The organism is Lysinibacillus sp. DFXJR4 (assembly GCF_057196045.1).
Genome location: NZ_JBXUNW010000001.1, coordinates 1471697 through 1528563, shown reverse-complemented (window position 1 = coordinate 1528563; position 56867 = coordinate 1471697). Strand labels below are relative to the sequence as shown.

The following is a 56867-nucleotide window of genomic DNA, read 5'->3' as shown; positions in this document are numbered from 1 at the left end:
TAACTTAATTGGACTTCCTAATGAAGCCTTCACTGTTTCACGTGACGGTAATATTACATCTATTTCAGCGTCATTCACCTATTTAGGAGGAGTATTGGACTTAGAAACTGCGACAGTCCGAGCACAGATATTCCGTGCACCTGTAGGTAGTAATAGTTTCACTGCTACAAGTGCAAGTGTTGATTTGGCTCCGTCAATAACAGCACTTTCAGGAATAGGAGAAATATCTTTTGGAACAGCTAATATCCCACCTGTGTCTGTAGCTGTAGGCGATAGTTTAATTATGGTATTTCATGTATTGGAAGCAGGAGTCGCTATTGCTGGCTACGCAAACGGAGGGATTAATATTATTTAAAAATAACATCTCTTTCATCTAACCAATTATACAAAGGCACAGGACGTTCTTTATAAGGTGTTTTTTCTATAGAAGAAGATTATATTCGACTTACTACTCAAACGCTCTACAGCCTTGCTATACGCCTCTACAAATACGGATCTTTTGATATTTCTAGCAAATTTCAATATTATTAATGTCGAGGAAATTAAAGTAGCCTTTGAGGAAGTAATTGAACAAGCTAAACTGTCATTCAGATCGTGAGACAGATAACTAACAAAGTTGTCTGTTTTTTTGTATGTACTTTTCACTCTTTATTTCCTAAAATGGAATATAAAGGGATTATTTAAAAATGAAAAAATTAATTTTTAGTGCAGCATTAGTATTAAGTCTAGGACTAGCAGGATGTGGAGTGGAAACAGCAAAAGAAGAACCAGGTGAAAAGAAAAAAACAGTTACTGAGACATCAAAAGAGGATGCTACAAAACAAGAATCATCAGCACCAGTACCTGGGCTTTGGCGTTACGTAATAAATTTGTCGTAGTGACATTTAAGCAAGTCGTTTTTATGTACTTGGTTTTTAACTCCATATAAACTATACATAATAATACAAAAGGAGAATATTGATGGAATTTCGATTAGAATTATTCGTTGAAGATTTACAAAAGTCTATTAGTTTTTATGAGGAAATAATAGGTCTTACATTTCATAATAAGACCGAAGTTAGTGCAATTATTAAAATGAAGAATTTTGCTTTATTATTAACATCTGATAACGTTCTTAATGAAAATCATTATTTTAAAAAAGGCGGTTTAAGACCAAAAGGAAAAGGTATTGAAGTAGTGATACTACAAGATAATATCGAACAAACATATCAACGTGTTCTAGATAAACATTATCCAGTTGAATCAAGTCTTGTTTTACAATCATGGGGAATGAAAGATTTTCGCATTATTGACCCTGATGGCTATTATCTGAGATTAACTTCGTATAAAGATTAGGGAAGAGACCAAGACAGCAACTTTAAGCTTCTTGGTCTTTCAATATTTTTATTATTTACCACGTCTTTGCAGAATCGTAATGTACAGACCAATTAAACGGTCAGTGGTCATTGTACTATTCTGTAAATCCTTTAAGTGCCATTTCTGAATAATGCCGTCTTTAACAGCCTTTGGAATAAAGTTCTCCGTTTCAGTTTTCATAGCTGGTGAACCTGGATTCCATGTTTGAATCATTTTGTTTTCCACAATTAATTTCCTTTACTATTGCTTGGAACAATTACTTGTCCTAATTTATAGCCTAATGGCATCTTCCAATTTGCTTTAACTTCGAAATGCGGTCTATCAACAGTCCCAGCCTTTACCCACGATTTATTTTCTGTGGTGTGAAGCCACAAATAATAGCCTTTAAGATGTATTGATCATAGTGTCGTGAATTAAAACCCATCAATGTAAATTTTAAAATTATTCAAGAACAACTTGGACATGTTAACATTCAAGAAACGATTAATACCTATAGTCACTTAACTATGAAAGATAAAGAAAAAGCAACCGACTACTTCAATTCCATTTTATAAAAAATGGTCGGTTTTTGGTCGGTTGCTTTTATTTGCAGTATTTTATATTTGCTGAAAACCCTCTTATATCAACTACTCTTGAATAGCAGCTTCTAACGCCACAACCATCATGTCATTGAAAGTTGTTTGGCGCTCTTCTGAAGTCGTTACCTCACCTGTTAGGATATGGTCGCTTACTGTTAGAACAGAAAGTGCTTTACGGCCGAATTTTGCGGCTAATGTGTAAAGTGCTGCAGATTCCATTTCAACTGCTAGTACGCCGTATTGTGCTAATTTTTCGTTTTGATGCTCATCAGAATAGAACAAATCAGCTGTGAAGATATTTCCTACTTGTAGGTTTAGCCCAGCCGCTTTACCTGCATTATAGGCTTTTAATAATAAGTCGAAGTCAGCGATTGGTGCGAAGTCGATAGCACCGCCCCAAATAATTTGGTTCATACGTGTGTCAGATGTTGCAGCTTGGGCTAAAATGACATCACGTACTTTTACATCTTTTTGAATTGCACCACAAGTACCTACGCGGATTAATTTTTGAACATCATATTCTTGCATTAATTCAGTTGCATAGATGGAAATTGATGGCACACCCATCCCAGTTCCTTGTACAGAGATACGTTTGCCTTTATATGTTCCCGTATAACCAAACATATTACGTACTTCGTTATAGCAAGTTACATCCTCTAAAAACGTCTCTGCGATGTATTTTGCACGAAGTGGATCTCCTGGAAGTAAAATTGTGTCAGCGATTTCGCCTTTTTTTGCATTAATATGAACACTCATACTGCAATCCCTCTTTTCTGTCAGTTATCACTTTAAATAATACTGTGTTTCTGCTATTTAATCAATGCTAGACGTCTAGCAACTTAAAATAAATTCATTCATTTCTTTCCTTGTCTCACCCTTGCTCGACATATAATGCCCACAATTCATCAAATGCTTCAGTAGTAAGGTTGTCTGTTGCAAACGATTCAATATACGTTGAAAGCTCTTCAAAATCTGTGCTTTGCTTTGGGAAATTATGCTCATGAAACATCTCCTCTGCAAATCGTACCTTCTGATCAGACCAATCTCCACCGCGGAAAGTTAATACATATAAATAAAAGCTCTTTTTCATGCTAGAAATTCCCCTTTTTATACTAATCTGTTTTCCGCTAGTTTATCAAAAAATCATGTTCTCGTCATAAAAATAACTATTAAGTATTTTTTCCTATTTAAGTTTATTCACTATTTTTTTCACATCTTTCGACTTGAGACGTAGAAGTTTAATAGGTTTTTTTATCTGAAAAATGAAAATTTTGCGAAACAATATCTAGAAAAATCTAGTAAAATAAGATAAAATTGAAATCGACTATTTGAAAATAGGAAGGTGATGGCGATGAAAAACTTACAAAAAACCAGTAACTCTGCGAAAAAACGCCCGTCTCTCTTTAAAACTAGCTTTTCTGCTAAAGAGAAAGCAACTGATTTAGAGGAAAGTAGGCATAATCTCCCTCCTATTAAGGAAAAACGACAACGTTTTTATCATTTAATACGGGGTAAAGTGCTTATTATATTTACACTTCTAATTATCATTAACGGAATAATGGGTATATTGTCTTATGTCGATATACGTAATCTTCAGCGACAAATGGATGATTTTACTGAGAAAAATGTCCAAGAGCAATTAACAGTTAATCAGCTTGCTTATGAAATTGCACGGCTCACAAATTTAGAGCAAACCTATTTAATTACTGGTAACGGCACTTATTCTACTTCATATCATATGAAAATTGACTCGATAAATAAAAAAATTAAGGAATTAGAAGATCAGTTCTCAGATCGAGAGCTTGAGCTTGGACATATGCAGGCAATTGGTCAATATTATAAAAATTACCTCGATTACTCTGAAAAAGTCATGACGATGCGTGATGAGCTTGGACTGGAGCAAGCAAGAAAGCTGATGATGGGCGCTGTTGGCGAAACGATGAAAACACATATTGATAAAAATATCGAATCCATCAATACAGTGATGGATGAAGCAAATAAAACCAAATTAAATAAGTTGAACCAGCAAGTCAATGTCTCTATTATTTCTTTCTTTATCATTTCAGTAATCGGTTTTATTGCTATCATTATATTTGGCTATATGTTATTTAAATCATTAAAAAATAATACACAAGCAATTAACGAGTCGATTCTGGATATTGCACAGGCTGGTGGCGATTTGACAAGGCGCGTTAAAGTACGTAATCATGATGAATTTTCAACGATTGCCTCTTCCACCAACACTTTAATAGAATCCATATCTAATCTCATAAAACGTGTGAGTGAGCTTGCAGATCATGTTTCTAGTAGCAGTCAGGAATTAATGTCATTAGCGGATGAAAATGCTCGTACTATTCAGGATATTGCAGATGCTACAGCTGACATTGCAAGCGATAGTGACAATACCATTTCCAGCATGAATAGTGCCCAGCAAAAAATGAGTGACCTTGAGCATTCTATGCACCATTTAAATGAACAAGCCAATGCTGTCCAACGTGCATCCTTAGCAATGCAGCAAGCAGCTGATGATGGCAGTCGCTCAGTTGAACAATCTTCACTAGTGATGCAGGCAATTGAAGAAACAATGGCCACAACGACAACAACGGTGGAGGCACTAGGACGAAAATCAGCAGACATAACATCAATCATTGGGACAATCACCGCTATATCCGAACAGACGAATTTACTGGCACTAAATGCTGCGATTGAAGCTGCACGTGCAGGGGAGCACGGAAGAGGCTTTGCAGTTGTAGCTGATGAAGTTCGCAAATTAGCGGAGCAATCCCAAAGTGCTGCGAAGGAAGTCACAACAATTGTAACGTCCATTCAGGATGAAGTATCCTCTATTATTACACAAAACTACGAGGGGGTAACTTCGGTTATTCGCGGAGTAGAAGTGACAAATGAAACAAATCAATCATTAGCGAATATTTTATCGCATACACAGGAAACTACTTCCATTATTACGGCAATGGCTGAAAAAATTTCTTTAACCCTTGAGTATAGCAATGCTGTAGCAAGTGAGTTTGTCCACGTTAATGCCTATGCTGAACAATCCGCTGCTAATACAGTTACTTCCGCAGCAGCAGCAACACAAGGCTCCGCTTCCATGCAAGAAATTAATGCAGCCGCCGCAGAACTTGCCCAACAAGCAGATTTCCTTCGTAATTTAGTAAGTGAGTTTAAGGTTTAATTGACCCACTATAAGCACAAAAAAACTCCCAGCAAACTTCATGCTAGGAGTTTTCTTTATTTAAATAAGGAAAGATATTCAGTATAGCCTTCCTTTTCTAAATCCTCTTTTGGTATAAAACGTAAAGCTGCTGAATTGATGCAATAGCGTAAGCCTCCAAGCTCAGTTGGTCCATCAGGGAAAACATGTCCTAAATGTGAATCAGCATCCTTACTCCGAACCTCCACTCGGCGCATTCCATGAGATGTATCAAAATGCTCGGTTACTTCCTCTTTTTCAATTGGCTTTGTAAATGCTGGCCAACCACATCCTGAATCGAATTTATCGAGGGAGCTAAATAACGGTTTCCCTGAAACGATATCAACATAAATGCCATCTTCAAAATGTTGATCATATTCATTACGGAACGGTGGTTCTGTTCCATTTTCTTGTGTTACATAGTATTGCATGTCAGTTAGTTCTTTTAAGCGTTGTTCTTTTTTCATTTTTCTCGCCCCCAGTGTTGCTCCTGAAATGCTTTTCGACCAGAACCAATTGAATAGCGCTCGTAGTGCATTGGATTTTTCTTATAATAATATTGATGATAATCCTCAGCTGGATAAAACGTATTAGCTGGTAAGATTTTCACCGTTATCGGCTTATCAAATTTACCAGATGCCTCTAAATCCGCTTTAGAACGTTCCGCTAATTCACGTTGCTCCTCATTATGATAAAAAATGGCAGTTGTGTAGGATTCCCCACGATCATAAAATTGCCCACCGGCATCTGTTGGATCTATTAATGTCCAAAATGTCGCTAGTAATTGCTCATAGGAATAGAGCTCATCCTCAAAGGTAATTTGTACTGCTTCCATATGTCCTGTTGTTTCAGAGCATACTTGTTCATATGTCGGATTCATAACATGTCCACCCGTATAACCAGAAATCACCGATTCAATTCCAGGTGTTTCGTCAAAGGGCTTGACCATACACCAAAAACAACCACCTGCAAATGTTGCATATTGCTTTACCATTCATGTCACTCCTTATTCACCAGGAACAATAATTTCCAATAAAATTTTATCTTTTGGTAAATTTAACTCTTTTGCTCGAATACGAGACCCAGAAGCTATATTAATACGTGATAAATCAATATAAATTTCTGCCTTATTTGGATTTACTGTAATCCAAGAAGGAAATTCCACCGAGTCGCGCATAATTTTCATAGTCGTCTCAGGTGGAATATTCAACAGCCCGACATTCATACCTGTTTGCTTTAGGATAATATTCCCTTTGTCATCAACGATGGGATCAAAATTCATAGTGATTGGGATTTCTGTATAAAAAACGGTTAGCTTACTTCTTAGCTGAATATCATCACCAATCGTAAAATCCAATGGCAGAGGTGATCCTTTTGCGGCGTCCTTTAAATATTTCTTCGATATTGATTCTAACTCCTTCGTTGTTGTTTGAACAACGAGGACATTCCCTTTTACTTCACTTTCACCTTCCGAACTCTTTGCTACAATTACTCCATCAACAGGTTTTGTTGCTAAATACACGACGAGGAGGATTGCAAACAGCACTGTGCCTGCTAAGGCGAAAAATGCGATTTTCCATTTATTCATTTTGTCACTCCTCGAAGCCTATTTCCTTGTTAATTTTTTGTTCCATTCCACACTGCTCCATTGCTGCAAGTATTCGTTCCGTCATTTTTTCATAGCCTTTTGCGTTTGGATGAAAGAAATCCGTATGATATACGAGCTCTTTGTTTGAATCAAATAAATCCTCTACTGAGACATAGCAGGCATTCGTATCTTCACTTGCTATGTCTTTTATGACATTATTCCACTCCGTTATAATTGTATCAAATTCATTGGCCTCATTTGTCACGATAGAGAATGGATTATAAAAACCAATCAGCAATAAGGGTACCGTAGGATTTTTAGCACGAATGCCAGCAACGATTTTACTATAGCGTTCCTTATATGCCAGCAATTCTTTATCAAAAGCATCTCGTTTCAAATTAAACAAATCCTGTCTAACTACCTTCATAACATCATTTCCGCCCATGGTTAATGAAATAAGCTGTGCGTTTTGCAATTCTTCATCATAATGCCCTTTTTTCACTAATTTTAATAGCTGATCACTACGTCTTCCTCTTTTTCCTCTATTGTCGACCTCTACATCAGAGATAGAGGGCCAAGCTTGCAAAGAATCTGTTAATCTACCTACAAAACCGTCTTGACTATACTCATCACCGACACCATCTGTTAATGAATCTCCCAGTGCCAAATAATGTAGTTGTTTTGCGTTTTCATCATCAATTTTCCGTAAATCCTCTGGTGATGGCTCAAAAAAATGCTCAAAAATTTGCGTCAACATATTCTTAGAGGTTTTTTCCTCGTCTTCTGTTTGTTGCTCATCCTGTTTCATATCTTGCTCCGTCCCTGCTTGCTCACCTTCAGGCTCTGCTTGCGGATTCGGTTCATCTATTGATATAGCACAACCACTTAGTACTAAGACGGTCAAAATTGACAAAATTAATATTCGCCAAATGCTCATTTGACCACCTTCCATCATTCGCTGTTTCTTCTATTATAGAATAGTTCATACTGCAATGAAAAGGGACGATACCTAGCTATTCCATAAAAAAAGTGTTTTTTACTGTAATGCCTACTTTTCCCTGCATTATAAAAAATAAAAAGCCACTACAATACTTATGTAGTAGCTCCTGTCTATTATTCTGCAAAATAAATAAATCCAATCGCTCCAGGACCAGTATGTGTAGAGATAATAGGTGATGTGAAGGCAATCTCTACGTCATTAAAGCCTGTTTCTTCAATTAACGCTTTTAATGGTTCACCCATCGTAATTAGTCCATCAGCATGAGAGATTCCTACTGCTTTTACGGTTTTACCAGCAGTATCAGCTTGAAATTGTTTAAATAAGTAATTTACAACCTGTTTATGGCTTCTAACTTTAGAAACAGGGTTGTATACCCCACCCTCTAAATTTGCAATTACTTTGATATTGAGTAAAGATCCGATAAAGCCTGTACCTTTACCAATTCGTCCGCCCTTAATTAAGTTTTCCAACGTGTCAACAATAACATATAAATAAGTATTATCGCGCACTTTTTCTAGACGTGTCACGATTTCCTCGACAGTAGCACCTGTATCTCGCATTTTAATTGCCTCACGTAATTGAATGGCTAGTCCAATCGCAATAAAGCGTGAATCAATTACTGTGACATCTGCGTCTGTCATTTGTGCTGCCTGACGAGCGGATTCAACAGTTCCACTCATACCACCAGTCATGTGAATGGATATGATTTTATCCCCATTTTGACCCAGCTCATCGTACAATTCTTTAAATTTCCCTGGTGCAGGCTGGGAACTTTTTGGTAAATCTTTAGCGTTTTTCATTAAACCTAAAAAAGGCTGTGGTTCTAAATCAACACCATCTATATATGTTTGCCCATCAATTTGAATCGTTAAAGGCACGATATGTATACCATGCTGCGATACTTCTTCCTTAGTTAAATCACAAGTTGAGTCCGTTACAATATGAATTCGTCCCACTTCGACACATCCTTTTACTTCATTAAAATTTATTATATAGACTAATGAAACATTATGTAAACATGACATTTGTCATTAGGTATCATACAATGATATTTATTTTGAAAACGCTACCTTTGCTACTATAGCGCTTAGTCGAGCACTTGTCTAACAATGTCCTTCATGGATTTAGACATTTATATGACACTTTTGATACTGAAGATATGACAAATGTAAATAGCAGGATGAAAATTATTGGGGTATAGTAAAAATACAAACGAAAGGAGTGTTTAAAATGATGGATTCATTTGACTATAAAACATGGAGAGAAGAATTGTGGAATGCCATTACGCATGGTATTGGGTTTATCGCTAGTATTCCAGCATTAATTGTTCTTATTTTAGCGGCTGTACAAACAGGTGGAGCGCTTCAAATAACAACTTTTAGTATTTTCGGTGCCTCTGTCATCATTTTATTTTTAATGTCAACACTGCTACATAGCATGCCTGAAAAATATAAATACTTTTTCTCTATACTTGATCATTCGTCTATTTATATTTTAATTGCAGGAACCTATACACCTTTTCTGTTAATTGCGATTGGCGGCACTCTAGGCATTACCTTATTATGTATTATTTGGTCTCTTGCTCTATTAGGCGTTCTATTTAAATGCTTCTTTATTAATCGATTTGAAATACTTTCTTTAATTTTTTATATCGGTATGGGTTGGTTAATTATTTTTGCAATAAAGCCTATCTACCTTTACTTAGGATTTAATGGCTTTGCTTTACTGTTTGCAGGTGGGCTATTCTATACAATTGGTGCCATTTTTTATGCTTGGCGCTCACTTCCTTACAATCATACAATCTGGCATCTATTTGTATTAGCTGGCTGTGGATCAATGTATGCTTGTGTTTATTTTTACTTATAAATACAAAATGAAAATCGCTCTTTTTTGATAAAGGAGCGATTTTTCGTTCATCCATTGATATTGGAGCACCAGCCGTATGATACTGCAATATCAATATTTAGGTTTTTACAATTTTATATATTCATGATGTATTGTAAGATTTGTTTTTCTCTTTCCTTTTGACCAGCTATACCAGTTTTAAGAAGTTTCTGATGGTTCTGTGTATCTTCTAATGATTTTAACAATTGATTGGCTAATTTTTGCGTAATCATATCTTTTATGTCGCCAGAAGCCTCTTCTTTTTCTTCCTTCTTGGTTAATTTCACTTCTCTAATAATTACTTTTTCTCCATTTTCTTTCGTTACTATATGACGTATATACCCATTTTCTTTTTTTATTTCATACGTTGCTTTCTTTTTATTGTTTCTAAGAAATAAATCATCCGATAAACGATTAAAACCGTCTTTTTTTAATACACTAAAATAATTACTGCCCCCTAATTGAACATTCAGAGCACCCATCCCCCTATCTTTACAACCAATATTTATATACTTTCTATCGTCATAATAATTTTTATTTAAATATTCTTTTCTTTTTTCTCAAAGCTTAGGTTTATTCTCAAGATTCCTGAGCCTATCTGATAGTGATAGTGATACTTTTACAGTGATTTACCTATTCAGCAGATCTCTATTTTTTGCGTTCAAAAATCTGATATTCGAATGTATAACCCTCTAATGCTGTTTCTGGCTTTTCTGAGGATACTTGTACAAAATCCTGTTCATATTTCGGGAAATAGGTATCCCCATTAAAAGAATGATTAATTTTTGTAATATATAAACGATCTGCGATAGCCATCGATAGGCGGAAAATTTGCTCCCCTCCTATAATCATAATTTCCGGAACATCACCAGCAAGGACGAGGGCTTCCTCTAAACTTGTTGCTGTTTCAATCCCTTCTGCATGATAGCTTTCGTCTCGAGAAATTACGATATTTCTACGACCAGGTAGTGGTCTGCCAATCGATTCAAATGTTTTACGACCCATAATCATCGGCTTGCCCATTGTTTTATTTTTAAAATATTGTAAATCTCCAGGTAAATGCCATGGCATACCATTTTCATAACCAATCACATAATTAGTATCATGTGCCACAATTAAAGAAATCATCTTGTCCCTCCAAATACTTTCATTCATCTTATTATAAACAAATTTTACTGTGACAATTAGCATATTTCTGCCCATTCATAAATTTTTCGATTTTAAATCCTAGTAAAATTATATGAATAGTTTATAATAGAATCATCGAATAGAAAAAAAGGATGGATGATGATGACAAAACTAACAAATGAGGCGATTCACTACATTGAAGCAAATGACTCTACTATTCCGTATTATAATTTAACACCTGCTGAGGCTCGTGCTATTCGAACAGTGCCAAAATGGGAGTCAACACAGGCTCCACAGCTTGCTTCGATTACGGATAGAAAAATAACTGTACGTGATGGTGCAAAAATAAATGTTCGTATTTATAAACCTTCTTTTGACAAAATACTCCCAGTCATTGTTTATTATCATGGGGGTGGCTGGGTATTCGGCAATTTAGAATCTTCTGATGCAGGGTGCCAGCTATTGGCAGAAAAAGCTGAGGCTATTGTTGTGTCAGTTGATTATCGTCTAGCGCCAGAATATCCATTTCCTATTCCGCTTCACGATGCCTATGACAGTTTAGTTTGGGTTTACGAAAACATTCTGCAATTTGGTGGGGATGCAACAAGGTTAAGCGTAGCTGGTGATAGCGCAGGTGGAAACTTAGCAACGGTTGTAGCCTATTTAGCTGCTACATTAAATGGCCCAGCAATCCAAGCACAGGCACTTATTTACCCAGTCGTGAATATAGATTTTACAACAGCATCCTACAGTGCTTATGGAGAACATTATGGTTTAGACAAACAAGGGATGCAATGGTTTGCAGGACATTACACAGATGGACAAAACTATAAAGATCCACTTGTCTCCCCGCTTCAGATTGAGGATGTAAGTGTTTTGCCAAAAACAATTATTATTGCCGCAGAAGCGGATGTTCTCTATGATGAGGGTCTTGCTTATGCACAAAAACTTGCCGATGCAGGCGTAACCGTTGAGCATATCAACATGACTGGATTAATCCATAGCTATTTTAGCAAAATGAACTTTTTTGAAGAAGCGACAATACAAACAGCTGAAAAAATCGCTTGTTTCATGAAATAAGTTTGTCTATTCGCATAAAAGAGTGCGATAATAGAGCAAAATGCTTTTTAAAGGATGACAACATGACACATACGATTGCTTTACAAATTAAAAAACCCTTTGCTGATCAATTAAAAAAAGGCTATCCTCTTATTTCAAAGGATGCTGTTGACGCTAGTCAGCTTCCTAAAGAAGAAGGTGCCCTATTAAGACTACTGGACAGCCATCAACGCTTTCTTGGCATAGGCTACTATGGCATCCAAAATAAAGGCATTGGTTGGATGCTAACAACAGATGTCAACGAAAAAATAGACAAAGCTTTTTTTATTAGAAAATTTACAAAGGCACTTGCAAATCGTCAGAACTTCTTCGATGATCCTAATACAACAGCCTTTCGTATTTTTAATGGTGAAGGTGATGGTATAGGTGGTATCACTATTGACTATTTCGATTCTTACTATCTAGTGAGCTGGTACAGTGCGGGTATCTATTTATGGAAGGATATGATATACGAAGCACTTGCTGAGACAGTAAACTTTACAGCCATTTATGAGAAAAAGCGATTTGATCTTAAAGGGCAATATATGGAGCAGGACGATTTCGTTATGGGGACTCCTGGTGAATTTCCAATCATTATTTTGGAAAATGGCATGAGCTATGCTGTTCATTTAAACGATGGCGCAATGACAGGTATTTTTCTCGATCAACGGGACGTAAGGCTTGCGATTCGTGAACATTACGCAGACCATAGGAATATGCTTAATACGTTCTCCTATACTGGAGCATTTTCTGTTGCGGCGGTACTTGGTGGAGCAGTAAAAACAACAAGTGTAGATGTTGCAAAGCGTAGTTTAGCTAAAACAATTGAGCAATTTAGCGTCAATAACATAGACTATGAATCACAGGATATTAAAGTAATGGATGTTTTTAATTATTTTAAATATGCACAGCGTCATCATTTGAAATATGATCTTGTTGTTTTAGATCCACCTAGCTTTGCACGGACAAAGGAAAGAACGTTCTCAACAGCGAAAGACTATCCGAAATTGTTAATTGACACGATTGCCATCACAGAGAAAAATGGTATTATCGTTGCTTCAACCAATAACGCAAGCTTTGGTATGAAAAAGTTTAAAAGTTTTATTGATCAGGCCTTTAAGGAAACGCATACACGCTATAAAATTGTTGAGGAATACAGCCTGCCGAAGGATTTCCGTGTACCACGTGAATATCCTGAATTTAATTACTTAAAGGTTGTTTTTATAAAAAAAATAGACTAAATGCATCGAGACAGAATCACCTTCCTATGATTCTGTCTTTTTGTTCGGATATGGTTTATTATATAATATACTTACAAATTATAGGTAATTGGAGTGATTAAATGGCGTATATTCGTGAAAAGTTAATGATTACAACTGAAAGGCTAGTCCTGCGATTATTTCAAGCATCTGACGCAGAAACGGTGGCAAAGCTTTGCAATAACTATAATATTTATAAAAGTACATTGTACCTGCCCTATCCATATAGTTTGAATGATGCGTTGTCATGGATAGAACGCCATTACGATCATTTTATGGAGGATATTTCGTACGAGTTTGCAGTAACTGATAAAGAAACTGGCGAATTATATGGAGCAATTGCATTATCGAATAACAAACGTTTTAATCAAGGAGAAATTGCCTATTGGATTGGTGAGCAATATTGGGGAAAAGGCTATGCAACAGAGGCAGCGCAGTCGATTCTACAATTCGGTTTTGAAGAAAAGAAACTGCACAAAGTATTTGCACGATTTTTTTCATCAAACCCTGCTTCTGGAAAAGTAATGAAGAAAATTGGTATGACACAAGAAGGAATATTAAAGGATCATATTATAAAAGACGGTAAATACGAGGATTTAGTATTTTATGGAGTTATTAATCAATAATTTAGAAAGATGGCCTAAGAAGCTTTTTTAGCCCTTAAGCCACCACCCTCTATGATTCTTATAGGTATTTGACAAACCAATCTCGAATATATTCCAATCTATTCATTCTTAACATTGGTTTTCCGCTTCTTGAAAGTTCGTGATTGGATTCAGGGAAGCGAATAAATTTTGCTTCTTTTTTACGATGCTTTAAGGCAATAAACAATTGCTCTGCCTGTTCAATCGGGCAGCGATAGTCTTTTTCACTGTGTAAAATTAACAGTGGTGTCTGTACATTGTCCACATATTTCAGCGGAGAATGATGCCATAGCTTTTCAATATCGTCTAGTCCCGCTTGAATTTGCCAGTCTGTAAAGTAATAGCCAATATCACTTACACCGCAAAAGCTAATCCAGTTAGAGATAGAGCGTTGCGTAACAGCCGCTTTAAAACGGTTTGTATGGCTAACAATCCAGTTAGTCATAAAGCCACCATAGCTGCCTCCTGTCACGCCAAGTCGGTCTTGATCAATAAATTCATACTGTTCCAATACATAGTCAACAGCAGCCATAAGGTCTTGATAATCATTGCCACCATAATCACCTCGGACTGTATCAACAAATTTTTGACCGTAGCCGTGACTACCGCGAGGATTCGTATATAGTACCGCAAAACCTTGTGCAGCAAGTATTTGAAATTCGTTAAAATAGGTATGGGCATACATTGCGTGCGGACCACCATGGATTTCAAGAATAAGTGGATATTTTTCCCCATCCTCATATCCGATGGGCTTCATTATCCAGCCGTTTACTTTCCAGCCATCTGCCCCTTCATATTCAATAGCTTCTGGAACAGATAATATTTTTGATCTTAAAAACTCTTCGTTAACTTTAGTGAGCTGTTCCTTTTCACCAGTTTTCAAATTGACGTAAAATAGATCACCAGGATTTGTTGTAGTGCTGATGGCAACGACTGCTTTATCATTTTGTGAATCAAGTGAAAAACCATAGACATACTGATTATCATGAATCGCTGGATATATTTCTCCAACAATATTTCCAAAATAAATGGCTGTATTTCCGTGATCTGTCACTTGGAAGTAAAAGCTATGACTATCCTTCATCCATTGGACACGTGGAGCCACGACATCTTGTAGATAATCTCCAACTACAAAATCACCGACAGGAGCGTCAAAATCACTTGTTACACCTGTTAAATTACTCTGCTCCAAATCATATATCCATAGCTTTGCTTGTGTAGCGTTTTCAAATTCTCTCTCACTTCCAAGAAAAGCGATGTATCGACTGTTCGGGGACCATGAAGTTTGGTAGAACATCCCCTTTCCTTCTGTTAGTTGGCGCGTTTGTTTTGTTTCTACCTCCAATAAATAAATATCATTATTGAAAGAAAAATCTACATCCTCTGTTAAATCAGCCGAATAAGCCAGATATTTTCCATTTGGTGACCATGTATCCAAATGGAAATGATGGCTTCCTGTCGTCACTTGTTCCAGCTCCCCTGATTCAAGATCGACAATGGCAATGTGAGTATATTGATCCATATCGATAAATCCAGCAGCATCTGATTTATACTTCATGTTGTCAACTTCAAGAGGTTTAAGTTCTTTTTCCTCTTTCTTAACATCTTCTGCTTTATCACAGATATCTTCATTTTTACCAAGCTTTACGGAGAAGGCAATTTTCTTACCACATGGAGACCATACAGGTGATGTCGCACCGTTTTTACAATGCGTAACTTGTTTGGCCTCTCCACCTGTTTTAGCAAGCACAAAAATTTGTGGCTTGCCAGTTCTCGTTGATACAAATGCAATTTTGCTGCCATCAGATGACCATACAGGTGAATTCGTTTTATCATCACCAAATGTCCATTGTAGAGGGTTTTTTTCAGTCAAATTTATATAAAATAAATTAGATACATAGTCATTCTTTTTTTCATCAATACAAGTTTCTACATAAACTACTCCTTTTCCATCAGGTGATACTTGTGGATTTGATACTGATTTTAATCGATATAAATCTTCTGGTTGAATCCCATGTTTCACTGTTATTCGCTCCTTCTTGTTGAATTCTTACATAGTATTTTATTTCGATACACTAAGTATTTTCCCTGCTTAAAAGAAAAAATTTTTTAAGCCTATGTAATCTTTTATATGTGAAGAAGTATTTTACAATGACGAGGTTTCTTACAAAGTGACACCATGCTTGATAAGACTAGTTTTTAGAAATCAAACGCTATATCCCAATAGTCAGCCGTTTTTGTTCTACGATAAAATTTATAAAAAGGTTCATTTGGTCGAGCATGCTCTTTGTAGAGTAAAATAATTGCATGGAGATAGCTTTCAATATGGTTAACAGGAATCCGTTTAGCAAACAATGTCCCCGCTTGAGCTTTTGCCCCCATCGGCACCGCTCCTAAATAAACATCAAAGCTATCCTTTTGATAAATGAGGCCGATATCATCATAGACAGCATTATAGCAAGCCGATGCACAGCCATTAACATTTAAGCGTAATCTTGATGGAACTGCCATCCCTTCTAATGAATCATATAATTGCTCTGTTATTGGGGCTGCCTCCATTTTATCGCCATCACAGAAATCACATGCCTTCATGGCAACAATCGGACCTTGCTTTGCCACGTATAGACCTGCTTTTTGTAGCTCATTTATAGCTTCTCCTAGACCAACAGTAGGAATTGATAATAATATACTGTAGGATGCAGAGTATTTAATAGCACCAGTGTTTCCAACGACCTTTGCGATTATTTGAAATTGTGTTGGAGTATAATGCTTATTAATAATTCCAGGGCTTACCGCAAGGCGAGTAAATTCTCCCTGATGATTTAGCTTTTCAAAGGTTTTCTCTGGTATGTTCATATTAAATGCATTCATGTATAATATCTCTCCTTATGAAAAAGGAGCCAGCAAAATGCTAGCTCAAATTTTAAAAGTTATCTGGATAAAAGCCTTTTGCCAAAATTTGAATCGCTTCTGCGGCACGGACACCTTCAGATGCTGCAGATAATGGTAAAATAACAAAATGTTCGTTTTTCACGGCTTCTGTTTCTTTTAACGCTGGGTCATTCTTTAAGAAATTAATTTTTTCCTCAGCAGATGTCTCCCCATAATCAATGACAACTATCACCTCTGGATCACGTGCAACTGCATCTTCTTTTGAAACAGTTGTCCAACCTGCCTCCACATTACCAAAAATGTTTTTACCCCCAGCAATCGTTACCAACTCATTCATAAAGTTTTGCGCTGCTGTAAAGACTTCCTTATCACCGCTATCAAAAACTAAAACAGGTAACTCTTTGCCATCCTGTGGCAATTTGGCACGAATATTATCTACATCTTTTGTCATTTGATCAATTAAAGATTCTCCACGATCTTCGACACGGAATATTTTTGCGATATTACGAATATCTATGAAAATATCCTCTAAAGTTGGTTTTGTCATATTGGACGCTGTATGTAAATAGGTGTGAATTCCTAATGTCTCAAGCTCTTCAGGAGTACCAACACCTTTTTCACCAAAGGCGCTTTTCCATCCCCCATATAAAAAGTCTGCCTCTGCATCAATAACCTGTTCCTTTGTAGGATATTGGTCAGCTAATACAGGTACTTTATCGTAAGCAGCTTGGAAAGGCTCATAAATTTTATCATCTAAATAGGCTGTACCAACCATTGAATCCTCTAAGCCTAAAGCTAGCATAATTTCTGTTACATGTTGGTTTAAGCTAATTGCTTTTTTGGGCGCCTCTTTATAAACCTGTGTTGTCCCATTATTGTCAATCGTTACTTCTGCCGTTGCCGCTTGCGATGGTTCAACCTTCTCCCCTTGTGCTGCTGATTCTTTATCTTCCTTCGCACTGCATGCACCTAAAATGGCCATCAATGCCAGTGCAAAGACAAGCCACACGCTGTTCCATTTCTTCATGTCCTTTTCTCCTTTGATGTTAAATATATAGTAAGAAATCAGTTGACTTCTTTACTACCATGTTTTTGTTATGTACAGTGTAATAAATTGATAAAGGGCATAAAAAAATCCCCTTGTTTCCAAGAGGTTCGCATAGTGAAATAATGGCTTTTGACCTGATTCACTATCCCCATCCTCGTGGTTAAAGTAAAGAATAATATTGGCAGGTATCCTGGCTTAGGTTCATCATCTATACGCCTTCCCATAGGTTGATTACAGTGGCATTTTGTATAGACTCCCCATTTACAGTTGCGGGACAGCATCGGATTTGCACCGATTTCCCTTTTAAGCAAATGACTAAGGCCATTTGCACCAATATAAAGGTATTATTGATTGTTATAAATATTATTGATAGACTAGCAAAAGAAATTTCTATTCGCAATCTCACAAAAAAATCCATTTACTAATTATCTTTAATATTATAGCACTATTCTTACATAATCGAGAACTATTTTACATTAATTATTTTTCATAATCAGTTGATTTGGAGCACAATTATGACATATTCATATTTCTTGAATTCAACAAAATTCTGTTACAATAAAATGGACGGATTTATAGAAACGAGGATTATTTTATGCATAAAACTATTGGAGTCCTTGCTCATGTGGATGCAGGAAAAACAACATTCTCTGAGCAATTATTATTTCATACAAAAAGTATTCAGGCTCGTGGGCGGGTGGATCATCAAGATACATTTCTGGATAATCATGAGCTGGAGCGTCAACGTGGCATCACAATTTTTGCTGAGCAAGGTCGGATGACAATTGGCAACGATACCTATACATTAATCGATACACCAGGACACGTCGACTTCTCCCCTGAGATGGAGCGTGCGATTCGTGTTATGGATTATGCCATCATTGTGATTAGTGCAGTTGAGGGGTTACAGGGGCATACAGAAACAGTCTGGCACCTATTACGTCAGTATCACATTCCAACCTTCTTTTTTATCAATAAAATTGATCGTGAAGGTGCAGCGGTGGATAATGTTATGGCACAGCTTCAAAAGGATTGCTCTAAGGACGTACTACTAGTAAATGAAATGTTCCATTCGGATTATATTCCTTCTAACATAATGGAATGGCTAGCTGAACGTGATGACAATCTTTTGGATGCTTTTCTTAATGAAACATTAGATAGTGGTAGCTGTTTTACCCAACTCCAAGCGATGATTAAACAGGAAAAGGCATTTTTGTGCTTTACTGGCTCAGCATTAAAAGATATCGGCATAAAGGAATTCCTTGCACAGCTCCCGCTGCTTACTGAAACACATTTCAATGCTGCTGCACCATTTCAAGGTGAAGTCTTTAAAATTCGACACGATGGCCATCAACGTTTAACTTTTATTAAGGCATTACAGGGAACCTTGCATATTCGAGATGAGTTTTCTTTTGGAGACGTAACCGAAAAAGTGACGGAAATAAGGTTATATAACGGACATCGTTATGAAGCCGTACAGGAAGTGACAGCTGGCGAAATTTTTGCTGTAAAAGGGCTTAGCTTAGCAAATATTGGTGCAATCCTCGGAAGCTCTAGTAACCCACAGCCCTATGAGTTAGTGCCAACTCTTCAGGCCAAAGTACAATACAAGGGAGACCAGCATATAAAGGAAGTCTTAAAAATCTTTCGTATCCTTGAAGCGGAAGAGCCTTCATTACGTGTGATTTGGCATGAAAAATTTCAAGAGATTCAAGTACATATTATGGGGGTTATCCAGCTTGAGGTCCTTATTGAAGTGCTAAACAAGCGATTTTCACTAGCCATTTCATTCGGGGAGCCACAGATATTATATATGGAAACAATTGCATCAACTGTTACAGGATATGGTCATTTCGAACCTTTAAAGCACTATGCAGAAGTACATTTATTAATGGAGCCAAGTGCACGCGGTACTGGTATTACATTTGTCAATGCATGTCATACGGACGATTTATCCGTTGGGCATCAACGACTGATTGAAAAGCACTTATTCGAGCGCGAACATCATGGATTACTAACAGGCTTTCCCGTAACTGATATTCGTTTTACGCTTTTAACGGGGCGTGCACATATTAAGCATACCGACGGCGGCGATTTTCGCGTGGCCACATTCCGAGCATTACGGCAAGGGCTTGAACAAGCGGTGAACATCCTTCTGGAGCCCTATTACCGCTTTAAGTTAAAAGCATCTACCGATTTTATCGGCCGCATAATGACAGATATTCAGCAAGCATCCGGTACATTTGACCCTCCAGTTGTTTCAGAAGAGGATGTCATGATTACTGGTCGTGCTCCTGTCGCGACATTTATGAACTATAGTACGACCTTTGCGGCCTACACCAATGGTAAGGGTGTGCTTTCTCTACAATTTGATGGCTACGATAAATGTCATAATCCGAACGAAATTATTACTCAAATCGGCTACAATAAAAATGCCGATCCTGAATATACATCCGCAAGTATTTTTTGTGCAAAAGGAAAAGGCTATTCCGTTCCATGGCATGAGGCACAAGCAGCAATGCATTGTATCAAATAATTTAGAAAAGTAGAAACAGGACATGTGGAATTGATACCATGTCCTGTTTCTGTACTGCAGATTCTATTAATTCTGGTTTCGAGAGGTATTGATTAAACTGAGCGGATTTCTCCTTGGCCTGAGCAGTTTTATGGCTTGCCTGAGCGGGTTTCACTTGAACCTGAGCGATTTTTGGGATGACCGGAGCGGGTTTCTCCTGTACCCGAGCAAGTTTTGGGATGACCGGAGCGGGTTTCTCCTGTACCCGAGCTATTTTTTGGATGACCAGAGCGGGTTTCTCCTGTACCCGAGCAAGTTTTGGGATGACCGGAGTGGTTTTCCCATGTAACTGAGCTATTCTTGAGCTGACATGAGCAGTTTTCTCTTGAGCCCATGTTGTTCTTGGATTAAATAGAACAATTTCCACTGACCTGAGCAGCTGCTTTTTTCTATAATGCCCATACATTTTGCCTTGTGTCTTTGAAAGGGCGATAAGAAGGTTCTACAACAGCATAGCTATGGGAATTCGAAAAGTCTGTTAACACTTTGCCTGGTCTACTTTTCAAAAGTTGCAAATTATCAATTAATTCCAGCAATAGCTCATGACCATTACCACGTGGATGCCAGTTTAAATGATAATCATTTAGTTCCTTCACGGCTTGTAAAAAATGCTTATACTCACGTTCTACTAGACTAATAAGTTTGTTATCCTGAGCAATTCGTGATAAATCTTCCAAATAAGTTTCATAAAAGCGCATCACAATTGAGCACAATAAATCATTGACACGAGCAGCACTTAATACAGGCTTAGGCTCTACAGAAAATCGTTCTAGATTTGGTTTAGAACGGGTTGAATCGATACGTGTAATTAAATGATAAAGCTCGCCATCCACCTCATACACAATTGGATTTGTTGGCATATACATCATAAAGCTATTTGTTTTCGTTTTCAGGTTCTCTGCTATCTCTGCCCTTGCGAAAAGATGTCCATTAAATTCCTCATTTTGAATCCAAATAATATCCTTATTATATAAAATTTGTTCAAATAGTCGCTGATTACTAATAAGACGGGTTGCAAGTAATTGATCAACAAGTGATTCCACAACCATTCTTGTTTTTGCTTGCTTGGCAACTTCAGTGCGTGGCTGCTTACAAATTTTCATATCCTCAATGTGCGTTTCCTGTGCTGACCATACATGAATATTCGTCATATGTGCATCCTCTTTTCGTACATATTTTCAAAACGGAAGTCATCAGTAAAAAAAGGATTTCCTTCATATTTAGAGGAAATCCTTCAATTTATTGTTTTCGTTCATCACAAAAGGTCAAACGATACCCAAATCTAAATGTATGGGAACTCATCCACATACCTTTATTTAATTTGGGCGTTTGACGTACTGTGACAAACAGAGCATTCTGTTTTGTCAACATGCCACCTCCTATTCCTCGTAGGGTTATGGTGTGTACTCATAATAGGCAGGTATCCTGACTTATGGTCATCGCTTCTTTTCCCCTTCCCGTTGAAAACAGTGGTATTTGAAAAGTCGCTCACATTTACAGTTGCGGGACAGTGTCGGATTTGCACCGACTTCCCTTTTCAGTAAATTGCACGCAATTTACACCTATTATTACACGCTATTCAGTTGTTAATTTTAGCCATTTTAAAGATGTCGGAACTAGCGGAGTAAATATTCCTCACCGACTATCAAACTAAATTGTAATATGTATTCTATTATTTGTCAAAATGAAAAAAACTACCTTAATTAAGAAGATATAGTTACTAACATACTTATTCATTGTTTTAACACTTCTATTTTTACCAATTTCTTAATAATATCAGAATACAAAATTCTCAAATTAGGTAATATATCAATATTTTTAAATTTAATACGATAATATCCTTACAAAACAAAAATCAAAAACGAAATGACATATAATACACTAGCTGCAAGGATTTAACAAATGGTTTTTTGGGCTAAATACAGCTGAAGCTTCAGAAGTAGAAAAAGATATGATTGAAGTAGACCCATTAATTAGAAATCTAAAAACAAAACATCCTGATTGAACTATTACACAAGTAACTTTAGATGAAGTTGCTAAAGTTAAAGAAGAATTGGAAAATTATCCAGTCTTAAGAGGTCCAGCGCTACCATTAACAGCTCCTATATTGATCAAATTGCATCACAAGTTGGCACAATCAATGAATATGAAGATATTCGTACGCAAGCTTCTCATGCAGTTTCAGGCACTGTTTCCATAGGAGTGATGGAAGTTGGGTATGGAAATGACAATGCATAGATGATGAGCGTTTTACTTATCAAAATCGTGATTATAAAATTAATGTTGCTCCTTAGATTTTAATAATAATAGAATTATTGATGGGTTTTATCATACAGTAACTTTTAATTCAGACTTAAAAATCTCAAGTGGAACTTCTGCATACTATAAGATTAGATTTACTTCTGAAAATTACCCATTTTATAATTTAGGAATCCTTTGAAGGGAGGTGTATTTAAAAGTGGTTTCTATGGAAGATATGAGTATAAGGTTATTTATACTTCGAGGAGCTTACGGATACAAAGGTTTTACTGAACAAGTTGGCGAAAATATGTATAAAGTTGATACGAAAGCTTTTCAAGAAACGATAGAACATGCAAAAGAACCGATTGATGCTAGTAAAGTTTCAAAGTTATCATCTGATCAAATTAAAGTGTTACAAGGTGCTCCAAGTGGCAGTTGGTTGATTCCTTTATTGAATAGAATGGGACAATTAGGAATGATGGATTTACGTGAGGGACTAGTCAACCCCAAAATATTCCAATATACTTCGACAATGAATGCTTATAAAAGATCGATTTAAGCCAATTTTTAATAGGAACACAAAAAGCCTAGGCACCAACATTACTTTTGAGTCTAGGCTTTTTACATAATTATTTATAACGTCTTTGCTAAATTGTCATGTACATGTATCAACAATTCATACTTCTTAAACATGTGGGTTATGTGATTTTTTTCTAAGTTTCTTCTATTACATGATTATGCCTTGAATCGCTGTGTAAGCTTTTGTAAATTTTCTGCTTGCACACATAAATCTTGTGATACTGTATTGACTGCTTGCATCGAGGCACTTTGCTCATCTACTGATTGTAAAACAACTTCTGTATAATGTGATAACTTATCCATTCCAGAAGCAATTGTCATAACTGATTTCGTTACTTCATTAGCACTACCTGAAAGCTCCTCAGCTGTAGCAGATATATCCTCCAGTTGACTCGTCATTTTACTTACATGTTGAGATATCGTACCAAATGATTTTGTTGCTTCATCAATGACATAGACACCTTGCTGAACATTTTTTAAATCCTCTTCAACCGATGATGCAACCTGTGTCGTATCATTTTCAATTCCAACTACTAGCTCAACAATTTGATGTGCTGAATGTTTGGATTGCTCTGCCAACTTACGAACTTCCTCTGCTACCACCGCAAAACCCTGACCATGCTCCCCAGCTCGTGCTGCTTCAATCGCTGCATTTAATGCTAGTAAATTCGTTTGATCTGTAATGGTTGTTATCATATCAATCATGGATTTAATATCCATCATTTTATTTGTTAACTGCTGCATTAATTGACTTGTTTTTTCAGTTGAATTTGAGATAAATTGCATCTGATTTTTAGCCACATGTAAAATTTCTGCACCGTTACCGGCAACATCATTTGCTTCCTTTGCATGGTCAAAAACATCTTGCGTTGCCACAGTTATTCGTTCAATGCCATCAGCTGTTTCTTGCATCGCCACCGCACTTTCATTGGCCGATTGTGCTACATGCTTAAGTCTATCTGACGTTTTTTCCATTTGAGAATCGACTTCATCAACAGCCATCGTAATTTCATTTGTACTGGCTGATAGCTCCTCTATACTAGCAGATAAGTCTGAAGAGCTATTGGCAATTTTTTGTGTGATAATTTGTAATTGTTCTTTCATCTCTAAGAATGCTTTCGTTAACGATGAAATTTCATCATTGGAATTCACTTCAATAGGAGCAGTATGCAAATTTCCCTCTGCAATTGCCTGAGCAGATGCTGCTAATTGGTTGATGGGCTTAATAATTTTATACTGTACATAGACAATATAGGAAAGTGTCATTGCAATTCCCAGTATTGTTAATAATGTAGATAACCAATCCAATGATGTAACATTTGCTAGGTCTATGACTAAAATAATAATCATAAGAACATTTAAAGCAGAAAAACCAATTATACTTCTTTTTCCTAAACTCATACTAATTTCCCCCAACTATAATAATATTCCAATGTAGTTATTATAGTTGAATTTCCCTTAGATTCACAGAAAAAGACCCCTCAATTGTAAGAATTAAGTCATATCAATTAAATCCCAGTGTAATTGTGTCTGGATTTTCGAGCTCACTCGAAAAACTCTCTTCAAAATTCGTGACATCCGTCAGGGCTTTTAGGCCAACCTTGATGTTGGTACTAAGGCGTTTTAACAAGATGTGGAGTTCTTTACCTTAGTTTCTCTATTATAGCGGGCATTTGTACCCGCACTGAAAAGGAAAGAATCACCTCATCACCTATAAAGATGGGAGTATCTATGCATGACTCTTCGCTTTCGTACAGTAAAAATCTGCTGAATCAAGATAAAAAAGCACTTTACGCTTGGCAAAGTGCTCTCTAAAAACTATTATTTCAATTTCATAATGCTTGATCCTGCAATACCAGGATGTGTCATTTCATATGGGTCTAAAATTAAATCTAATTGTTCAGTTGTTAGTACGCCAGCTTCCAAACATAAATCACGAATTGAACGACCTGATAGGATTGCTTCACGTGCTAGACGAGCAGCCACTTCATAGCCGATATGTGGATTAACAGCCGTTAGGACACCAACACTTTTCTCTACATACTCCTTCATACGCTCTTCATTTGCTTCAATATCTTTTAAGCAGTTTTCAGTAAACGCACGGAATACATTATTCATAATGCTGATGGATTGAATTAGGTTAAATACTAATACAGGCTCCATCACGTTTAATTCTAATTGACCTGCTTCAGATGCTAGAGAAATTGTTTGATCATTGCCGATTACCTGGAAGGCAACTTGATTTAAAACTTCTGGCATTACTGGATTTACCTTACCTGGCATAATGGAAGATCCCGGTTGGCGAGCTGGCAAGATAATCTCTCCTAAGCCGGCACGTGGCCCAGAAGCCATTAAGCGAAGGTCATTCGCAATTTTAGAGATGTTAATCATACAGATTTTTAATGCACCAGACACTTCTGTATAAGCATCTGTATTTTGTGTAGCGTCTACTAAATGAGTTGCACCTTTTAACGGTAATCCTGAAATTTCAGCAAGATGCTCATCGACAGACTTAATGTAATCCGGGAATGCATTTAAACCTGTTCCAACTGCTGTTGCGCCCATATTCACATCATATAAATTTGGGCGAGTTTGACGGATACGTACAATATCACGGTTGATCACACGGCAGTAAGCTTCGAACTCTTGTCCTAATCGAATTGGCACTGCGTCTTGTAAATGTGTACGTCCCATCTTAATTACATGTGCAAATTGCTCTGCTTTTTGGTGGAATACAGCTTGCATATTATCCATCGTTAGCAGTAATTCATCTATTAAATTTAAAACAGCAATATGAATAGCTGTTGGGAAAGCATCATTTGTTGATTGGGACATATTCACATGACTATTTGGACTGATAGATTGATAGTCCCCTTTTTCTTTCCCTAAAATTTCTAGGGCACGGTTTGCAATTACTTCATTGGCATTCATGTTGATCGATGTACCTGCACCGCCCTGGATTGGGTCTACAATAAATTCTGCATCCCATTTTCCATCTATCACTTCTTGTGCTGCTTCGACAATTGCCTCACCAATTTCTTTTGATAATAGGTGTACTTCCATATTGCCCAATGCTGCTGCTTTTTTAACAATTCCCATTGCTTTAATTAAAGCTGAGTGAATTGTGTAGCCTGTAATAGGAAAGTTTTCAGTCGCACGTAGCGTTTGAATCCCATAATAAGCATTTGCTGGTAATACTCGTTCACCTAAAAAATCTTTTTCTATACGTTGTGTTGACATCATTGTCGTCTCCTTTTATGCAATACTCACACTTGATAGTAGCTAATTAATGGCGGATTGTAAACAGGCATTTTTCTGTAAAATAAAAAAATCCTTTAAAAAAGTAAATTATTCGCTAAAAACCGAGCGCATTCTATACGCTCGGTCCATTTTTCCGCATTAAGTTGTGAATGTCATAAAAAAGAAGCAAGTAATAACCTTTCCAATAAATCCCGCACTTTCTTTTTTATTTATCTGAAGTTACAGTAAAACGACTATTTTTATGAGTTGGATTTTCAATTTCATCTATTACAGCGATTGCATAATCCGCATAACTTACATAGCTTTCACCAGCAGCATTTACCAATAAATGGTCAGCACCTGCTTTGTAGCTTCCTGTTCTTGGACCTTCTGGATCAAAGAATGCAGATGGACTTAAAAATGTCCAAGTAATTGCAGATTGTTGTAAATCAAGTAGATTTTCACCTTGGTTTTTAGCTGTTGCATAAAACATTTCGGGAAAGTCTGGTGTATCCATTACACGCGTAGTTTTTTCTGGGTCTACAAACAAACTGCCCGCTCCACCAACAACAAATAATTTTGTATCTATGCCAGTTAGAATATCAATTAAATGACGACCTACTTTTACATGTAATTCTTCCTGACCAAACGGAGCGCCAAACGCATTAATAACAACATCAAAGCCTTTTACATCCTCTTGTGTTAAGGCAAATACGTCTTTCTCCAAAACAGGGATATTAGCTTCTACTTTCGATGCAGAGCGTACGATGGCTGTTACATCATGACCACGTTGTAATGCTTCCTCTACTATTTTTTGTCCTGCCTTCCCTGTTGCTCCAATTACACCAATTTTCATTATGGGTTCCTCCTAGTTTATAGTTGTAACTATTTAAGTTACAGGTAGAGTACAAAAGATCGACTCCGTTTAAAGACGAAGTTGATCTAGCACATCCTGTAAAGTTTGTGCTTGTAACTGTTCTTCCATTGCATGCCAAATAGATGTATAGACACCCTCCAACGTATGTTGGATTTTTCGTCCCACCATACAGGCTGGATTTGGCTCATCATGAATCGCAAAAAGTTGCTCTGGCCCATCAATTGCCTGATAGATAGCCAATAATGTTAGATCTTTTGGCTCTACTAATAGCTCATAACCAGCGATACCTGTTTGTGATGACAGCAATCCTGCTTTTTTGAGGGTACCAATCATGCGTCTTACCACAACTGGATTTGTATTGACACTTCCTGCCATAAAATCAGAGGTTAGCTGACTTTTATCAGATGTTGTTGCAATGAGCGAAAGTATATGGATCGCTACCGAAAATCGACTGTTCACCATATGTATCACCACCTGTTGTAACTATTATAGTTACAGGTATCAAAAAAGGCAAGAAAATTGCTTTATTTAACACCTGTTTTATTTTTTCCGTTTAAAATGCATCTTATACTTTTCTCTCGTATAAAAAAACAGATTGAAGTTCAGCATTAAATTTTCTTTACGTAAATAACTAGCTCTTGTCGGATTTCTCCGTTTTCCTCATAAAAATCTAGGTTATGAAATTCATACTTAAAGTGACCTAATGGGAATGTTACACTCTCTCCTTGTGCTGCTGCTAATATGCCAGCTACATCCTGTGACACCATTTGTAAAAGCTCTGTACCTGTAAATGTTTCTACAAATATTACGTTCATCTAAAACACCTCCTAGGCTATTATAGCTTAGAAAGCGCTTTATTTATAATACATCCTTATCGTCTAAGACGAATTTCATCAATTACCTGCATCATTTTCTTAATTTGCTCCTGTGTTAATTTTGTAGAGATGTGGAATTGCTCATGTTGTTCAATAGCATTTTTTTCTGGTTGAGGCGAATGGATAGTCAACTTCCTTCTACGTTGTTTTTCTCCTCTTTCATCTATTTGAAACATCATTGATTTCCTCATACTATTCACCTCTACATTTTTATTTGACCCCTAAAGATTTCTTAGTATTGATATCTAATTTTAGTATATATCCTATAATTGCCATATTCAATATAATGGAAAACTCTCTTTTGAAACATTTGGTGAATTATTCTAACATTTTACCTTTTTTAGGGAAATTATATTCTAAAAAAACAGCAACCAAATCGGCTGCTGTTATAGTTATACGGCTATGGGTGCTTTAATTGCTGGATGCGGATTATAGCCCTCAATCGTTAAATCTTCAAGCTCTATATCAAAAATTGACGTTTTATTCGGATTAATTTTCAAGGTTGGTAGGTCCTTTGGTTCACGAGAAAGCTGCTCTTTTACTTGCTCCACGTGATTTATATATATATGAGCATCCCCAATGCTATGAATAAACTCGCCAACTTCTAATCCACACTCATGCGCAATTAAATGTGTCAATAATGCGTAGGAAGCAATATTAAATGGACAACCCAATAGTGTATCCAGACTTCTTTGCATCAATTGACAGCTCAACTTACCATCTGCTACATAAAATTGGAACATCACATGACATGGAGGTAATGCCGCTTTACTGCCTTTTGCTCCTGCATCAATCACATCTTCTGGATTCCAAGCATTGACAATGATACGTCTTGAATCAGGATTATGTTTAATTTGATGGATTACATCCTGCAATTGATCAAGGCTCTCCCCTGTAGATGTTGTCCAATTGCGCCATTGCTTGCCGTAGACATTCCCTAGTTCCCCATATTTGCGTGCAAATTCATCGTCTGACAATACACGCTCACAAAATGATGCCAGCTGTTTTTGATAAGTCACGTTAAATGATTCATCAACTAAACACCGTCTACCAAAATCGGTCATATCAGGACCTGAATAGTCATCAGATTCAATCCATTTTTTAAAGGCCCACTCATCCCAAATATGATTATTATTCTGTAATAGATATCGAATATTAGTATCACCTTTAATAAACCAAAGTAACTCACTAGCTACAAGTTTAAACGGAATACGTTTTGTCGTTAACAATGGAAAGCCTTTACTGAGATCAAAACGCATTTGATGGCCAAATACACTATATGTCCCTGTCCCTGTACGATCTTCCTTTTTAATGCCATTCTCTAATATATGTTGTAGTAAATGTAAATACGCAGTTTCTGGATGCGTCATCGTCTCTCAACAGCTCCTTCACGTTTGCTGTTGACCATTATAACATCTAATACCCCTATTTGGTCGGGCAAAAAGAAAAAACAACTTCAATATTTACATACCTGAATCAAAGGAATTATTGTTTAACTCTTTAGAGATTTCACTTTCAGTTGTAACGAAAAATGTAGGCAGCAAAATAATATTCAATAAAATCGGTCCAACAATAAATAATAAATCAATGCCTGGATTAAAATAAAGACCAAATGCAGTCAACAGCCCAGACATCACTAAAAAAACGATTTGCGCAACGATCACCATTAATGGAATGATTTGATACAGATAATTTAACTTTCGGAACTGATGCATATTTTCTGGATCTTTAATGATTCTCTTTTTCAAGAGTCTTGACATACTTATACAAGTCAATAATTGCACTAAAATAAAACTAAAATAGATAACGCTATTGAGCACCAATTGACCTTTCATGACGGTTCCATCAAAATGGCCTACCCGCTGCTGTAAAAGATCATAGACAGCTCCCTCATAGACATATTCCTGATCACTTAAAAACGTGAGAGGTGCTACAAACCCGAATGCTGCCCAATCATTTGCATTGACTTTCCAATTCGTTAATTTACTAGCTAAAATACGTAATTCAATGGCTTCATCTTCACCAAACATTCCTACTAGGATACTATATGGAATTGCTACTTTCATTTGCCCACTTTGCTTTTCTTGAAATAAATCTTGAATGAAGAAAGTATACGCAACTTCTGACTGGTTCGCTTCATAATGAGCATCTTCTACCTTCCAATGACTTGCTAATGTGGATTCAATCTTATTTCTCATCTCAACATAAGGCTTATCTTTATGTAATCGCTTAGGTATTTTATAAACAAAATGATTATCACTCCCGATAATGCAAATATCAACTTCAACCTTATCTTTTGCAAAGGCATTAGCAATAGCTGTCATTGGATACAACATTATGGCGACTAGGAAAAACAGGATTAGTGACAATCCGCACTTTTTCATGCAATGCTCCCCCTTTCCGTCACATATGCTAGATTTACACTATCATAGCTTTTACCGAAAAGACTATTTCGTTATTCCGAAAAAGCAATAGTGGTTTTCCGAAAGAGCTGATTTCGGTATTCCATAATGATCATTTATTATGGATAATATATAGCATACTATTTGATGAAACGGAGATTATTCGATGAAAATAAATGAGAGAGTTAGATGATTAAATGGACATATAGTATTTTCATTGCATATTTAGTACTAGGAATTTATGTACTTGCAGTAACAATTAAGGTACCTTTTATTGGTATTTTAGTAGACGCATCTAGTGGGCAACTAGTTATTGCTGATCTCTATTATCCTGATTGGGCACAGCAACATAATCTTGAAAAAGGTGATATTTTACTGACATTTGATGGGAAACCTGCACAGGAGAATAGTTCCATTCAATATTACTCTGTCGCAAGAAGTGCCAAAGAGTTAACGTTTATTAAGCCTAGTGGCGTTGTTCATACCATAACAATTCAGCATCAAGATATACCTGAGGAATTATTTTTGCAAATTATTTTTCCAATATTTTATTTCTTACTCTCCTTAGGGGTTTCTTTCTATTTATGGAAGAATAATAGAAAAGATGAAAAAACGAAACTGTTAACACTATTTTTGTTAACCTGCTCTTTAGCTTATATTAGTACAGGTGCTTCCGCTAGAGGAGATCTTATTGGTATGCTAGTAATAGGGATAGGCATCATTTTATGTTTAGTACTTTTAATTCACTTTTTACAATTGTATTTCCGTTACTTACATATAGAATGGCGATATCTTGATACGAAATGGCTTTATGTCTTTCCACTTGCGGTTCTTTGTTCTTATGTCTATGCACTATTTGATCGAGGTTTGAGAGAATTAACTGCCTCTTTTATTTTAGGTCTATTTGTTGGACTTGTCCTTTATGCTATCTATATATTACTTACAAGTTATTTACGAACAAAACTAGCAAAAATCCGGCTAATTGCTATTGCCTTTATTACACCATTCTTACCTTTTTTACTTTTTTTCGTAATACCAGAAATTTTGGGGCACGAACCAATTTTACATGCGGAGTTTGCTGCGCTATTTTTATTATTTATTCCATTTTCCTTTATTTTCATTCAAGTGAATGAGCGACTATTCGATATTGAATACCAATTATCTCGATTTCGGTATTATTCTACCCTTGCTTTTTTTAGTGCCATAATACTGACTTCAAGCATAGCCTTAGTATTTTTAAAGGATATTTCACTTGTTACAATGACAAGTATCTTTATACTTATTTTTCTCGTTATCATAGCAAGCTTCTATATAAAAGAGCAGCTTGATTTTAAATACCGAAAAATTATTTTTTCATCCACTGGTAATTATGTACATAATTTATATGCTGCAGTTAACAGAATGGGAAAAGCAAAAAATCAACAAGAATTATTAAAACTATTCAAATATGAAATTACCGAAAAACTTGGTACAACAGCCTTTTTGATTACTACCGAAACAGAAGTTGTACCATTCGTTCGCGGTGAGATTATTGAAAAAATGGGCACGATTCAACTGTTGCTACACGATGCTGGTGAAGAAAAGGTCGTTTTAAAAATAAGACACTCCCTGCAAAAGGAAGAGCTACTTTGGCTTGAGTTACTTTCACTTTATGTCTCCATGTTTATTGATAATCTGAAGCTTATTGAAGATTTAGTGCAAGAAATCCAACAAATACAGGATGCCAATGATACACAGCTACCTTGGCTCGATAAATTATTGTGGAATATTATTGAAAAAGAAAAAAGTATTTTAGCGCAAGAATTACATGACACCATTTTACAGGAACAGCTTCATTTAGCGAGAGAGCTAGATGTGCTTGCCGGAACATCAGTTATAAAAAAAGAAAAGGTATTAGATATTCGAGAGCAATTGCTGAATGCTACAAAAGATTTACGGGAATATTGCGAGAATCTAAGCCCTCCTTTACTTGACACATTTGGATTACAAATGGCTTTAAAAAAATTAATACAAAAGGTCAAAATTCGGGCAGATTTTTTATTAAATGCACATATAGAACGTGTCCAATTTCAGGACGTCACCTTACATTTAGTTGTTTATCGTCTAGTACAAGAACTGTTAAATAATGCGATAAAGCATGCTGAGGCCACTGAGGTATCATTAAAGTTACAAGCCATTCAACATGGTTTTATCCTACATTACGATGATAATGGCATTGGCTGTAATATCGAAGATTTAATGCAATCATCAGCTTCCATGGGTATAAACGGTATTCGTGAGCGTGTTCGTGCATTTAATGGTGAGATCAACATTGCCTCCAGCCATAATGAAGGAATGCATATATATATTCAAATTCAAGAGGACGGGGATTCGTATGATTAATATTCTTATTGTAGATGACCATCCTGTCGTTTTAGATGGTACGAAAACATTACTACAAGATTTAACGGATGTTAATATAGACACAGAGCAGAATTGTGAAGCGGTATTAGCAAGAATGGATGCTCAAGTTTTTCAATTATTTTTAATCGATATTAATATGAAACCAATTAATGGTATTCAGCTTTCTGAAATGATTAAGAAAAAACATCCCGAAGCCATCATCTTACTGTATACAGGATACGAGCTTTCCGATTATTACGAATTACTCGTAGAGAAAAAAATTGACGGTCTACTCTCAAAGTTAGCCACTAAAGAGCAAGTGATACAAACCATTCTAGCTGCGTTAAGAGGTGAAATTCTACTATCAGCAGATTTTTTGGATTTCGTTCAGCAGCGCATGAATATGCCAAATAGACATCAGGAAGTTTTACTGAGTGACAAAGAACAAGAAATTTTACAGCTTGTCGCACAGGGCTGTACGAATAAAGCCATTGCTTCTGCCATTGGCGTAACACAGAGAACAGTTGAAAACTATTTATCTAAATTATTTGTTAAGCTGAATGTAGAATCAAGAGCGGAGGCAGTAATTGTAGCGAAAGAGAAAGCGTGGATTGACTAGCGAAAAGTCAACATAAAGTTTATCTATTTTCTATAAATGTAAATTTTTTCTCTCCAAAAACGGAATATACTGGATAAATGTATAAAACTGTTATATAATGAAAATAATAATTACATTACTTCTTTAATGCCATTAAAATCACGTATTCAAAAGGATAATACGAGCTTTTGAATACGTGAGTCTTTGCAAGCGATGGAAGGAATATGATTGTTGAATTTTTTTGGGAGGGTGTTCACATGACACAAGGTACAGTAAAATGGTTTAACGCAGAAAAAGGGTTTGGCTTTATCGCAGTTGAAGGCGGAAATGATGTATTTGTACATTTTTCTGCTATTCAATCGGATGGCTTTAAAACTTTAGAAGAAGGTCAAAAAGTGGAATTCGGCGTAGAAGAAGGAAACCGTGGACCACAAGCAACTAATGTTGTAAAGATTTAATGGTAAGCTTTAGCATTTAAATGCAAAAATTCAAGAGACATCCTTGGTTTGGATGTCTCTTTTTTTATGTTATTACCCCTGTGCATTATCGGCACTAAAAAAACGACACAGGAAATTTAAAATAGCAATATAAAACGGAAATGAAAAGATCATTGCAAAAAGGATAAATCCTTGCACAGGTGCTGGTGAATCGCCTTGATTGGTGATTGGAAAAATACTTGCAAATAGAAAGGTAAAGATGATTGAATATGGCAGCCAAAGAATAGTTGTTACATACACTAAACGGCGACGAGCAAGCCATTTAGCTGTTAGTTTATACAGAATAACACTCCCTGCTATCCAACTGATTGCTTGGATCAGAAATAAAAAAATATCAATCTGTTGCCCTTCCCATCCAGTAAGTCTTAACATTCGATAATAATTCACCTGTAATTCAATCGAAATAACGAACATTAGTCCATAATATATACTCACTAGATTTAGCTTAAGAAAATAATTCATTTCTCAGCTCCTTATGCATACGAATGTAGACCAGCAATCACTAGATTTACAAATACTTGATTGAAGACGATAATGCCAAAGCCAATAATTGCTAACCAAGCTGTTTTTTCACCCTCCCAACCCTTTGATAGTCGAAAATGAAGGAAGGCAGCATAAAATAAAAATGTAATGAGTGCCCATACTTCTTTAGGATCCCAGCCCCAGTATCTACTCCAAGCAATTTGTGCCCAAATCATGGCGAATAATAGCCCTCCTAGAGCAAACAATGGAAAGCCTATGACCACAGCTCGATATGTAATTTCATCCATTAAAGCTGGTTGTACGCGATTTGTTAATGGCTTTAATAAAACGATTAATGGCCTTCTTGCCATTAGTATAAGTACCACATATAGTATCGTTCCCACTAGAAATGCCCATACAATAGAGTTTAATTTCTTCGCATCAATCTTGTTTGTGATCTGTAAAACACCTATTTGTTCTCCATCAGTGGTTAAAGCAGCGTCATTGACAATAAGTGGCATCATTGTATAATCGGCAGTTTCTTCTTTTCCTTGCGAATTTTCAAAATGAACCTTCACAGTATCTGATGTGAGATTGAAGTATGTAGACACACCAATAAAGCCTATTACAACAATAAGACAATACATAACAAATTCTAAAGCAAAGGTACTAATTGATTTCTTTGTAACGTCTAATGTTCTTAATAAATAGATAATTCCTGTTGCAAACGAAATTGATAAGATAGCACTTGAAAAGGCCACGGTCATCACATGAATTGTTAGCCAATGACTTTGTAGAGATGGTACAAGCGGTGAAACCTCCTTTGTAAAAACGCTTCCATAGCCAAGAATAATTAAGGAAACTGGAATAGTAAACAAGCCCACTACGATTTGTTTATACAGCAAATGAATAATCAAATAGCTCCCAGTAAGCATGATGCCAAAAAACGTCATAAACTCATACATATTACTTACTGGTGCATGATCTACAGCAATCCACCTTAAAATAAAATAAACTAATTGTAAAGTAAAGGCACTATAGGTTAGTAGTAATCCGACTTTGCCAAACATTTTTCTTTTCGATTTTACGGCTAGTCCAATCGGTAAAATAGCAATTAGCAATAAAATAAAGGCAATGAACAATGAATTACTGCTTAGGTTTAACAATGTTTCTGTACTCACTTTAAAAATCCCCCAACGTCTTTTTTAGGAAACGGTAATACTGCTCCCAATAAAAAGAACGTCATTCATAAAAAGAAGTGCCAACATATGCCATCAAAATATTTTAATTTTTGCAAATTGTTACAAATTTATGTCGCAAAATTAGAAAAAAACAAACCATCTATTCATATGTAAATAGATGGTAGTTGAAATTATTAAAGTTGACATGCCTCTACCTACATCTTACTAAAAATAGAATAAAAAGTCTATTTCTAATTTCATAGCTATGAGACAATGAATAAGCGCAAATACTACATAACGTTATGTAAAAAAGTGGAGGCTTTACATGAAACAAAATATTTATGACAATCCTGAATTTTTCCGTCACTATCAAGCGTTACGTCAAACACCTTATAATTATAATAATTTACTGGAGCAACCCGCGATAAAATCCTTACTGCCGAATCTACAGAATTTACAGATGCTTGATATTGGCTGTGGAATGGGAGAATTCGCATATTATTGTATTGAAAACCAAGCAAAACATGTTACTGCCATTGATGTCTCTAGAAATATGCTGGCTATCGCACGACGTGAATATGCTCACCCTAAGATCGACTATGGATTGTATGCAATTGAAGATTATCATGTAGCTCCAGAAAGCTTTGATTGTATTACAAGCTCCCTTTCCTTGCATTACATTGAAAATTTTGATGCGGTGATCGGGAAAATTGCAAGCATACTTCGTTCAAATGGCATCTTTATTTTTTCTGTAGAACATCCCATTGCAACAGCTAGGAAAACAATGGTGGATAATTGGATTTATGATGCTAACGGCAATAGAAATCATTATGCAATCGATAATTATCAGGATGAGGGCTTACGTGAGCAAACTTGGTTTGTGGATGGTGTAGTTAAATATCACCGATGTATCTCTACGATCATCAATTCATTAATTGCACATGGCTTCACTATTGAAAAACTGTTAGAACCGCTTCCTGATTTAGAAGCAGTAGAGAAACTTCCCTCTCTAGAAAAAGAACTTCGTCGCCCTTCCTTTTTAGTTGTTCGAGCAAAAAAATAATCAAAAAAATTTGGAGGTCTCGCAGAAATTTTTCTTCGAGACCATTCATACTTTATGTACTTAATTTTACATAAATAATTTCTGGATCCCCCTCGTCCAAATTCTCGATAATGCCACTTTTTATAAAGCCTGTCTTCTCAAATACTTGATGCATAGCTGTATTTGATTGATTAGTGGAAGAAAAAATCTTTGGCGTGATAGCTATTTCTACATAAGCTTCTATTAAAGAGGCTGCAACTCCCCTTCTCCGTTCAGAATTCTTTACTATTACTAGGCTGATAAAGCTATGTTCAAAAAAATCATTTGTAAATATTAGAAAACCCGCAATCCCATGTTCATTTTGCTTGATGATACAGCGTTTTTCCTGAATGGCTAGCCTGATCTGTTTACTTCTTGAAAAATCACCTAGGACTTCTCGATCTATCGCACATATTTCATCCAATTGCTCTATCCTTGCGTTCATTACTAATGACATTCGTTTCACCTCTCGATATAATAACTCATTACGATAAGCTCATCATTAAATCCTAGTACTTGCCTTCCCTCATCAACAAAACCACATTTAGTATAAAGTGCCTGTGCAGATATATTTGGGACATTAACACCTAGCACCAACTCATTAATATGAGGAAAATGCTCCTGAACAAAGTCTGGTAAGAGCTGTAATGCTGCTTTTGCATAGCCTTTCCCTTGCTCATGATAATCAGTAGAAAAGGAGCGAATTAACAAGGCAGCTTTATTTGTTGAATATGGCTTTACCCCATCTTTTTCATGGAGAACAAAGAAAGTAACTAGCTTATCTTCTGCAAGCACCAATATGGCATGACGATTTTTGTCCTGTTTTGCTAGCTCAATACTTTCTTTTGGGGACTTCGTAAACCGTAGCTGCTCTGGTGTAATCGTATATCTCTCAATTAAGTGATTATCACACGTCTCATAAAATTTTAATCTCATAAAGATAGCCTCCCTCCTATTCCTCCTCATAGATTGCTGTAAATTCAAACCCTCCTTCTATTAACTGTTGTAAATAGTCGTCAAAGGACGGTGCAATAACCTCATAGCTATCTGGATCATGAACATATCGAACGATCTGTCCCACCTGTCCGCCATCATTTGGATAAAAATCTATATATAAGCTTGAAGTGCCACCATTATTCATACAATCCGCAAAGCATAAATGTTTATTTAATGGTATATGCATCTGAATTCTATCATCCACTTCAACATACTCTAAAAAGTCCTGATAACGTTCATAAATACTTTCACTATTCACTACTTGGCTATCTTTTATCATTTGCTCAATAGACTTTAAATAATGTGGATATTCACCTAGATCTGAGCCTAATACTAGGACACAAATCGTTGCTTCTCCATGCTTACAATAATAGGTTCCATTAATATCCTGTAGTAGTTTAATCAATGATTCTGGACAACTAGGAAATAGATCTAATAAGGCTTGAATTTGAGAATCTGTTGCCCCTTTTGCTTGTTGTAGTTGGTTTTGCTCCTCTTCAGGTAAATAGGTCATCAAGCCATTAAAATATGGTGTATGGAAACGCATTAAATTGCCCTCTTTTCGTTATGTTCGTAATAATTTGGAATTTTCTTTTAAACCATTGTAAAATACTCTATTTGTAAACACCATCAGAAATTTGAACTATTGATTATTTGAAATCCTTTTTTTATTTCTACTATTCCCCAAAAATGCTACTATAAAAGTATTCAAATAAGAAGGAGTTGTGCCAATGAGTGCGGTAAGAGCAGTAGACGTTTTGGTTATTCAACTAATCAATCAAGGGATGTCATTCTAACTGCAGTCCTTGAACAAGGGAGAACACAAATGGATCATTACATGAAAAACTTTCTTACAGGTCAAGCAATTACTTTACAGCAAATGACTTCGTCTGACTTAGAAGCATTTGTCAAAATTGAAGGTGAAAAAAAGTCGTTATTATTTGCTAATGACGAAATCCCCTTTCCCAAAACCTTTGAGGATCATTCTTCATTCTTCCAAAGTATTAGTGCAAAGAAAGAAGATTTTTTCTTTGGCATATTTGAAAAATCTACAAATGAGCTTATTGGTACATGTGCCGTTTTTTCAATTAATTGGCAAAACAGTACATGCTTTGTAGGGATTTCAATTGGTGAACAATGGCAGGGTAAAGGATTTGGAACTGATGCTATGAAAACCCTTATTGATTTTATTTTTAACTATATTGCTATCAATAAAATTAAACTACAGGTTTTCAGCTTTAATACAGCAGCTATTCGATCCTATGAAAAATGTGGCTTTTCACAAGAAGGTATTTTAAGAAATGAGATTTTCCGATTCGGTAAGTTTTATGATTTAGTATTATATGGTCTATTACGAGAAGAATGGACTCATTAAGATAAGTAATAAACGCCCACATCAAATAGTGTGGGCGTTTACCTATTTTGATGCGTTCTTTCCTTTAAGATCTATATCATTATTGATTTTCTTCCTTGAAGACTATAGTCACTATAATCCGTTCACCTTTAGCCTTTTCTAGTAATAAAAAAGTTAATCACACGAATTCTCTTCAAATATATTCCTTCCTATTACTCTAATTTTCGAAAATTTCCAACATTTATCCGAATAATTGATAATTTCCTCAGCAAAAAGGTTTATTTGATAAATTGCGACAAGATACGAAATTCGAGAAATTTGAATGGAAAGTATTACTATAGCGACTCGTAATTGCAATAGTAAAAAAGATACAAATTTAGTTAAATGAAATCTACATTTTTTTTTTAAAGCTAAACGTAGCCAGCCTTGATATCTTTGGATTCAAGGTATTAAACTTTATGCATATTACAATTAAAGTAAATTAAAATAGGCGAAAAGATTCAACCTGAAAATTTAGTATTCCAACCCCTTCTTCGAATTAAGAAGCTCTTCTATGACTAAATTACGAATTTAGATTACTAAACACAATATGACATATTTTTTATTTTATGTGGTATACAATGAGAAAGTTGAATCGAGGTCATATGAATTTTATGACAGGAAAATGGAGAAAAAATTTAGGAGGAAAGTATCTTGGTACAATTATCGCTTAAACAATTCTTGAGGGTGAAAATCGAAATGAAGAGAAGAAGAATGTATAGAAAGGCAAAGGATTTAGGTTTCACCCATCCTATTGTTGTAGATTGTAGTCAAGAATTGGATATATTACTAAATAGATATTCAAAACAGGCGCAAGTTTCCTAACCAGCATTATCACTTCTGTTTTAAACCTGTATTAGGTTCCTTTTATAAAGTTCAATCCAAATCCTGATGTTATTGTCATGATACGTATACATAACAAGTAATTGGGAAATCTAATTTATAAAAGGAGGCCAAATGATGCAGGTATTGTTTATGTCCTTGATGTTAGTTTCAAGCTTTTTACTACAGCAGCCTCAGCATTCAGTAGAAAACACAGCAACTACACTTTGTACACCTATTGTAGCTACTTCCTATAAGTATCCAAATAATCAGTACCAGTCATTTCAAAATGAGGGCGATTTTTATCAACAAATTAATTCAGCACTTTATGAGGAATATTCTGATGCTAGCTTGAACATTCGTCAAAAGATAGCCTTTAAAGACATACCGAAGGCTGTAGAAACATTTCATTTAAAAACAAATTTAATAGGTAAAAAAATGGACCTCACTCAACATACTTTTATTCATCCCAATCGGCAAGTATATTTTTTAGCATCCTTTAGACAAACTGAACAGGAAACCTATCATAAATATTTTATCATTGACGCTGAGACACAAACCATCTTATTAGGAAACAGCCTTTACAATCCACACAATCGTATTGTTCCATAATTTAAATACTCGTCATATTTTATTGTATGCTTAAAAATTAAGAAATAGTAGCAAATATGATGAAATAATGGATTTTCCAAGTAAATTATGTAAATGTTTTAACAAAAAATTCAAATTTTCTCGCTTAAAATTACCCTCGATCATAAGTTAGCTCGACTCTAAGCACAGTAATTGATTTGATTCATAATAAAGTGCCTAGAAGTCGAGCTACACCTTTAAGGTATAGACTTTACAAAATTGCTTTTTGCTTTATCTCTTTTTTGATATAATCCATAAATTGTAACAATGGCATTTCATGTAAGGATTGTTCACCGTGTTTACGAATAGTAACATACTGTTGATCCTTTTCGCGGTCACCAAGTACTAAAATATACGGTATTTTTTTCATTTGAGCCTCACGAATTTTCTTACCAAGCTTTTCTGAACGATTATCGATACCGACACGAATTTGATCCTTTTGTAAAGCCTCCACTACTTGCTGGACGTATTCTTGGTGTTGATCTGCTACACCAATAATCTGTACCTGCTTGGGTGCAAGCCATGTAGGGAACACCCCTCCAAAATGTTCAATTAATATCCCCAAAAAGCGATCAATAGAGCCAAATACAGCCCGATGAATAACAACTGGTCTTACTTTTTCATTTTGCTCGTTGATATACGTTAAATCAAATTTCTCAGGTAGTTGGAAATCAAGTTGAACTGTTGCACATTGGTGACTGCGATGAATAGCATCTTTAATATGAATATCAATCTTCGGTCCATAGAACGCACCATCGCCTTCATTGATTGTAAATGGCAAGCCTAAATGATTAAGAACGTTTTCTAGTGCTTCTTCGGCTTGATCCCATAGCTCCAAATCACCCATAAAATCTGCAGGACGTGTAGATAATTCAATATCGTACTGAAAGCCAAAAACCTTATATACCTCATCAATAATTTTTAGAGCCAGTGCAATTTCTTTCTCGATTTGTTGAGGTGTGACAAAAATATGAGCATCATCCTGGCAAAAAGTACGCACTCGTAAAAGTCCATTTAATGCACCACTAAATTCATGCCGGTGTACTTGACCAAATTCAGCCATACGAATTGGTAAGTCTCTATATGAATGTAAGTCATTTTTAAAAATCAGCATGTGACCGGGACAATTCATGGGCTTTAGTGCGAAGCTTTGGTCATCTACATGTGTAAAATACATATTGTCTTTATAGTGATCCCAGTGTCCCGACTGCTCCCAAAGGCGTTGATTCATCATTAATGGTGTCCGTACCTCATGATAATCATATTTCGCTTGCAACTGTCGTAAATACGATTCTAGTTCATTGCGAATGATTTGACCATTTGCTAAATAAAACGGCATACCTGGTGCTTCCTCTGAAAACATAAATAATTCTAGTTCTTTTCCTAACTTACGATGATTTCGCTTCTCTGCTTCTTCTAAAAAAACAAAGTATTGTGCTAATTCTTCTTTTGAGGCAAACGCTACACCATAAATACGCTGAAGCATCTGATTTTTACTATCACCACGCCAATATGCGCCAGAAACATGCATTAATTTAAAATGCTGTAATTTACCTGTAGAAGGTACATGTGGCCCACGACATAAATCATAAAATTCTCCCTGCTCATAAACTGTCACTTTTTCATGCTCCGGTATATCCGCTAATAGCTCTAGCTTTAACGCATCATGGGCAAAGACCTGCTGTGCCTCTTTGCGTGTAACCTCTCTTCGCACAATCGAACTATTTTCTTGTACAATTTTCTTCATCATTTTTTCGATTTGTATTAAATCAGCTGGCACAAGAGGATGGGCTAGATCGATATCATAATAAAACCCATTGTCAATAACAGGTCCGATGCCAAAGCGAGCATCAGGGTACAGACGCTTCACTGCTTGAGCTAATAAATGGGCTGTTGAATGGCGAATTACGTTAATCCCTTCCTTTGAGCTTGCATCATAGAGGGCAATTTGTGTATCTTCCACAATTGGGCGCGTCAAATCAATGATGGTTCCGTTAGCACTCCCTGCAATTGCTTTTTTACGTAAAGCTGGGCTTATTGTTTGTGCAATTTCGGTTAGTGTTACACCCTTTGTAAATACTTGCTGTTGACCATCTGGAAATTGAATGTTAATAACTTGATTTGACATATTCTCTGCTCCTTTTTTGAATAATCAGGTTCTAAAAAACACTGATTAAAAAATAAAAAAACACATATCCGCCCCATAAAAGGGACGAGTATGTGTTCATTATCCGTGGTTCCACCCAAATTCCCACTAACTTTGCTAGTGGCTCATTGATTTGCAGTAACGTTGCAATAACGGTGCAAGTTTCCAAGCACGGCTCAAAGGTAGTAAGATTTGATTGCTGCATTAGGAAGCTTTCAGCAAATGCCTCCCTCTCTGTGAATCGCTATCAACGCTCGTGTCCTTATCATCGCCAATTTCATAGTTTGATGAAATTGTTAACTACTATAATCCAACATTGTATAACTTGTCAATATTTGAAAAAACTTTTTCAAATCCTAGTAGCAAGTGGTAAAGAATAGTCCTGTCTTTGATTATTCCCCTTCTTTTCCATAAATTATTTTTTCAGTGAATCCTAATTGCCTTCTGAGTTCACTTAATCATTATGTTAGTATACTAAATCAACTATGTCATAAATTGGGTAAACCATGCGACATATTTTGCCCCTGGGATAAATAGGAGCTGTGCCAAAATTGTTCCTAATAATCTTGAACCCATCATCATCACAGAAGCTCGTTTAAGGCTTAAATAACTGCCTCTTTGATTGATAACATCATCTGCAAGAATGGAAATCTTAGGGTCAATAAAAATAATTAATAGGATTGTTGCCACACCATTAATTAGTCCAGATGACATCATAGCCGTTGCATGTCTTTCAGGAGCAAGAAGTGCTGCGTATAGAGCAGACAGAACCCCAATTGTATAGATCGCAGTAATTAGTACATTGATAGTGAATAATTTAAAGGGAATATCGCGCCAACTAATCCCTTTCAAGTATGCAAAACTTGGCATATGTATATGCTTAAAGCCTCTTTTGATATACCCCATTTTCAAGCTTTTCTTGAATAGTGCTGGAATAGAGCCCCTTTCCTCCGATAAATGGATAATAGCTCTTGAAAATAGAGCCACAAATGTAGGTAAAAGTAATATACCTACTAATGTACCTAGTGAAGCAAAGCCAATTATGACTCGGAATTGCTGCTCAACGAAGGCTAGCGTGTTTACCCCTGGTGCGGTATCTATTAAGCGACCTGTAAAGGGCTGCTGCATCATATTAGCCAGTCTAGATACCATAACCATAACATTAAATAAGGATAGGGCTGAGGCTAATAATTTTACCCTGGCACCTGACAATCTAACTGCATAGGCTAATGTTTCAATCGAATGAATAATAAGTATAAATAATGCGATAACCATCAATTTTTCAGTTAAAATGTCCAAGTTTCTTACCCTTCTTTTCAATAATTAATCAATTCACATGTTTGTATTTTTTGTTTCCCCTCTCTTCATATTTTACGAAATCCACTGCAATATGTTCCGTTATCATCAACCCGAAGAGTGAATGTGCTCATTGATTTACCCTTATTGCAGACAGGAGTATAGAGCACATTGATAAAAGCACTTGGACAATATTACTTTTTATTTGTTTGCAATGCAGCCTTTAGCGTAAATGGAATTTTTAAATATGTATAATTTATCGTTATCATTTTCATATCAGCTGCCTCCATTCTCACAGCATAATGCTGAGGCTGCTTTCCCATTGCCTGACGATCTATAAATTGACTAGGAAAAATAGTAATCTGCCCTAATTTATAAAATGTAATGTTCGGATCATTCTCCATTTCCATCTCTGCTTCAAACGGTGCAGACTTACTGACAACAAGCTCTATCTTTTCAGGTATTTTATCGTTAATAAGGACTTGCTGAAGCTGTATTTCCTGTAATCCTTTATTCTCTAGTTCAATTATTTTGACCGTTTGATTATCTTTAAGACTTGTATAAGCACTAATTGCAAGTGGCGGATTACTTTTTACATAAATGATGAATACCGCTCCCACCACAAGTACGCTAAATAAAAAAACAAATAGTATTTTTTTCATTTCTTTCCTCACTTTCCTGTTTCCCAATCAAGTATAACGATAAATTCTCTACTGGAAAACCTTGAATATCAATTTCGCCTTGGCATAATTGTATCTACTGATATGCCTTCGATAAAAAAACATTTGCTAAATGAAGATAAAAACAATCTGCCTTAGTAAGAGACAGATTGTTTTTGTAGTCTTATTTCATCCCGTATTGGAATACCGTCATTACCGACAAGAGGAATTTCAGGCTTATAAAGTCTTGCTTGTGCGACAGCATTTTGTAGAATTTCTACTAAAAAATAGCCGCGTTTTTGATAAAATTTTAATGCATGTAAATTATCATTCGTTGTGATAATAGTGATCTTTGTACAGTTATTTGCAAAAGCCTGTTGTTCTACAGCTCGGACAAGTGAAGAACCAATACCTTTACCCTCCACAGTACTATCTAGGGAAATAATTTCACACTCTTCTCCACGTAAAATATATGTCACAAGACCCGTTATCTTCTGTTGGGCCTCTACGTATGCAAAGCCATCTAGTTTGCTACAGTCATAAATACCACTAGATATAACCATTTCTGTCGTTCCCCAATGTTCCTTAAAAAACTGCGATACTTCTTTTTGGGGTAATTGTTGAATCGAGAGAATTGTCATTTTTTAACTCCTCACTAAATCGAAATATGAAATACACCAGCTATTGCTTTTTGGATGCCCAAAAATAGGACCCATGAAACAACGCCTAATCCAATGGCAAACACGATATGAATGGATGATTTCATCGCCATGTATATCACAAAGAGCATCACCATCGTAGCTGGTAGTCCAACAATCACACCAACTGTAAAACGCTGAATATGTTCGCTCGATTCACTTTGTACTGTTAGCCATATAATACTTAAAATACTAACAAGAGGTAGTGCGGCAATAATACCACCATACGTAGGAAATCTTCTGGCTACCTCGGTAACGATTCCAATAATAGCTGCAGAGCTAAGAATTTTAACAAACGTGTACATTATTTCGACACCTCGCTTAATAAATGAAATGCCTGTAAAATGGTTTGTCGTTCTTCTTCTGATAATCGATGTAACGCATGTTGAAGTTTATGAGCATCTAATTCGGTATTTTTTTTGACAATCACAAGCCCCTCTGCAGTTAAATGAAGCATGACTTTGCGTTGATCATCAATAGCTCTTTCTTTCTTCACCCAGCCATTCCGTTCCAGTTTTTTAATATGCTCGGAGGCTGTATTCTGAGAAATATTCAGTAATTCTGCGATATCCCGAACAGTAACTTCATCTTCCTTTTGAATCATCTGTAAAATTCGTACGCTTTGATGGGAAATGACATCTTCATGTGTTGTATGTAGATGATAAAAAATAGTTGTAAAATAATTATTTATATCCTGTATCATTGAATAACCTCTTTCAATATATCGTTTAGAACGATTATATCGTTTAGAACGATATATATAAAGTGATTCAATTCAAATGACATAAAGTTTATATTTTCAGATTTTTTTAGTTAATCAAAGTATTTTTTATCTGTTGACAGCTCCTTTCACTTTAATTCGGATAATTTATCGCCCAATTATGTAAAATTATCGAGAATTATCTATGAGTTACCGAAAAATTTTCACAAATACACCTGTTTCACTTTATCAAATGAATTATTTTTCTTATTTCACTCATACTATCCATGTTTAACAAGAATTTAAAAAAGAGAGGATGTACAAGAATGGGCATACTTAGTGGAAATCCAAAAGATGAGCCATTACATTACGGAGAAGTATTTAGTATTTGGACACATCTTACAGTAAATTATGGCTTTATCGCTGGCTATCAAACGTTTTATAATCATGCAGGTGATGAAGATTTAAGAAAAGTAATCGAAGATATCATCGACACTTGCAGAGAAGAAACAAAACAGTTAGAAAAGATCTTAAAAACTAACGGTGTTGCTTTACCACCTGCACCACCAGAGAGACCAGTAGCACGAATTGAAGATATACCCCCTGGTGCAAGATTTAATGATCCTGAAATTAGCGCTGCCCTAACTGGTGACCTTGCGGCTGGATTAGTAACATGTAGCCAAGTTATGGGTATGTCAACTAGAGAGGATATTGCACTAATGTACGCACAATTTCACACAGGTAAAGCACAACTTGGTGCAAAATTGTTACGTCTTAATAAAACGAAAGGTTGGTTAGTTCCACCACCAATGCATGTAGTTTATCCTGAAAAATAATATTAATTAAAACCTGACAAACCGTCTCCCCAGATAAACTGGGGATTTTTTTCATCCTATTTTGATTTGCAGGTTTATTTACTTAGAATGTAGGTATCAAAAATGGATATATTTTCTTGGTTTCCTATCGGAGTACGTCTGCTATATTTCATCCCATCAATGATTTTACTAATTGTTGTACCATTTGTTTGTGTCGGGCTTTATGCAGCTATTTTCAGTAAAATTCTACCTTGTAAAATCTATAAAAATCTTTTATTCCCCATTGCCCTACTAGGTTTCTTTATCTGGGCTATCCCAATGAACATGGGATTTTATGAATTTTTTAGAGGAATGTTTTAAAAGTATCTTACTTTTGTTTTTCGTTTACATTGGCTTTGTTTAACTTGACGCACTCCTTATTGGTTAGGGCAACTTTCATCCCAGCTATTCATTTATTTTAATTTCAAAGACAATTCCTTTCCATAGGGAGTGATCATGATATATAAACCCCCTTATCTTCTAAATCCATGTTCTCTTTCATTATTGTGCACTTGTAAATGACGATAATTTTTTAAGTTATTATAATATTGAGTGTATCGCTCGCACTATATATATTGGTTGGCCGCAGCTGTTTTTTATTTTAAAAGGCAATGAACTATATTACAGAATATAAATGATGTTAAGCTAGTACCTCCTGATTTACTTGAATTTCTACTACCCGAGTGATTCAAATTTTTTCTAATCAAAAAAGATACTAAAAAAATTTGGTTAAAAAATTTACGGATACTAAAGCACCTTCTGTACAAACTAATTGCAGGAGGTGATTTTCAATGGCAAACAACAATCAAAACTTTAACTCAAAAATTCCAAATGCAATGAATGTAGAATTTGGAAATGAGACGGATGTTAATCAAATTAAACAACAAATCCAACAGGCAGAAGCTAACAAAAAACAAGCTTCTGGTTCAATTAACACGTTGAACGAAGAATTCGGAAACGAGACTGATGTTAATCAAATTAGACAACAAATCCAACAGGCAGAAGCTAACAAAAAAATGGCTTCTGGTCGATTTTCAAACGAAAACAATACAAAATAAATTTAAATAAATCATCACCTAAAACCGGCAACCATTGCCGGTTTTTTGTTTTTGCAATATACTTCCTTTTCACAAAACTTTGCCATTAATTAAGGCTGTTCGTTGGCGATTGTTGCAATTTTTTTATTTGTATTTATAAATATTAATCACCTAAACATTATAATTCTCGCTTTATGTTTCCTATTATTGAAGTCGTTACGATAAAAGTCATCTCCTATTTCCCATAATTCTGGACCTCTTGAAAAAAATTGCACTATAATTATAAGCGCCCATTTCCGGTGACGGGATCATTGTCCCACACATCTGTACGTGCTGCCCTGGCTATTGATATATGATTCCTATACAAATAAGGTCAACCAGTAAAAACTGGTTGACCTTATAATACGAAGCACCCGTTATTTCAACAACTAATGTAATATGTATTCGAATTCAATAGTTGTAGCTGTTCTTTCAGATGCTGTTTTTCCAATTGTTTTCTCCACGAGATATAGCCCCATATTTATGCCTGAAGAGACACCACCAGAAGTGATCAGATTACTATCTTGTATAACTTTACCTTCAGAAACTACTTGAATGTCAGGATAATTTTCTTGTAGTACTTTCAATGCTAAATGATGAGTCGTTGCCTTTTTCCCATTTAACAATCCAGTTTCCCCCAAAATAATTGCTCCGGAACAAACTGAGCATATATATTCAATATTTTTATGTTTAATTATCCAATCTTTAATTTTTTTATTCTTAATAATAGATTGGACAGCCCTTAAAGGAGCACCAGGGATTATTAAGATATCTAAATCAGGATGATTATCAATCGTATAATCAGGCTCTACTCTTATTTCTGAGTGGGTTTTGATTGGCACCGCATTCTCTGCTACCAAAAATACTTCAAATGGTCTTGTTGGTAACAAGTTTTTTTTGTAAAGGGTTAATGCTTGCTCAGCTTTACTATTTGAGGTTAATGTCAAAACTTCTGCTGGACCCGAAAAATCTAATAAATCAACATAATCATAAATTAAAATTCCTACTGTTCTCTTTTTCATTTTTATCTCCTATGTATAACTATTTTTGGAACAACTCTTTATTTAGATCACCTAAACTGCCTATTTACTTTAACGACCGGAAGTAATGAAGGTTCCAATTCTGAATAAAATTACCACATAAGAAATAACTAAAATCCATTTCTGTTTATTGAATAAACTTGCCCTGTTTTCTTGTTGAAGCTCATTAAACTTTGCAATGGCTTACCTCCGCTATTGCAGCAATTTGTTCTTATGAGATATTGTTGGGTACTATCTTCCTGTACTTCTTCAAGATTCTATTTTTACAACTATCCTCTGATTTTAGGTATTTAAAAAATCCCAACTTTTTATTAAAAATATTATTTATTTCTCTTTAATAGACATATTACCAGTCACCTTCCAACATTAATTCATAGAATATTTGAGAATGAACCGTTTTCTGGAATTAATAAGTAACAAACGCCTATAACTTACGGGGTTACTAACATATTACGGAATGGAGGTGACAAAAAAATGAACCCACAAAAATTAATTTGTGACACTTGCTGTGAAAATAACCGCGTTTTTTGGCCCCGTATAAAAGCTGTTGACATAGGTTTTATTCAACCTCCTCCAGTGGTTATCCCTGTAGGAACTATAATTCCAACGATAAATAGATATTTCTATATTGTTACAGAAGATATTGATCTAACAAATGGTGTAACCCTTCCAGCTAATTTATTTACAGATGATAATGGCAATCCAGTAACCGAATTTACGCTTTTTAATCCTAACGGCTACGTCAATCTTTACATTAATGCTGTAATGCAAGAAGGAGGCGCATATAAGGTAACTCCAGATTCATTAACCCTCAACCCATTTAATGCAATTATTTTTGCTGGAACTCCAATAATTATTGAATCATTAGGTTTCCAACAAATGTAATATAAAATTCCTTTATCCCTTGAAAGGGGGTGAAAAAAATGGCCCTTTCAATTATCAATATTCATGTAAATGTTACTGGCACTTCGACTAGATTCTTTAATGTTTTAGCAGCAAATTTAGCTGTCACAGACGGTACTACTATTGCTGCAACTGCCTTTCTAGACGATAGTGGAACTGCCGCTACTGCTTTCCCTGTGGTAACTAATGGCTACTATAATTTGTATATTAATGGTGTATTACAAGAAGGTGATTCATATACAATTTCTGCAACACAGTTAACATTTAATGGCGTTACTGGTACAATCACAGCTGGAACTCCATTAGTAGTGGAAGCTGTAGAATTAGTTACACAAACTTAAACAATAATTGTCTTTCTTCTATTTTGGTGATGAGGGTCACTTCAGAACGAGTGACCCTCCCTTTATTAGTTTTCTTTATGGCTATTATTCAGTAAGGCAACTTCCTTTACAAAAGTTACTATCATGAATATACATAGACTATCACTACTATAGAATATTCCCTCTTTAGCCATCCTTATTTTGCGATTGCTATTTTCTTCATTTGGCACATTTTATAAATGTAACAACATCAAACCTATTAGTTTATAAAAGGAAGTACATTTATAATAGGTTCCTCATAAGGAGGGTAAACATTTATTATATTTTTTACTTCTAGTGTAAGTATTGGTATTCTTGGTGGTCATCCAAAAGATGGACCATCGCATTACGGTGAAGTATTGTGGCATGATTTCTGGCTATCAAACATTTTATAATTACACAGGTGATGAAGATTTATTAAAAATTATTGAAGATATCATTGAAACTTGCAGAGAAAAAGTATCTAAAAACAAACTGCTTCATCATTTGATACCTGTTCAAATTCATATACATAAAATTTCTTGTATCTGCAAATAACAAGAACAAATGCAGAAAGGATTTAAATGTATGAAAAAAATAAGAATCATTTCGTTACTTTTAATGAGTCTCTTGTTCATAAATTCTGCTTTTGCAAAAACAGATATAGAATATTTACCTCAAGATCAACCCCCGAGTGTATTAGAGCTAGCATTTTTACGTGAATTAGGTCCATCTATCCTTGAAGCAATGTCTACACACGGAAACAAGCAATTATTCACATCTGGACGAATCGAAAAAATTAATAGAAATATTCATCAAGACTATTATGATGTATCGTTAAGAGTGCTTGGTTACGAAGGTCCCTTAAATCCACCTTATACACAAATACGCATTACTTTTCGTATCCCTGCTGGAGACTTTAAAAATAAGAATAAAGTGATTTCATATGTGGCCCAAAACATTACTCCAGAAGAATTCAAAAAACTTTCTGAATTTACAAATTGACTAAGGATTTGTTAACTAAACAATTTCTTTCAATTAATTTGCCCTTCAGGGGTCTTACACACATTATTTGATGTGCTTTTTTATATTTTTTAAGTGGTGATTCACTATGGATTAATTCATTATAGATCACTTTTCTATAGACAATGATTTTTCAAAGGATAATGAAATATCACAAATCTTTATTTGCTGTATGGATCAAAGAATAAATAAAATACATTCTGGAAAGAGGGACTGTCCGATAGGTTGTTGACTTATTGAACAGCCCTTCTTTCTTTAAAAGCAATAAATTTAAGTGTATAGGGATAATAAAGTTATTGAATTTTGAAACAAAAAAGATAAGAGCCTTACTACATTCTTTACGTAGCAAGACTCTTTAAAGTTGTTTCAAATTACAACCATCTAATTATTAATTCCTTAAAAGATGAATAATGAAGTTGCTTCCTTCTTATAGAACTAACGACCCTTTAGCCCTCCATTAAGCGCAATAAACAGCACTTCACTACAGAAAATGAAAGATGATTAAGTTCTTTCATGGGAGTTGAACAAGGAAAAGTATTAAAAGTAATTAATTAATATCACCTACATAAGTTGTAGGTTTTACACCGTTCCATGAATATTCAGGTTTGAAGATATTTTTCTAATAAAGTTAAAAAGAGCTTGATATCATCTTTGCTAATATCACCAATGTTGGCTACCCTAAAAGAATTTAATTGATTAAGTTTTCCAGGATATATCGTTATTCCATTAGCATAAAAATAATCATGCATTTCTTTAAAATTATACTTTTCACTTTCGGGCTCTACTATTGCTGTAATAATTTTTGAATGGTGCTCTATAGGGACGAGATATCTTAAACCAAGTCTAGAGAGGCCTTCTATTAAGGTTTCCCAACATTGAGAATATCGTTCATATCTTTCTTTCATTCCTTCTGCTTTTAATTCTACAATTGCCTGTTGTAGCGCATAGATAGTTTGGACAGGCGGAGTAAAACGCATCTGACCTGTCTCGATGAAATGGTAATATTGAGAATAAAGATTCAAGTAATAATTTGTCGGCTTTTTTGTTTTTCCTTTTTCTAGTTCGCTTTTTTTAGCTATAACAAAAGAGACTCCTGGCATTCCTTGAAGGTTTTTATTAGAACTTGCTGCCAAATAACTTATATTCATTTTACTCATATTAATTGGAATAGCCGCAAACGAACTCATTGCATCTACCATCATATTAATCTCATTTTCTTCACAAATGGAGCCAATCGATTCTATATCGTTTAATAATCCCGTTGTTGTCTCATTATGCACGACAGCTAGAAAAGAAACTTTTCGTGGAATTCTTTGAATAAATGAATGTAACTGATCTAATTTAATCGGTTGATCGGGTGGACTTACAAACTCAATCCAATCCAGCTGATAAGCTTCTGCAATTTCACACATTCTTTTTCCATAGGCTCCGTTATTAATGATGACTAAAACCCCATCAGTCATTACAGAACTCAAGATTGCCTCCACAGCAGCAGTACCTGAACCACCAAATAAAACGGTAGTATATTGATTATCTTCTGAAACTAAACTAGTAATTTCAGAAGTAACAAATTGCAATATTTGGCTGAAGTCATCTTCACGAGGGCAAATATCTGGTACCACTTGTGCGTATTTAACCGTATCTGTTGTAGTAGCAGGACCGGGATTCAGTAATATATTTCTTTGAATTTTCTTCACGATACTCCTCCCTTAATTTTATTTCACTTTTATACGCGGTTCGAATTATCTCCCTCCAACTAAGCTTTAGTACTGTAAAGAGGCTTATAAGCAAGATCAACCTTCCAATATTCATTTTCAGAACATTCATTCAATAAATCTCTGTAGACGAGTTTTAACTTCACTCGGAGTAACTTTTGGGCGGCCTAGATTTTGTTTAGAACCCTTTGAGATTTTCAAATAAATAAAAGTTAGCCCTTTTGTCATTTTCCATTCTTGAATACACACTTCAAGTTCATGTAAATTATGGATATAGTATGACTTTTCATAACCGCAAGCTGCAGCAATATTAACAAAATTAACATTGTGAGAAACGGTATTTTGTCCCCCAGTTGAATCGTGAACTTGATTATCTAAAAGAATGTGGAGCATATTTTCAGGTTGATAGTAGCCGTTTGTAGATAAACTCCCCATCCGCATAAGGAGGGAACCATCTCCATCAATAACAACTACATCTATATCTTTTCGAGTATAGGCTAAGCCTAAGCCTAAAGAACTGACACAACCCATGGAGCCAACCATATATAGATTATTATCAGAATCGTCAACCTCATATAGTTCTCTTCCTGTTTTACCAGTTGTGGCCATTAATACTGTTTTCATATCTTTGATTCCATTTATCACTTTTAACGTGTCAAAACGACTTGGCAGTTCATCTACGTCAGTTTTTTCACTTTTTTTCATATTTTTATGATTAAGACGTTGCTCTATCTTCAATTTCTCACTATTAAATGTTCCTTTTTTCACTACAAAAAAGAATGGTTGATTTGCTTCAATCCACTTGTTAGCTTCTTCAAGCTGTCTCTTCGCCTCACTCTCATCAGGAGATAAGAACTGCCATTTTATTTGCATGAGATCTAATAGTTGTGTCGTTATTTGTCCCATTAATTCATGCTGCGGTTCATCATTCAATCCGGGTTCTCCACGTAGACTAACAAACCCAAGTAAAGGTATTTGGAAGGGGTAGTTTAAGGAAGTCAAAGGAGAAATACAATTGGTTAGACCGGAGTTTTGCATTAAAACAACTGATTTCCTTCCCCCAAGGTATGCTCCTGAAGCAATGGCTACAGCATCACCTTCGTTGGCTGCAGCAATATATTCACACTCATTTATGGAATAGTTAATAAGATTCTTTAAAAATGAACATGGGACCCCACTGTAAAAATCAAAACCAAGTCTTTTAAGCTCATTTCCAAATTCATTTGTATTTAACATACCATCACTCCGTTCCGGGTTGTGATTGGTTATTAGTTGATGGCAAATATTTCTTCTCCGCTTGTTGAAGCTCCTCAGCATTTTGGAGTCTAAAAATCTCTTGCACACTTACGATCGATTTTTCTACTTGAATGAGACTTTCATCTTTTAGGATTTGTTTGGAGATGTTCTGCATAGCAGTGATCGATGCTCTTAAGTTATGGTTAGCCCAGATTGCAGTACTTATTCCTACTTTTCTGAATTCATTAGTTGGGGTTGTATAATATTTTGTTGGCACAATAACCACTGGATGCCTTCCACTCCATTCTTTCATAAATGCTTCAATTTCTTTAAAATCCGACTTTTTACTATGCACAAGAATTGCATCGGCACCTGCCTTTCTATAGGCTTCTGCACGTTTAAGTGCTTCATCTAATCCCAAGCCTGCAATAAAAGCTTCGACTCTTGCTACAACCATAAAGTCTTCATCTTCTTGAGTATCTTTCATTGCTTTTATTTTCCCGCAAAATTCTTCAATTGATGCGAGAGGCTGTGTTTCTCCGTTAATAAATGAGTTCGATTTCGGAAAAATTTTATCCTCGATACAAACTCCAGCAATATTCAATTGTTCTAGTTTTCTAACTAACCTCCGAGCATTATTAAAATTTCCATATCCTGTATCCCCATCTAATAGGATGGGAATTGTTGTCGTATCACTCATAAATTCAAGTATATCTAATACCTGCGTCCATGATGCTTCATTATTATCTCTTACACCCAATGATCCTGATATCGATAGACCACTCCCCCAAATCCCTTTAAAACCGACTTCTTCTACAATTTTTGCGGAAATACCGTTATGGGCTTCCATTAAAAATTCAAGTTTGTCTGAATATAGTATTTTTTTTAATTTCGTCGTTTTTTTCAATATCTTCCCTCTCCTTACTCGACATGTCACATTATATGACTAAAAGTAAAGATTGGTAGGGCAGATACATTAGAAACTAATGATTTTGAAATCAGAAAAATGGGAGAGATTTATCGCGTTACCAAGTCACACCTACCCATGCAAGGTAAATCTATTTACATACAATACAGTAACCTCCATAAATGGAGAGGACTACACTATTAATACAAAGGAAATAAAAATATCTTACAATGAGGTGCGATTATTGAAAAATGGACTTGGAAAATGGGAACAATTCTTACTTTTAAAACAAAATCCTTTAACAACTAAATGCATTCCAGAATCAACACTTTACAGTCTAGAAAACCTAATCTATTTATTAAATAGGTATGAGTATGTTTATGTGAAACATGATAGCACTGGACAAGGAAGAGCAATTTATAAAGTCTACAAAAGAAAAGATGGACACTATTGTTTTAACGGATTTACCATGCAGGGTAAAGAAATAAATAAGTGTGTGGCAGCAATTGAGGATTTCCATCAAGTTTTACATCCATATGAGAAACACGGTAGATTAAGCGGAAATTATATTATACAGGAAGGGGTCATGAGTCTAACCCCTAATGGCGATTCAATATCCATTCGTGTTCATGTTCAAAATCTAAAAGGAAAATGGATAATTGGTGGAATTTACGGAAGGATTGCAACTGAGGATCATGGGATTGTCAATTCAAATCGGGGTTCTCAAATAATATCGATTGATGAATTATTATCAGTTTATATGATGATGGATAATAAAAAGAAGGATAAAACAATAGATTCTCTAAAAAAAGATTCAATTTTAGCATCGGAAGTAATAGCATCCCACTATCCTTGTAGAGAATATGGCATTGATTTTGGAATAGATCATAAAGGAAAACCTCTATTATTTGAAGTAAATACAACGCCAAGCATAAGTAGTTTTGCCAAAATTGATAAGGCGATCTGGAAGAAAATTGTTGAGATTAGGAAAATGCAAAATGAAGGCTAAGTTTGAAATACCTTTGTGCTGTACGTTCATGCACATTATGCAACTTTGCTATTCAGCATAAGTCTTTCTTACATCGTTTATATAAAAATGCAATAGCATTTCATAAACTTTAATCATATTGTCAATGAACCGCATCATAGCAAGTGTGCGAACTTCGCTTCTTTTTATGGATTCTAATGTAAGGTATTCTTTATCAGGAGTAATTATTTCTTCTTGCTCCCCATCTTCTAAATCCATATTCTCTTTCATTTCATTACAGTACACTTTTAAATGACGATAATTTTTCAACAATATCTTCGTGTTAAAAAGCCGTCTGTCTAATCTCTTAGTTTTTTCTTCTTGTTGAAGCTCATTAAACTTTGCAATGACTACCTCCGCTATTACAGCAATTTGTTCTTGTGCGGATATTGCTCATTGCACACTCTCCTTTTCTTGTTTTTCAATCCGTTATTTTGGTTAGAATATCTCCAACAGGAGGTGATAGTATGTCTAACTTCTTAAAAGAACTTACACTAGATGATAAAGATGTTATCCAAAGTGCTATCAATGAATTTTTAAAATTTGGTTACAAACTAATTGATGATAATAATACCGCATCCCTCTATAAAAGATCAGCAATGGCTTTTAAAGAGAAGTTTGAAAATAATTCAGTTTCATTTACAACTAACGAATTACGTATTTTACATCATTCCCTTGTATTACTCCGAGATAATTTAAACGAGGCTGATTCTTTAGGTTTCACTGACCAAT

At 35.4% G+C, this 56867-nt stretch carries 66 protein-coding genes and 2 riboswitches (2 of these 68 running past the window's edge); of the genes, 26 read left to right on the top strand and 40 right to left on the bottom strand.

What is annotated here, in order from left to right; genetic code table 11:
* The 3 genes from AC2CGN_RS07830 to AC2CGN_RS07820 form a co-directional block, all read left to right on the top strand.
* Positions 1–355 carry the 3' portion of an exosporium glycoprotein BclB-related protein gene (locus tag AC2CGN_RS07830; RefSeq protein WP_484513077.1) on the top strand. 245 nt of this gene lie to the left of the window's left edge, so only the last 355 of its 600 coding nucleotides appear in the window; its start codon lies beyond the left edge, outside the window; the stop codon is at positions 353–355.
* Between the two features lie 331 nt (positions 356–686).
* Positions 687–878 (top strand): hypothetical protein, encoded by a 192-nt coding sequence (locus AC2CGN_RS07825; RefSeq protein ID WP_484513075.1) that lies wholly within the window; start codon positions 687–689, stop codon positions 876–878.
* Between the two features lie 82 nt (positions 879–960).
* A complete protein-coding gene (locus AC2CGN_RS07820) occupies positions 961–1335 on the top strand; it encodes a VOC family protein (RefSeq protein WP_484513073.1) in 375 nt (124 codons plus the stop codon).
* 51 nt (positions 1336–1386) lie between these two features.
* Here the strand turns inward: AC2CGN_RS07820 and AC2CGN_RS07815 are convergent, their stop codons facing one another.
* The 3 genes from AC2CGN_RS07815 to AC2CGN_RS07805 all read right to left on the bottom strand — a co-directional run bounded on the left by AC2CGN_RS07815 (position 1387) and on the right by AC2CGN_RS07805 (position 3024).
* Positions 1387–1569 carry a hypothetical protein gene (locus AC2CGN_RS07815; protein ID WP_484513071.1) on the bottom strand — a complete coding sequence of 61 codons (183 nt, stop codon included), beginning with the start codon at positions 1567–1569 and terminating at the stop codon, positions 1387–1389.
* A 413-nt stretch (positions 1570–1982) separates the two neighbouring features.
* Complete coding sequence (gene deoD, locus AC2CGN_RS07810; RefSeq protein WP_286926664.1) at positions 1983–2690, bottom strand: purine-nucleoside phosphorylase; 708 nt, start codon at positions 2688–2690, stop codon at positions 1983–1985.
* A 115-nt stretch (positions 2691–2805) separates the two neighbouring features.
* Positions 2806–3024, bottom strand: a complete 219-nt coding sequence (locus tag AC2CGN_RS07805; RefSeq protein ID WP_429981701.1) for a YozE family protein — start codon at positions 3022–3024, stop codon at positions 2806–2808.
* A 255-nt stretch (positions 3025–3279) separates the two neighbouring features.
* Here AC2CGN_RS07805 and AC2CGN_RS07800 point away from each other — a divergent pair, with 255 nt between their 5' ends.
* Positions 3280–5127, top strand: coding sequence for a methyl-accepting chemotaxis protein (locus tag AC2CGN_RS07800; RefSeq protein WP_376781250.1), 1848 nt, complete (start codon positions 3280–3282; stop codon positions 5125–5127).
* A gap of 56 nt (positions 5128–5183) precedes the next feature.
* Here the strand turns inward: AC2CGN_RS07800 and msrB are convergent, their stop codons facing one another.
* The 5 genes from msrB to AC2CGN_RS07775 all read right to left on the bottom strand — a co-directional run bounded on the left by msrB (position 5184) and on the right by AC2CGN_RS07775 (position 8689).
* Positions 5184–5612, bottom strand: a complete 429-nt coding sequence (gene msrB / locus AC2CGN_RS07795) for a peptide-methionine (R)-S-oxide reductase MsrB (protein ID WP_286926661.1) — start codon at positions 5610–5612, stop codon at positions 5184–5186.
* Complete coding sequence (gene msrA / locus AC2CGN_RS07790) at positions 5609–6139, bottom strand: peptide-methionine (S)-S-oxide reductase MsrA (RefSeq protein WP_429990254.1); 531 nt, start codon at positions 6137–6139, stop codon at positions 5609–5611. The genes msrB and msrA overlap by 4 nt, the downstream gene beginning before the upstream one ends.
* A 12-nt stretch (positions 6140–6151) precedes the next feature.
* Positions 6152–6733, bottom strand: a complete 582-nt coding sequence (locus tag AC2CGN_RS07785) for a YpmS family protein (RefSeq protein ID WP_286926659.1) — start codon at positions 6731–6733, stop codon at positions 6152–6154.
* A gap of 4 nt (positions 6734–6737) precedes the next feature.
* The gene (locus AC2CGN_RS07780; RefSeq protein WP_429987256.1) at positions 6738–7670 is read right to left on the bottom strand and encodes a GDSL-type esterase/lipase family protein; all 933 of its coding nucleotides are present in this window, start codon (positions 7668–7670) and stop codon (positions 6738–6740) included.
* A gap of 176 nt (positions 7671–7846) precedes the next feature.
* On the bottom strand, positions 7847–8689 hold the full coding sequence (locus AC2CGN_RS07775) for a DegV family protein (protein ID WP_286926657.1): 843 nt from the start codon (positions 8687–8689) through the stop codon (positions 7847–7849).
* A 274-nt stretch (positions 8690–8963) separates the two neighbouring features.
* Between AC2CGN_RS07775 and trhA the strand changes: the two genes are divergently transcribed.
* Complete coding sequence (trhA, locus tag AC2CGN_RS07770; RefSeq protein ID WP_429985298.1) at positions 8964–9599, top strand: PAQR family membrane homeostasis protein TrhA; 636 nt, start codon at positions 8964–8966, stop codon at positions 9597–9599.
* A gap of 113 nt (positions 9600–9712) precedes the next feature.
* Here the strand turns inward: trhA and AC2CGN_RS07765 are convergent, their stop codons facing one another.
* Both AC2CGN_RS07765 and AC2CGN_RS07760 read right to left on the bottom strand, forming a co-directional pair.
* Positions 9713–10099, bottom strand: a complete 387-nt coding sequence (locus AC2CGN_RS07765; RefSeq protein WP_429981696.1) for a hypothetical protein — start codon at positions 10097–10099, stop codon at positions 9713–9715.
* Positions 10100–10265: 166 nt separating this feature from the next.
* Positions 10266–10745, bottom strand: coding sequence for a dihydrofolate reductase (locus AC2CGN_RS07760; RefSeq protein ID WP_429981695.1), 480 nt, complete (start codon positions 10743–10745; stop codon positions 10266–10268).
* 162 nt (positions 10746–10907) lie between these two features.
* On the opposite strand from AC2CGN_RS07760, the gene AC2CGN_RS07755 reads away from it, so the two are divergent.
* The 3 genes from AC2CGN_RS07755 to AC2CGN_RS07745 all read left to right on the top strand — a co-directional run bounded on the left by AC2CGN_RS07755 (position 10908) and on the right by AC2CGN_RS07745 (position 13728).
* Positions 10908–11825, top strand: coding sequence for an alpha/beta hydrolase (locus AC2CGN_RS07755; protein WP_429981694.1), 918 nt, complete (start codon positions 10908–10910; stop codon positions 11823–11825).
* A 62-nt stretch (positions 11826–11887) separates the two neighbouring features.
* Positions 11888–13084 carry a class I SAM-dependent rRNA methyltransferase gene (locus tag AC2CGN_RS07750; protein ID WP_286926652.1) on the top strand — a complete coding sequence of 399 codons (1197 nt, stop codon included), beginning with the start codon at positions 11888–11890 and terminating at the stop codon, positions 13082–13084.
* A 101-nt stretch (positions 13085–13185) separates the two neighbouring features.
* The gene (locus AC2CGN_RS07745) at positions 13186–13728 is read left to right on the top strand and encodes a GNAT family N-acetyltransferase (RefSeq protein ID WP_484513065.1); all 543 of its coding nucleotides are present in this window, start codon (positions 13186–13188) and stop codon (positions 13726–13728) included.
* Between the two features lie 58 nt (positions 13729–13786).
* On the opposite strand, the gene AC2CGN_RS07740 is transcribed toward AC2CGN_RS07745, so the two are convergent.
* The 3 genes from AC2CGN_RS07740 to AC2CGN_RS07730 form a co-directional block, all read right to left on the bottom strand.
* Positions 13787–15775: a S9 family peptidase gene (locus AC2CGN_RS07740; protein ID WP_484513193.1), complete on the bottom strand. Its 1989-nt coding sequence runs from the start codon at positions 15773–15775 to the stop codon at positions 13787–13789.
* Between the two features lie 170 nt (positions 15776–15945).
* Positions 15946–16617 carry a precorrin-3B methylase gene (locus AC2CGN_RS07735; RefSeq protein ID WP_484513063.1) on the bottom strand — a complete coding sequence of 224 codons (672 nt, stop codon included), beginning with the start codon at positions 16615–16617 and terminating at the stop codon, positions 15946–15948.
* Between the two features lie 52 nt (positions 16618–16669).
* Positions 16670–17665, bottom strand: coding sequence for an ABC transporter substrate-binding protein (locus AC2CGN_RS07730; protein WP_484513061.1), 996 nt, complete (start codon positions 17663–17665; stop codon positions 16670–16672).
* Positions 17666–17849: 184 nt separating this feature from the next.
* Positions 17850–18036: riboswitch (cobalamin riboswitch) on the bottom strand.
* 245 nt (positions 18037–18281) lie between these two features.
* On the opposite strand from AC2CGN_RS07730, the gene AC2CGN_RS07725 reads away from it, so the two are divergent.
* On the top strand, positions 18282–20222 hold the full coding sequence (locus tag AC2CGN_RS07725; protein ID WP_484513060.1) for a GTP-binding protein: 1941 nt from the start codon (positions 18282–18284) through the stop codon (positions 20220–20222).
* 1 nt (position 20223) lies between these two features.
* On the opposite strand, the gene AC2CGN_RS07720 is transcribed toward AC2CGN_RS07725, so the two are convergent.
* The 3 genes from AC2CGN_RS07720 to AC2CGN_RS07710 form a co-directional block, all read right to left on the bottom strand.
* Complete coding sequence (locus AC2CGN_RS07720; protein ID WP_484513058.1) at positions 20224–20628, bottom strand: hypothetical protein; 405 nt, start codon at positions 20626–20628, stop codon at positions 20224–20226.
* 22 nt (positions 20629–20650) lie between these two features.
* Positions 20651–21412, bottom strand: coding sequence for a hypothetical protein (locus tag AC2CGN_RS07715; RefSeq protein ID WP_484513056.1), 762 nt, complete (start codon positions 21410–21412; stop codon positions 20651–20653).
* An 88-nt stretch (positions 21413–21500) separates the two neighbouring features.
* Positions 21501–21629 (bottom strand): hypothetical protein, encoded by a 129-nt coding sequence (locus tag AC2CGN_RS07710; RefSeq protein ID WP_429981686.1) that lies wholly within the window; start codon positions 21627–21629, stop codon positions 21501–21503.
* Positions 21630–21659: 30 nt separating this feature from the next.
* Positions 21660–21842: riboswitch (cobalamin riboswitch) on the bottom strand.
* 895 nt (positions 21843–22737) lie between these two features.
* Here AC2CGN_RS07710 and AC2CGN_RS07705 point away from each other — a divergent pair.
* Positions 22738–23061, top strand: coding sequence for a hypothetical protein (locus tag AC2CGN_RS07705; protein ID WP_484513054.1), 324 nt, complete (start codon positions 22738–22740; stop codon positions 23059–23061).
* Positions 23062–23237: 176 nt separating this feature from the next.
* Here the strand turns inward: AC2CGN_RS07705 and AC2CGN_RS07700 are convergent, their stop codons facing one another.
* The 8 genes from AC2CGN_RS07700 to AC2CGN_RS07665 all read right to left on the bottom strand — a co-directional run bounded on the left by AC2CGN_RS07700 (position 23238) and on the right by AC2CGN_RS07665 (position 30457).
* Complete coding sequence (locus tag AC2CGN_RS07700) at positions 23238–24482, bottom strand: methyl-accepting chemotaxis protein (RefSeq protein ID WP_429981670.1); 1245 nt, start codon at positions 24480–24482, stop codon at positions 23238–23240.
* Between the two features lie 420 nt (positions 24483–24902).
* Complete coding sequence (gene aspA / locus AC2CGN_RS07695; RefSeq protein WP_484513052.1) at positions 24903–26324, bottom strand: aspartate ammonia-lyase; 1422 nt, start codon at positions 26322–26324, stop codon at positions 24903–24905.
* Positions 26325–26547: 223 nt separating this feature from the next.
* The gene (locus AC2CGN_RS07690) at positions 26548–27177 is read right to left on the bottom strand and encodes an NAD(P)-dependent oxidoreductase (protein WP_429981669.1); all 630 of its coding nucleotides are present in this window, start codon (positions 27175–27177) and stop codon (positions 26548–26550) included.
* A 69-nt stretch (positions 27178–27246) separates the two neighbouring features.
* Positions 27247–27660, bottom strand: a complete 414-nt coding sequence (locus AC2CGN_RS07685; protein WP_429981668.1) for an Rrf2 family transcriptional regulator — start codon at positions 27658–27660, stop codon at positions 27247–27249.
* Between the two features lie 146 nt (positions 27661–27806).
* Positions 27807–28013, bottom strand: coding sequence for a thymidylate synthase (locus AC2CGN_RS07680; protein ID WP_429981667.1), 207 nt, complete (start codon positions 28011–28013; stop codon positions 27807–27809).
* A 56-nt stretch (positions 28014–28069) separates the two neighbouring features.
* The gene (locus AC2CGN_RS07675) at positions 28070–28252 is read right to left on the bottom strand and encodes a hypothetical protein (RefSeq protein ID WP_286926631.1); all 183 of its coding nucleotides are present in this window, start codon (positions 28250–28252) and stop codon (positions 28070–28072) included.
* A 213-nt stretch (positions 28253–28465) separates the two neighbouring features.
* On the bottom strand, positions 28466–29443 hold the full coding sequence (locus AC2CGN_RS07670) for a thymidylate synthase (protein WP_484513048.1): 978 nt from the start codon (positions 29441–29443) through the stop codon (positions 28466–28468).
* Between the two features lie 93 nt (positions 29444–29536).
* A complete protein-coding gene (locus tag AC2CGN_RS07665) occupies positions 29537–30457 on the bottom strand; it encodes a hypothetical protein (protein ID WP_429981665.1) in 921 nt (306 codons plus the stop codon).
* 207 nt (positions 30458–30664) lie between these two features.
* On the opposite strand from AC2CGN_RS07665, the gene AC2CGN_RS07660 reads away from it, so the two are divergent.
* The 3 genes from AC2CGN_RS07660 (at position 30665) to AC2CGN_RS07650 (ending at position 33913) form a co-directional block, all read left to right on the top strand.
* Positions 30665–32857, top strand: a complete 2193-nt coding sequence (locus tag AC2CGN_RS07660; RefSeq protein ID WP_429981664.1) for a sensor histidine kinase — start codon at positions 30665–30667, stop codon at positions 32855–32857.
* Positions 32850–33476, top strand: coding sequence for a response regulator (locus AC2CGN_RS07655; protein WP_429981663.1), 627 nt, complete (start codon positions 32850–32852; stop codon positions 33474–33476). Before AC2CGN_RS07660 ends, AC2CGN_RS07655 begins: the two co-directional genes overlap by 8 nt.
* A gap of 236 nt (positions 33477–33712) precedes the next feature.
* Entirely contained in the window at positions 33713–33913 is a 201-nt protein-coding gene (locus tag AC2CGN_RS07650) for a cold-shock protein (RefSeq protein ID WP_054771532.1), read from the top strand.
* A 72-nt stretch (positions 33914–33985) separates the two neighbouring features.
* On the opposite strand, the gene AC2CGN_RS07645 is transcribed toward AC2CGN_RS07650, so the two are convergent.
* Positions 33986–34414, bottom strand: a complete 429-nt coding sequence (locus tag AC2CGN_RS07645; RefSeq protein WP_484513045.1) for a hypothetical protein — start codon at positions 34412–34414, stop codon at positions 33986–33988.
* 11 nt (positions 34415–34425) lie between these two features.
* Positions 34426–35580 carry a c-type cytochrome biogenesis protein CcsB gene (gene ccsB / locus AC2CGN_RS07640; protein WP_286926707.1) on the bottom strand — a complete coding sequence of 385 codons (1155 nt, stop codon included), beginning with the start codon at positions 35578–35580 and terminating at the stop codon, positions 34426–34428.
* 340 nt (positions 35581–35920) lie between these two features.
* Here ccsB and AC2CGN_RS07635 point away from each other — a divergent pair, with 340 nt between their 5' ends.
* Positions 35921–36658, top strand: coding sequence for a class I SAM-dependent methyltransferase (locus AC2CGN_RS07635; protein ID WP_484513043.1), 738 nt, complete (start codon positions 35921–35923; stop codon positions 36656–36658).
* A gap of 52 nt (positions 36659–36710) precedes the next feature.
* On the opposite strand, the gene AC2CGN_RS07630 is transcribed toward AC2CGN_RS07635, so the two are convergent.
* Genes AC2CGN_RS07630 through AC2CGN_RS07620 form a run of 3 tightly spaced genes read right to left on the bottom strand, consistent with a single transcriptional unit; the run spans position 36711 to position 38219 of the window.
* Positions 36711–37133, bottom strand: a complete 423-nt coding sequence (locus AC2CGN_RS07630) for a GNAT family N-acetyltransferase (protein ID WP_286926619.1) — start codon at positions 37131–37133, stop codon at positions 36711–36713.
* Positions 37134–37138: 5 nt separating this feature from the next.
* Positions 37139–37618, bottom strand: coding sequence for a GNAT family N-acetyltransferase (locus AC2CGN_RS07625; RefSeq protein ID WP_484513191.1), 480 nt, complete (start codon positions 37616–37618; stop codon positions 37139–37141).
* Between the two features lie 10 nt (positions 37619–37628).
* Positions 37629–38219 (bottom strand): SMI1/KNR4 family protein, encoded by a 591-nt coding sequence (locus AC2CGN_RS07620; RefSeq protein ID WP_484513040.1) that lies wholly within the window; start codon positions 38217–38219, stop codon positions 37629–37631.
* Between the two features lie 279 nt (positions 38220–38498).
* Here AC2CGN_RS07620 and AC2CGN_RS07615 point away from each other — a divergent pair, with 279 nt between their 5' ends.
* From AC2CGN_RS07615 to AC2CGN_RS07605, 3 genes are all read left to right on the top strand, one after another.
* Entirely contained in the window at positions 38499–39047 is a 549-nt protein-coding gene (locus AC2CGN_RS07615; protein ID WP_286926615.1) for a GNAT family N-acetyltransferase, read from the top strand.
* 672 nt (positions 39048–39719) lie between these two features.
* On the top strand, positions 39720–39890 hold the full coding sequence (locus AC2CGN_RS07610) for an aspartyl-phosphate phosphatase Spo0E family protein (RefSeq protein WP_054771497.1): 171 nt from the start codon (positions 39720–39722) through the stop codon (positions 39888–39890).
* A gap of 135 nt (positions 39891–40025) precedes the next feature.
* Entirely contained in the window at positions 40026–40499 is a 474-nt protein-coding gene (locus AC2CGN_RS07605) for a hypothetical protein (protein ID WP_484513037.1), read from the top strand.
* A gap of 229 nt (positions 40500–40728) precedes the next feature.
* Here the strand turns inward: AC2CGN_RS07605 and thrS are convergent, their stop codons facing one another.
* The 6 genes from thrS to AC2CGN_RS07575 form a co-directional block, all read right to left on the bottom strand.
* A complete protein-coding gene (thrS, locus tag AC2CGN_RS07600) occupies positions 40729–42645 on the bottom strand; it encodes a threonine--tRNA ligase (RefSeq protein WP_484513035.1) in 1917 nt (638 codons plus the stop codon).
* 501 nt (positions 42646–43146) lie between these two features.
* Positions 43147–43962: a lipid II flippase Amj family protein gene (locus AC2CGN_RS07595; RefSeq protein ID WP_484513034.1), complete on the bottom strand. Its 816-nt coding sequence runs from the start codon at positions 43960–43962 to the stop codon at positions 43147–43149.
* A 191-nt stretch (positions 43963–44153) separates the two neighbouring features.
* Complete coding sequence (locus AC2CGN_RS07590) at positions 44154–44621, bottom strand: hypothetical protein (protein ID WP_484513032.1); 468 nt, start codon at positions 44619–44621, stop codon at positions 44154–44156.
* A gap of 152 nt (positions 44622–44773) precedes the next feature.
* The gene (locus tag AC2CGN_RS07585) at positions 44774–45259 is read right to left on the bottom strand and encodes a GNAT family N-acetyltransferase (RefSeq protein ID WP_286926610.1); all 486 of its coding nucleotides are present in this window, start codon (positions 45257–45259) and stop codon (positions 44774–44776) included.
* A gap of 14 nt (positions 45260–45273) precedes the next feature.
* Complete coding sequence (locus AC2CGN_RS07580) at positions 45274–45621, bottom strand: DUF3147 family protein (protein WP_286926609.1); 348 nt, start codon at positions 45619–45621, stop codon at positions 45274–45276.
* Entirely contained in the window at positions 45621–46019 is a 399-nt protein-coding gene (locus AC2CGN_RS07575) for a MarR family winged helix-turn-helix transcriptional regulator (RefSeq protein WP_484513029.1), read from the bottom strand. Before AC2CGN_RS07575 ends, AC2CGN_RS07580 begins: the two co-directional genes overlap by 1 nt.
* Positions 46020–46342: 323 nt before the next feature.
* Here AC2CGN_RS07575 and AC2CGN_RS07570 point away from each other — a divergent pair, with 323 nt between their 5' ends.
* The 3 genes from AC2CGN_RS07570 (at position 46343) to AC2CGN_RS07560 (ending at position 47928) form a co-directional block, all read left to right on the top strand.
* Positions 46343–46852, top strand: a complete 510-nt coding sequence (locus AC2CGN_RS07570; protein ID WP_054771493.1) for a DUF3231 family protein — start codon at positions 46343–46345, stop codon at positions 46850–46852.
* 102 nt (positions 46853–46954) lie between these two features.
* The gene (locus AC2CGN_RS07565) at positions 46955–47191 is read left to right on the top strand and encodes a hypothetical protein (protein ID WP_429987242.1); all 237 of its coding nucleotides are present in this window, start codon (positions 46955–46957) and stop codon (positions 47189–47191) included.
* Positions 47192–47661: 470 nt separating this feature from the next.
* Positions 47662–47928, top strand: coding sequence for a gamma-type small acid-soluble spore protein (locus tag AC2CGN_RS07560; RefSeq protein WP_429981650.1), 267 nt, complete (start codon positions 47662–47664; stop codon positions 47926–47928).
* Between the two features lie 407 nt (positions 47929–48335).
* Here AC2CGN_RS07560 and AC2CGN_RS07555 read toward each other — a convergent pair whose 3' ends face one another.
* Positions 48336–48968: a DJ-1/PfpI family protein gene (locus AC2CGN_RS07555; RefSeq protein WP_484513027.1), complete on the bottom strand. Its 633-nt coding sequence runs from the start codon at positions 48966–48968 to the stop codon at positions 48336–48338.
* Positions 48969–49460: 492 nt separating this feature from the next.
* Between AC2CGN_RS07555 and AC2CGN_RS07550 the strand changes: the two genes are divergently transcribed.
* The 4 genes from AC2CGN_RS07550 to AC2CGN_RS07535 all read left to right on the top strand — a co-directional run bounded on the left by AC2CGN_RS07550 (position 49461) and on the right by AC2CGN_RS07535 (position 51232).
* Positions 49461–49871: a DUF4183 domain-containing protein gene (locus AC2CGN_RS07550; RefSeq protein ID WP_429987240.1), complete on the top strand. Its 411-nt coding sequence runs from the start codon at positions 49461–49463 to the stop codon at positions 49869–49871.
* A 38-nt stretch (positions 49872–49909) separates the two neighbouring features.
* On the top strand, positions 49910–50230 hold the full coding sequence (locus AC2CGN_RS07545) for a DUF4183 domain-containing protein (protein ID WP_429987239.1): 321 nt from the start codon (positions 49910–49912) through the stop codon (positions 50228–50230).
* A 351-nt stretch (positions 50231–50581) separates the two neighbouring features.
* Positions 50582–50785: a hypothetical protein gene (locus AC2CGN_RS07540; protein WP_484513025.1), complete on the top strand. Its 204-nt coding sequence runs from the start codon at positions 50582–50584 to the stop codon at positions 50783–50785.
* Between the two features lie 30 nt (positions 50786–50815).
* Entirely contained in the window at positions 50816–51232 is a 417-nt protein-coding gene (locus AC2CGN_RS07535) for a hypothetical protein (RefSeq protein ID WP_429987237.1), read from the top strand.
* Between the two features lie 617 nt (positions 51233–51849).
* On the opposite strand, the gene AC2CGN_RS07530 is transcribed toward AC2CGN_RS07535, so the two are convergent.
* From AC2CGN_RS07530 to aepX, 3 genes are all read right to left on the bottom strand, one after another.
* Entirely contained in the window at positions 51850–52950 is a 1101-nt protein-coding gene (locus AC2CGN_RS07530) for a 2-aminoethylphosphonate aminotransferase (RefSeq protein WP_484513189.1), read from the bottom strand.
* Between the two features lie 123 nt (positions 52951–53073).
* Entirely contained in the window at positions 53074–54201 is a 1128-nt protein-coding gene (gene aepY / locus AC2CGN_RS07525) for a phosphonopyruvate decarboxylase (RefSeq protein WP_484513022.1), read from the bottom strand.
* Between the two features lie 4 nt (positions 54202–54205).
* Positions 54206–55108: a phosphoenolpyruvate mutase gene (gene aepX / locus AC2CGN_RS07520; protein ID WP_484513020.1), complete on the bottom strand. Its 903-nt coding sequence runs from the start codon at positions 55106–55108 to the stop codon at positions 54206–54208.
* Between the two features lie 79 nt (positions 55109–55187).
* Here aepX and AC2CGN_RS07515 point away from each other — a divergent pair, with 79 nt between their 5' ends.
* On the top strand, positions 55188–56117 hold the full coding sequence (locus AC2CGN_RS07515; RefSeq protein WP_484513018.1) for a YheC/YheD family protein: 930 nt from the start codon (positions 55188–55190) through the stop codon (positions 56115–56117).
* Between the two features lie 48 nt (positions 56118–56165).
* Here the strand turns inward: AC2CGN_RS07515 and AC2CGN_RS07510 are convergent, their stop codons facing one another.
* Complete coding sequence (locus AC2CGN_RS07510) at positions 56166–56366, bottom strand: hypothetical protein (protein ID WP_484513016.1); 201 nt, start codon at positions 56364–56366, stop codon at positions 56166–56168.
* Positions 56367–56602: 236 nt separating this feature from the next.
* Here AC2CGN_RS07510 and AC2CGN_RS07505 point away from each other — a divergent pair, with 236 nt between their 5' ends.
* On the top strand, positions 56603–56867 hold the 5' portion of the coding sequence (locus tag AC2CGN_RS07505) for a hypothetical protein (protein ID WP_429981641.1). The gene runs 68 nt beyond the window's last position; 265 of the gene's 333 nt are visible here — the first part of the coding sequence; the start codon lies at positions 56603–56605; the stop codon falls past the right edge of the window.

What these genes read in the sequence shown, in the direction of transcription:
- AC2CGN_RS07825 (WP_484513075.1), top strand. Translation starts at nt 687, where the DNA reads ATGAAAAAATTAATTTTTAGTGCAGCATTAGTATTAAGTCTAGGACTA.
- AC2CGN_RS07820 (WP_484513073.1), top strand. Translation starts at nt 961, where the DNA reads ATGGAATTTCGATTAGAATTATTCGTTGAAGATTTACAAAAGTCTATT.
- AC2CGN_RS07815 (WP_484513071.1), bottom strand. Translation starts at nt 1,569, where the DNA reads ATGATTCAAACATGGAATCCAGGTTCACCAGCTATGAAAACTGAAACG.
- deoD (WP_286926664.1), bottom strand. Translation starts at nt 2,690, where the DNA reads ATGAGTGTTCATATTAATGCAAAAAAAGGCGAAATCGCTGACACAATT.
- AC2CGN_RS07805 (WP_429981701.1), bottom strand. Translation starts at nt 3,024, where the DNA reads ATGAAAAAGAGCTTTTATTTATATGTATTAACTTTCCGCGGTGGAGAT.
- AC2CGN_RS07800 (WP_376781250.1), top strand. Translation starts at nt 3,280, where the DNA reads ATGGCGATGAAAAACTTACAAAAAACCAGTAACTCTGCGAAAAAACGC.
- msrB (WP_286926661.1), bottom strand. Translation starts at nt 5,612, where the DNA reads ATGAAAAAAGAACAACGCTTAAAAGAACTAACTGACATGCAATACTAT.
- msrA (WP_429990254.1), bottom strand. Translation starts at nt 6,139, where the DNA reads ATGGTAAAGCAATATGCAACATTTGCAGGTGGTTGTTTTTGGTGTATG.
- AC2CGN_RS07785 (WP_286926659.1), bottom strand. Translation starts at nt 6,733, where the DNA reads ATGAATAAATGGAAAATCGCATTTTTCGCCTTAGCAGGCACAGTGCTG.
- AC2CGN_RS07780 (WP_429987256.1), bottom strand. Translation starts at nt 7,670, where the DNA reads ATGAGCATTTGGCGAATATTAATTTTGTCAATTTTGACCGTCTTAGTA.
- trhA (WP_429985298.1), top strand. Translation starts at nt 8,964, where the DNA reads ATGATGGATTCATTTGACTATAAAACATGGAGAGAAGAATTGTGGAAT.
- AC2CGN_RS07765 (WP_429981696.1), bottom strand. Translation starts at nt 10,099, where the DNA reads ATGGGTGCTCTGAATGTTCAATTAGGGGGCAGTAATTATTTTAGTGTA.
- AC2CGN_RS07760 (WP_429981695.1), bottom strand. Translation starts at nt 10,745, where the DNA reads ATGATTTCTTTAATTGTGGCACATGATACTAATTATGTGATTGGTTAT.
- AC2CGN_RS07755 (WP_429981694.1), top strand. Translation starts at nt 10,908, where the DNA reads ATGACAAAACTAACAAATGAGGCGATTCACTACATTGAAGCAAATGAC.
- AC2CGN_RS07750 (WP_286926652.1), top strand. Translation starts at nt 11,888, where the DNA reads ATGACACATACGATTGCTTTACAAATTAAAAAACCCTTTGCTGATCAA.
- AC2CGN_RS07745 (WP_484513065.1), top strand. Translation starts at nt 13,186, where the DNA reads ATGGCGTATATTCGTGAAAAGTTAATGATTACAACTGAAAGGCTAGTC.
- AC2CGN_RS07735 (WP_484513063.1), bottom strand. Translation starts at nt 16,617, where the DNA reads ATGAATGCATTTAATATGAACATACCAGAGAAAACCTTTGAAAAGCTA.
- AC2CGN_RS07730 (WP_484513061.1), bottom strand. Translation starts at nt 17,665, where the DNA reads ATGAAGAAATGGAACAGCGTGTGGCTTGTCTTTGCACTGGCATTGATG.
- AC2CGN_RS07725 (WP_484513060.1), top strand. Translation starts at nt 18,282, where the DNA reads ATGCATAAAACTATTGGAGTCCTTGCTCATGTGGATGCAGGAAAAACA.
- AC2CGN_RS07715 (WP_484513056.1), bottom strand. Translation starts at nt 21,412, where the DNA reads ATGACGAATATTCATGTATGGTCAGCACAGGAAACGCACATTGAGGAT.
- AC2CGN_RS07705 (WP_484513054.1), top strand. Translation starts at nt 22,738, where the DNA reads ATGAGTATAAGGTTATTTATACTTCGAGGAGCTTACGGATACAAAGGT.
- AC2CGN_RS07700 (WP_429981670.1), bottom strand. Translation starts at nt 24,482, where the DNA reads ATGAGTTTAGGAAAAAGAAGTATAATTGGTTTTTCTGCTTTAAATGTT.
- aspA (WP_484513052.1), bottom strand. Translation starts at nt 26,324, where the DNA reads ATGATGTCAACACAACGTATAGAAAAAGATTTTTTAGGTGAACGAGTA.
- AC2CGN_RS07690 (WP_429981669.1), bottom strand. Translation starts at nt 27,177, where the DNA reads ATGAAAATTGGTGTAATTGGAGCAACAGGGAAGGCAGGACAAAAAATA.
- AC2CGN_RS07685 (WP_429981668.1), bottom strand. Translation starts at nt 27,660, where the DNA reads ATGGTGAACAGTCGATTTTCGGTAGCGATCCATATACTTTCGCTCATT.
- AC2CGN_RS07680 (WP_429981667.1), bottom strand. Translation starts at nt 28,013, where the DNA reads ATGAACGTAATATTTGTAGAAACATTTACAGGTACAGAGCTTTTACAA.
- AC2CGN_RS07675 (WP_286926631.1), bottom strand. Translation starts at nt 28,252, where the DNA reads ATGATGTTTCAAATAGATGAAAGAGGAGAAAAACAACGTAGAAGGAAG.
- AC2CGN_RS07670 (WP_484513048.1), bottom strand. Translation starts at nt 29,443, where the DNA reads ATGACGCATCCAGAAACTGCGTATTTACATTTACTACAACATATATTA.
- AC2CGN_RS07665 (WP_429981665.1), bottom strand. Translation starts at nt 30,457, where the DNA reads ATGAAAAAGTGCGGATTGTCACTAATCCTGTTTTTCCTAGTCGCCATA.
- AC2CGN_RS07660 (WP_429981664.1), top strand. Translation starts at nt 30,665, where the DNA reads ATGATTAAATGGACATATAGTATTTTCATTGCATATTTAGTACTAGGA.
- AC2CGN_RS07655 (WP_429981663.1), top strand. Translation starts at nt 32,850, where the DNA reads ATGATTAATATTCTTATTGTAGATGACCATCCTGTCGTTTTAGATGGT.
- AC2CGN_RS07650 (WP_054771532.1), top strand. Translation starts at nt 33,713, where the DNA reads ATGACACAAGGTACAGTAAAATGGTTTAACGCAGAAAAAGGGTTTGGC.
- AC2CGN_RS07645 (WP_484513045.1), bottom strand. Translation starts at nt 34,414, where the DNA reads ATGAATTATTTTCTTAAGCTAAATCTAGTGAGTATATATTATGGACTA.
- AC2CGN_RS07635 (WP_484513043.1), top strand. Translation starts at nt 35,921, where the DNA reads ATGAAACAAAATATTTATGACAATCCTGAATTTTTCCGTCACTATCAA.
- AC2CGN_RS07630 (WP_286926619.1), bottom strand. Translation starts at nt 37,133, where the DNA reads ATGTCATTAGTAATGAACGCAAGGATAGAGCAATTGGATGAAATATGT.
- AC2CGN_RS07620 (WP_484513040.1), bottom strand. Translation starts at nt 38,219, where the DNA reads ATGCGTTTCCATACACCATATTTTAATGGCTTGATGACCTATTTACCT.
- AC2CGN_RS07615 (WP_286926615.1), top strand. Translation starts at nt 38,499, where the DNA reads ATGGATCATTACATGAAAAACTTTCTTACAGGTCAAGCAATTACTTTA.
- AC2CGN_RS07605 (WP_484513037.1), top strand. Translation starts at nt 40,026, where the DNA reads ATGCAGGTATTGTTTATGTCCTTGATGTTAGTTTCAAGCTTTTTACTA.
- thrS (WP_484513035.1), bottom strand. Translation starts at nt 42,645, where the DNA reads ATGTCAAATCAAGTTATTAACATTCAATTTCCAGATGGTCAACAGCAA.
- AC2CGN_RS07590 (WP_484513032.1), bottom strand. Translation starts at nt 44,621, where the DNA reads ATGAAAAAAATACTATTTGTTTTTTTATTTAGCGTACTTGTGGTGGGA.
- AC2CGN_RS07585 (WP_286926610.1), bottom strand. Translation starts at nt 45,259, where the DNA reads ATGACAATTCTCTCGATTCAACAATTACCCCAAAAAGAAGTATCGCAG.
- AC2CGN_RS07580 (WP_286926609.1), bottom strand. Translation starts at nt 45,621, where the DNA reads ATGTACACGTTTGTTAAAATTCTTAGCTCTGCAGCTATTATTGGAATC.
- AC2CGN_RS07575 (WP_484513029.1), bottom strand. Translation starts at nt 46,019, where the DNA reads ATGATACAGGATATAAATAATTATTTTACAACTATTTTTTATCATCTA.
- AC2CGN_RS07570 (WP_054771493.1), top strand. Translation starts at nt 46,343, where the DNA reads ATGGGCATACTTAGTGGAAATCCAAAAGATGAGCCATTACATTACGGA.
- AC2CGN_RS07565 (WP_429987242.1), top strand. Translation starts at nt 46,955, where the DNA reads ATGGATATATTTTCTTGGTTTCCTATCGGAGTACGTCTGCTATATTTC.
- AC2CGN_RS07560 (WP_429981650.1), top strand. Translation starts at nt 47,662, where the DNA reads ATGGCAAACAACAATCAAAACTTTAACTCAAAAATTCCAAATGCAATG.
- AC2CGN_RS07555 (WP_484513027.1), bottom strand. Translation starts at nt 48,968, where the DNA reads ATGAAAAAGAGAACAGTAGGAATTTTAATTTATGATTATGTTGATTTA.
- AC2CGN_RS07550 (WP_429987240.1), top strand. Translation starts at nt 49,461, where the DNA reads ATGAACCCACAAAAATTAATTTGTGACACTTGCTGTGAAAATAACCGC.
- AC2CGN_RS07545 (WP_429987239.1), top strand. Translation starts at nt 49,910, where the DNA reads ATGGCCCTTTCAATTATCAATATTCATGTAAATGTTACTGGCACTTCG.
- AC2CGN_RS07540 (WP_484513025.1), top strand. Translation starts at nt 50,582, where the DNA reads ATGGACCATCGCATTACGGTGAAGTATTGTGGCATGATTTCTGGCTAT.
- AC2CGN_RS07535 (WP_429987237.1), top strand. Translation starts at nt 50,816, where the DNA reads ATGAAAAAAATAAGAATCATTTCGTTACTTTTAATGAGTCTCTTGTTC.
- aepY (WP_484513022.1), bottom strand. Translation starts at nt 54,201, where the DNA reads ATGTTAAATACAAATGAATTTGGAAATGAGCTTAAAAGACTTGGTTTT.
- AC2CGN_RS07515 (WP_484513018.1), top strand. Translation starts at nt 55,188, where the DNA reads ATGATTTTGAAATCAGAAAAATGGGAGAGATTTATCGCGTTACCAAGT.
- AC2CGN_RS07510 (WP_484513016.1), bottom strand. Translation starts at nt 56,366, where the DNA reads ATGAAAGAGAATATGGATTTAGAAGATGGGGAGCAAGAAGAAATAATT.